44 protein-coding genes and 1 tRNA gene (1 of these 45 running past the window's edge) are annotated in these 57,671 nt (G+C 66.8%); 20 read left to right on the top strand and 25 right to left on the bottom strand.

Translation table 11 applies throughout. The annotated features are described in order from the left end of the window. The 3 genes from groES to IE191_RS02195 form a co-directional block, all read right to left on the bottom strand. Nucleotides 1–125: the start of a co-chaperone GroES gene (gene groES / locus IE191_RS02205; protein ID WP_110763794.1), read on the bottom strand. It extends 163 nt beyond the left edge of the window; only the first 125 of its 288 coding nucleotides appear in the window; its start codon is at nucleotides 123–125; its stop codon lies beyond the left edge, outside the window. Nucleotides 126–335: 210 nt separating this feature from the next. Continuing rightward, complete coding sequence (locus tag IE191_RS02200; RefSeq protein ID WP_373299215.1) at nucleotides 336–1,736, bottom strand: MATE family efflux transporter; 1,401 nt, start codon at nucleotides 1,734–1,736, stop codon at nucleotides 336–338. A 42-nt stretch (nucleotides 1,737–1,778) separates the two neighbouring features. Continuing rightward, a complete protein-coding gene (locus IE191_RS02195; RefSeq protein ID WP_191322732.1) occupies nucleotides 1,779–3,077 on the bottom strand; it encodes a chloride channel protein in 1,299 nt (432 codons plus the stop codon). Between the two features lie 231 nt (nucleotides 3,078–3,308). Between IE191_RS02195 and IE191_RS02190 the strand changes: the two genes are divergently transcribed. After that, nucleotides 3,309–4,955 carry an ATP-dependent nuclease gene (locus tag IE191_RS02190; RefSeq protein WP_191322731.1) on the top strand — a complete coding sequence of 549 codons (1,647 nt, stop codon included), beginning with the start codon at nucleotides 3,309–3,311 and terminating at the stop codon, nucleotides 4,953–4,955. Nucleotides 4,956–5,334: 379 nt separating this feature from the next. Here IE191_RS02190 and rplL read toward each other — a convergent pair whose 3' ends face one another. The 3 genes from rplL to IE191_RS02175 form a co-directional block, all read right to left on the bottom strand. Next, the gene (gene rplL, locus IE191_RS02185) at nucleotides 5,335–5,709 is read right to left on the bottom strand and encodes a 50S ribosomal protein L7/L12 (RefSeq protein WP_191322730.1); all 375 of its coding nucleotides are present in this window, start codon (nucleotides 5,707–5,709) and stop codon (nucleotides 5,335–5,337) included. A 78-nt stretch (nucleotides 5,710–5,787) separates the two neighbouring features. Beyond that, the gene (rplJ, locus tag IE191_RS02180; protein ID WP_022676489.1) at nucleotides 5,788–6,303 is read right to left on the bottom strand and encodes a 50S ribosomal protein L10; all 516 of its coding nucleotides are present in this window, start codon (nucleotides 6,301–6,303) and stop codon (nucleotides 5,788–5,790) included. 332 nt (nucleotides 6,304–6,635) lie between these two features. Continuing rightward, the gene (locus IE191_RS02175; protein ID WP_191322729.1) at nucleotides 6,636–7,850 is read right to left on the bottom strand and encodes a GGDEF domain-containing protein; all 1,215 of its coding nucleotides are present in this window, start codon (nucleotides 7,848–7,850) and stop codon (nucleotides 6,636–6,638) included. 499 nt (nucleotides 7,851–8,349) lie between these two features. Between IE191_RS02175 and rpoB the strand changes: the two genes are divergently transcribed. The 4 genes from rpoB to IE191_RS02155 all read left to right on the top strand — a co-directional run bounded on the left by rpoB (nucleotide 8,350) and on the right by IE191_RS02155 (nucleotide 19,120). Further along, the gene (rpoB, locus tag IE191_RS02170; RefSeq protein WP_191322728.1) at nucleotides 8,350–12,513 is read left to right on the top strand and encodes a DNA-directed RNA polymerase subunit beta; all 4,164 of its coding nucleotides are present in this window, start codon (nucleotides 8,350–8,352) and stop codon (nucleotides 12,511–12,513) included. 88 nt (nucleotides 12,514–12,601) lie between these two features. Beyond that, entirely contained in the window at nucleotides 12,602–16,882 is a 4,281-nt protein-coding gene (gene rpoC / locus IE191_RS02165) for a DNA-directed RNA polymerase subunit beta' (protein ID WP_191322727.1), read from the top strand. Between the two features lie 157 nt (nucleotides 16,883–17,039). Then, the gene (hisC, locus tag IE191_RS02160) at nucleotides 17,040–18,170 is read left to right on the top strand and encodes a histidinol-phosphate transaminase (protein WP_191322971.1); all 1,131 of its coding nucleotides are present in this window, start codon (nucleotides 17,040–17,042) and stop codon (nucleotides 18,168–18,170) included. Beyond that, nucleotides 18,167–19,120 carry a prephenate/arogenate dehydrogenase family protein gene (locus IE191_RS02155; RefSeq protein ID WP_191322726.1) on the top strand — a complete coding sequence of 318 codons (954 nt, stop codon included), beginning with the start codon at nucleotides 18,167–18,169 and terminating at the stop codon, nucleotides 19,118–19,120. The genes hisC and IE191_RS02155 overlap by 4 nt, the downstream gene beginning before the upstream one ends. Nucleotides 19,121–19,127: 7 nt before the next feature. On the opposite strand, the gene IE191_RS02150 is transcribed toward IE191_RS02155, so the two are convergent. Both IE191_RS02150 and IE191_RS02145 read right to left on the bottom strand, forming a co-directional pair. Continuing rightward, nucleotides 19,128–19,304, bottom strand: a complete 177-nt coding sequence (locus IE191_RS02150) for a hypothetical protein (protein WP_191323009.1) — start codon at nucleotides 19,302–19,304, stop codon at nucleotides 19,128–19,130. A gap of 141 nt (nucleotides 19,305–19,445) precedes the next feature. Next, nucleotides 19,446–22,592: an autotransporter outer membrane beta-barrel domain-containing protein gene (locus IE191_RS02145; protein ID WP_191322725.1), complete on the bottom strand. Its 3,147-nt coding sequence runs from the start codon at nucleotides 22,590–22,592 to the stop codon at nucleotides 19,446–19,448. Between the two features lie 253 nt (nucleotides 22,593–22,845). Here IE191_RS02145 and IE191_RS02140 point away from each other — a divergent pair, with 253 nt between their 5' ends. After that, nucleotides 22,846–23,667, top strand: coding sequence for an RNA polymerase sigma factor (locus IE191_RS02140; RefSeq protein ID WP_191322724.1), 822 nt, complete (start codon nucleotides 22,846–22,848; stop codon nucleotides 23,665–23,667). Beyond that, entirely contained in the window at nucleotides 23,664–24,560 is an 897-nt protein-coding gene (locus IE191_RS02135) for a hypothetical protein (protein WP_191322723.1), read from the top strand. Before IE191_RS02140 ends, IE191_RS02135 begins: the two co-directional genes overlap by 4 nt. A 9-nt stretch (nucleotides 24,561–24,569) precedes the next feature. Here IE191_RS02135 and IE191_RS02130 read toward each other — a convergent pair whose 3' ends face one another. Next, nucleotides 24,570–25,313 carry an AcvB/VirJ family lysyl-phosphatidylglycerol hydrolase gene (locus IE191_RS02130; protein WP_191322722.1) on the bottom strand — a complete coding sequence of 248 codons (744 nt, stop codon included), beginning with the start codon at nucleotides 25,311–25,313 and terminating at the stop codon, nucleotides 24,570–24,572. Between the two features lie 76 nt (nucleotides 25,314–25,389). Here IE191_RS02130 and IE191_RS02125 point away from each other — a divergent pair, with 76 nt between their 5' ends. Both IE191_RS02125 and IE191_RS02120 read left to right on the top strand, forming a co-directional pair. Beyond that, nucleotides 25,390–26,076: a response regulator transcription factor gene (locus IE191_RS02125; RefSeq protein WP_229815050.1), complete on the top strand. Its 687-nt coding sequence runs from the start codon at nucleotides 25,390–25,392 to the stop codon at nucleotides 26,074–26,076. 19 nt (nucleotides 26,077–26,095) lie between these two features. After that, nucleotides 26,096–27,460, top strand: a complete 1,365-nt coding sequence (locus IE191_RS02120) for a HAMP domain-containing sensor histidine kinase (protein WP_229815083.1) — start codon at nucleotides 26,096–26,098, stop codon at nucleotides 27,458–27,460. A 28-nt stretch (nucleotides 27,461–27,488) separates the two neighbouring features. Here IE191_RS02120 and IE191_RS02115 read toward each other — a convergent pair whose 3' ends face one another. Beyond that, nucleotides 27,489–30,857: a trifunctional glycoside hydrolase family 18/polysaccharide deacetylase/glycosyltransferase family 2 protein gene (locus IE191_RS02115; RefSeq protein ID WP_229815049.1), complete on the bottom strand. Its 3,369-nt coding sequence runs from the start codon at nucleotides 30,855–30,857 to the stop codon at nucleotides 27,489–27,491. A 442-nt stretch (nucleotides 30,858–31,299) separates the two neighbouring features. Here IE191_RS02115 and IE191_RS02110 point away from each other — a divergent pair, with 442 nt between their 5' ends. After that, nucleotides 31,300–32,151 carry a DODA-type extradiol aromatic ring-opening family dioxygenase gene (locus IE191_RS02110; RefSeq protein WP_191322721.1) on the top strand — a complete coding sequence of 284 codons (852 nt, stop codon included), beginning with the start codon at nucleotides 31,300–31,302 and terminating at the stop codon, nucleotides 32,149–32,151. A gap of 96 nt (nucleotides 32,152–32,247) precedes the next feature. On the opposite strand, the gene IE191_RS02105 is transcribed toward IE191_RS02110, so the two are convergent. The 6 genes from IE191_RS02105 to pepN all read right to left on the bottom strand — a co-directional run bounded on the left by IE191_RS02105 (nucleotide 32,248) and on the right by pepN (nucleotide 41,883). Further along, a complete protein-coding gene (locus IE191_RS02105) occupies nucleotides 32,248–34,293 on the bottom strand; it encodes a TonB-dependent receptor (RefSeq protein WP_191322720.1) in 2,046 nt (681 codons plus the stop codon). A gap of 363 nt (nucleotides 34,294–34,656) precedes the next feature. After that, a complete protein-coding gene (locus IE191_RS02100; RefSeq protein ID WP_191322719.1) occupies nucleotides 34,657–35,070 on the bottom strand; it encodes a DUF3035 domain-containing protein in 414 nt (137 codons plus the stop codon). Between the two features lie 3 nt (nucleotides 35,071–35,073). Then, nucleotides 35,074–35,586, bottom strand: a complete 513-nt coding sequence (gene lspA / locus IE191_RS02095) for a signal peptidase II (protein ID WP_191322967.1) — start codon at nucleotides 35,584–35,586, stop codon at nucleotides 35,074–35,076. Nucleotides 35,587–35,588: 2 nt separating this feature from the next. Further along, the gene (ileS, locus tag IE191_RS02090; RefSeq protein WP_191322718.1) at nucleotides 35,589–38,345 is read right to left on the bottom strand and encodes an isoleucine--tRNA ligase; all 2,757 of its coding nucleotides are present in this window, start codon (nucleotides 38,343–38,345) and stop codon (nucleotides 35,589–35,591) included. A 170-nt stretch (nucleotides 38,346–38,515) separates the two neighbouring features. After that, entirely contained in the window at nucleotides 38,516–39,277 is a 762-nt protein-coding gene (gene pgeF, locus IE191_RS02085) for a peptidoglycan editing factor PgeF (RefSeq protein ID WP_191322717.1), read from the bottom strand. After that, on the bottom strand, nucleotides 39,274–41,883 hold the full coding sequence (gene pepN / locus IE191_RS02080) for an aminopeptidase N (protein ID WP_191322716.1): 2,610 nt from the start codon (nucleotides 41,881–41,883) through the stop codon (nucleotides 39,274–39,276). Before pepN ends, pgeF begins: the two co-directional genes overlap by 4 nt. 130 nt (nucleotides 41,884–42,013) lie before the next feature. Between pepN and IE191_RS02075 the strand changes: the two genes are divergently transcribed. Continuing rightward, nucleotides 42,014–42,883 carry a Rossmann-fold NAD(P)-binding domain-containing protein gene (locus IE191_RS02075; protein WP_191322715.1) on the top strand — a complete coding sequence of 290 codons (870 nt, stop codon included), beginning with the start codon at nucleotides 42,014–42,016 and terminating at the stop codon, nucleotides 42,881–42,883. On the opposite strand, the gene IE191_RS02070 is transcribed toward IE191_RS02075, so the two are convergent. Next, a complete protein-coding gene (locus IE191_RS02070; protein ID WP_191322714.1) occupies nucleotides 42,793–43,716 on the bottom strand; it encodes a DMT family transporter in 924 nt (307 codons plus the stop codon). The genes IE191_RS02075 and IE191_RS02070 overlap by 91 nt on opposite strands. Continuing rightward, a complete protein-coding gene (locus tag IE191_RS02065) occupies nucleotides 43,713–44,729 on the bottom strand; it encodes a threonine aldolase family protein (RefSeq protein WP_191322713.1) in 1,017 nt (338 codons plus the stop codon). Before IE191_RS02065 ends, IE191_RS02070 begins: the two co-directional genes overlap by 4 nt. Before the next feature lie 76 nt (nucleotides 44,730–44,805). Between IE191_RS02065 and IE191_RS02060 the strand changes: the two genes are divergently transcribed. Continuing rightward, complete coding sequence (locus IE191_RS02060) at nucleotides 44,806–45,102, top strand: GNAT family N-acetyltransferase (protein WP_229815047.1); 297 nt, start codon at nucleotides 44,806–44,808, stop codon at nucleotides 45,100–45,102. A 133-nt stretch (nucleotides 45,103–45,235) separates the two neighbouring features. On the opposite strand, the gene IE191_RS02055 is transcribed toward IE191_RS02060, so the two are convergent. Then, nucleotides 45,236–45,310 (bottom strand) — tRNA-Thr (locus IE191_RS02055). Nucleotides 45,311–45,459: 149 nt separating this feature from the next. Here IE191_RS02055 and IE191_RS02050 point away from each other — a divergent pair. From IE191_RS02050 to IE191_RS02020, 7 genes are all read left to right on the top strand, one after another. Next, nucleotides 45,460–45,636, top strand: a complete 177-nt coding sequence (locus IE191_RS02050; protein WP_191322711.1) for a hypothetical protein — start codon at nucleotides 45,460–45,462, stop codon at nucleotides 45,634–45,636. Between the two features lie 74 nt (nucleotides 45,637–45,710). Continuing rightward, the gene (gene gpmA / locus IE191_RS02045; RefSeq protein ID WP_191322710.1) at nucleotides 45,711–46,397 is read left to right on the top strand and encodes a 2,3-diphosphoglycerate-dependent phosphoglycerate mutase; all 687 of its coding nucleotides are present in this window, start codon (nucleotides 45,711–45,713) and stop codon (nucleotides 46,395–46,397) included. Nucleotides 46,398–46,431: 34 nt separating this feature from the next. Beyond that, nucleotides 46,432–46,929: a 5-(carboxyamino)imidazole ribonucleotide mutase gene (gene purE / locus IE191_RS02040; protein WP_191322709.1), complete on the top strand. Its 498-nt coding sequence runs from the start codon at nucleotides 46,432–46,434 to the stop codon at nucleotides 46,927–46,929. Next, on the top strand, nucleotides 46,926–47,996 hold the full coding sequence (locus IE191_RS02035; RefSeq protein WP_191322708.1) for a 5-(carboxyamino)imidazole ribonucleotide synthase: 1,071 nt from the start codon (nucleotides 46,926–46,928) through the stop codon (nucleotides 47,994–47,996). Before purE ends, IE191_RS02035 begins: the two co-directional genes overlap by 4 nt. 3 nt (nucleotides 47,997–47,999) lie before the next feature. Continuing rightward, complete coding sequence (locus tag IE191_RS02030; protein WP_191322707.1) at nucleotides 48,000–48,512, top strand: dihydrofolate reductase; 513 nt, start codon at nucleotides 48,000–48,002, stop codon at nucleotides 48,510–48,512. Beyond that, on the top strand, nucleotides 48,509–49,438 hold the full coding sequence (locus tag IE191_RS02025) for a bifunctional riboflavin kinase/FAD synthetase (protein WP_191322706.1): 930 nt from the start codon (nucleotides 48,509–48,511) through the stop codon (nucleotides 49,436–49,438). Before IE191_RS02030 ends, IE191_RS02025 begins: the two co-directional genes overlap by 4 nt. Nucleotides 49,439–49,548: 110 nt before the next feature. Beyond that, nucleotides 49,549–50,586: a glycerophosphodiester phosphodiesterase family protein gene (locus IE191_RS02020; protein WP_191322705.1), complete on the top strand. Its 1,038-nt coding sequence runs from the start codon at nucleotides 49,549–49,551 to the stop codon at nucleotides 50,584–50,586. Nucleotides 50,587–50,589: 3 nt separating this feature from the next. Here the strand turns inward: IE191_RS02020 and IE191_RS02015 are convergent, their stop codons facing one another. The 6 genes from IE191_RS02015 to IE191_RS01990 all read right to left on the bottom strand — a co-directional run bounded on the left by IE191_RS02015 (nucleotide 50,590) and on the right by IE191_RS01990 (nucleotide 56,599). Further along, nucleotides 50,590–51,015, bottom strand: coding sequence for a GNAT family acetyltransferase (locus IE191_RS02015; protein ID WP_191322704.1), 426 nt, complete (start codon nucleotides 51,013–51,015; stop codon nucleotides 50,590–50,592). 6 nt (nucleotides 51,016–51,021) lie between these two features. Next, nucleotides 51,022–51,813, bottom strand: coding sequence for a siderophore-interacting protein (locus tag IE191_RS02010; RefSeq protein WP_191322703.1), 792 nt, complete (start codon nucleotides 51,811–51,813; stop codon nucleotides 51,022–51,024). Between the two features lie 180 nt (nucleotides 51,814–51,993). Beyond that, a complete protein-coding gene (locus IE191_RS02005) occupies nucleotides 51,994–53,394 on the bottom strand; it encodes an alpha,alpha-trehalose-phosphate synthase (UDP-forming) (RefSeq protein WP_229815046.1) in 1,401 nt (466 codons plus the stop codon). Further along, nucleotides 53,391–55,205 (bottom strand): glycoside hydrolase family 15 protein, encoded by a 1,815-nt coding sequence (locus IE191_RS02000; RefSeq protein WP_191322701.1) that lies wholly within the window; start codon nucleotides 55,203–55,205, stop codon nucleotides 53,391–53,393. The genes IE191_RS02005 and IE191_RS02000 overlap by 4 nt, the downstream gene beginning before the upstream one ends. Next, nucleotides 55,202–55,993: a trehalose-phosphatase gene (gene otsB / locus IE191_RS01995; RefSeq protein ID WP_191322700.1), complete on the bottom strand. Its 792-nt coding sequence runs from the start codon at nucleotides 55,991–55,993 to the stop codon at nucleotides 55,202–55,204. Before otsB ends, IE191_RS02000 begins: the two co-directional genes overlap by 4 nt. Before the next feature lie 171 nt (nucleotides 55,994–56,164). Then, nucleotides 56,165–56,599, bottom strand: coding sequence for a MerR family DNA-binding protein (locus IE191_RS01990; RefSeq protein ID WP_229815045.1), 435 nt, complete (start codon nucleotides 56,597–56,599; stop codon nucleotides 56,165–56,167). An 81-nt stretch (nucleotides 56,600–56,680) separates the two neighbouring features. Here IE191_RS01990 and IE191_RS01985 point away from each other — a divergent pair, with 81 nt between their 5' ends. Continuing rightward, nucleotides 56,681–57,433 (top strand): MauE/DoxX family redox-associated membrane protein, encoded by a 753-nt coding sequence (locus IE191_RS01985; RefSeq protein WP_229815044.1) that lies wholly within the window; start codon nucleotides 56,681–56,683, stop codon nucleotides 57,431–57,433. Nucleotides 57,434–57,671 lie beyond the last annotated feature (238 nt).

Below are 57,671 nucleotides of genomic sequence, written 5' to 3'. Positions count from 1 at the left end.
GCGACGATTTCGCCTTCAGCGGGCTTTTCCTTGGCGCTGTCGGGGATGATGATCCCGCCGGCGGTCTTTTCCTCGGCTTCGACGCGGCGCACCAGCACGCGGTCGTGCAGCGGACGGAAAGTCATGGGTTGCTCCCTCTTCCAATCAGAATTGGCTTACGAAATCTGCGCTGGCACTCTCATGCAGAGAGTGCCAGCGGGGCGCATATGGGTGGAGCCGCCCGCCAGCGTCAAGAGGGCACCTGGAGATTCTTTGTTTCGTTTTGGCGTGTCGTGCGTTGCCGTGCACCAGAATCGCCACGGGGCGAATGCTGCCGGTTGATAGTCGCCAGTTGATCAGGGCAGCAGGCCCAGCCGGTCGCGGCGGTGCCAGCGCCAGATCAGCATGGCCGCCACGCAGACCAGCCCGGCCATCAGCCCCAGCCACACGCCCATGCCGCCCAGCGGGGTGAACAGCCCCAGCCCGATCGCGGTGAGCAGGCCGGGCACCCAATAACCGAACATCGCGATGGTCATCGGCACGCGCGTGTCCTGCAACCCGCGCAGCACGGCGCCACAGGTGGCCTGCGCCCCGTCGAACAACTGGAACGCGGCCGCCACCACCAGGAATTGCAGGGCATAGCCCACCAGCACCGCATTGGCCGGATCGGCCACGTCGATGTAAAGGCCCAGGATCAGGCGCGGGATCGCCAGCATCACCGCCGCCATCGTGCCCATGAAGCCCACGCTCATGGCCAGCGCCGTCCAGCCGGCGCGGGCAATGCCGGCATGGTCGCGCGCGCCATAGGCGAGGCCGACGCGGATCGTTGCCGCCTGGCCCAGGCCGAACGGCACCTGGAACGTCATGCCGGCCAGTTGCATCGCCACGGTGTGCGCGGCCAGTTGCACTTCGCCGATCCGCCCGATCAGCAGCGCCGCGCCGTTGAACAGCCCGGCTTCGGCCACGATGGTGGCGCAGATCGGCAGGCCGATCTTCCACACGTCGGCAAAGCGGCGCCATTCCGCGCGCCACCAGCGGCCGAGCAGGCGATAGCGGTGCAGCCGCCGATCGAGGCGCAGCACCAGGGCATAGGCGAGCAGCATCGCCGTGCTGGTCACCACGCTGGACCAGGCCGAGCCCATCAGGCCCAGCGCCGGCATGCCGAAGTGGCCATAGACGAAGACCCAGTTGCCGGTGGCATTGACCGCCACGGCCAGCGCCGTGATCGCGGTGCCGATGCCGGGCCGCCCCAGGGTGGAAACCACCGTGCGCAGCAGCGAGGCGAGCACGGCCGGCACGCAGGCCAGCGACAGCACCGCCAGGAACGGCACCGCGCGCACCACCACCGCTTCGCTCTGCCCGGTGGCGCGCAGCAGCGGCCCGCCGAGCTGGCACAGCGCCATGGCCACCAGCGCGGCGATCACGCCCACCCAGCCGCCCATGCGCACCGTGCGGCGCACTTCGCGCACGGCATGGCGGCGGCGGCCGAGTTCGGCGGCGATCAGCGGAGAGGTGGCACCGACCAGGCCGGTCAGGCTCCAGATCAGCAGGCCGAAGATCGACACCGCGAGCGAGGAGGCGGCCAGCGCCTCCGCCCCCAGCCGTGCCACGAACAGCACGTCCACCGCGAAGACCGCCATCTGCAACAGGTTCGCCCCCACCAGGGGCGCTGCCAAGCGCAGCATCTCGCGCCATTCGGCGCTGGCATGCGGCCCGGCGAGATCGGGCGAGGTGGGCAGAGTGGTGGCGACGGTCATCCACCGCCCATAGGGATTGGGCGGCGCCGGGGAAAGGAAAACTCAGTGCGCCGTTTCGGGCGCGCGGAACGGGTGGCTGAGCGCGTGATAGAGCTTTTCCGGGCAGATCGCGGCGCTCACCTGGTCGGCCACCAGCGCGGCGGCGAACAGCGGCAGGATCATCGCGCGGTCGGCGGTCATTTCCATCACGATGATCACCGCAGTCAACGGCGCGCGCGTGACTCCGGCGAAATAGGCGATCATCCCCAGCATGGCGACGGCGCCGGAATAATCGGGCGGAAACAGCGTGCCGACAAGCTGGCCAAGCCCCGCGCCGACCGACAGCGAGGGGGCAAAGATGCCGCCCGGCGCGCCGCTCAGGGCCGTGGCGAGCGAGGTGACGAACTTGGCCGGGCCGAACCACAGCGAGGTATCCGCGCCCGACAGCAACCCACGCGTGGTGCCATAACCGGTGCCCCAGGCCAGGCCTCCGGGCGCCAGCCCCTGCGTGGCCACGCCAACCACGGCCACGATCAGGCCCAGCCCGGCGGCGAGCGCCACGGGGCGGGCGCGCAGGGCGCCGATCCAGCCGTGGTCGATATGGCCGAAACCACTGAGCGCGCGGGCAAACGCGCCACCGGCCAGGCCGCCTGCCACCCCGCAGCCGAGCGCCGCGACCATGGCCGGCACGATCGGCACGTGCTGGCTCATCGCGCCGAAATAGATGTAGTCCCCCGACAGGCCCAGGCTGACCAGGCCGGCGGTCATCACCGCCAGCATGACCAGCAGCGCGAGGCGCTGTTCAAAGGCCGAAGCTAGTTCCTCGATCGCGAAGGCCACCCCGGCCAGCGGCGTGTTGAACGCCGCCGCCACGCCCGCCGCGCCGCCCGCAATGATCACGCCCGCGCCCACCGGCACGCGCAGCGCCTTGTGCACCGCCACCATGATCGCCGCGCTCAACTGCACGGTCGGCCCTTCGCGCCCGACCGAAGCCCCGCCCAGCAGCATGGCGAGCGTTCCGGCCACTTTGGCCAGCGCCGTGCGCATCGACAGCAGCGGCGCCATCACAGGGTGATCGGGCGCCTCGGCCGCGGCCATGACTTGCGGAATCCCCGATCCGCGCGCGGCGGGCCAATGCTGGCGCGTGGCCCAGGTCACCACCACGAAGATCGCCGGCGTCAGCGCGATCGGCGCGAGCGGATAGGCCGTGACGATCCGGCTGAACAGCCCCTGCGCCGCCTCGCCCGCCTGGGCAAACAGGATGGCCGCAATCCCCAGCGCCAGCGCCCCGCCCAGGGCGGCGATGCGCGGTTGCAGGTTCCTGGCGGCGGCCAGCGGCTTGCGAAGGGGGCGGGAAGGCATGGTCACGCCCTAGCGCGCCCGAACCTGAATTTCGCCTGAAAAATGGGGGTGGGGATTTGGGTGGGGCGGAACGGCGACGGATGTTTGGATTTTGCCGTCGTTCCTGAACCGCCTACTATTGTGTCGGTTTTAGATGTGAAGCAACGGGTTGCGTCTTTATGCATTGCATAGGCGTGACTACGCAGCGTTGATATGTAACAGTGAGGCGTAGTGGACTGGAAGGGGGATGGAGTGAGACTTGAATCGATCAGGATAGAGAAGTTCAAGCGAATTGACGCGATTGATCTGCCACTGGCGGACCTCAACATTCTCGTAGGGTCTAATGGCAGTGGAAAATCGTCCATCCTTCAAGCGTTACATTTGGCGTCATGCTTGATGCGCCAAGCTGACCGAATCCGAGTTGCGTCGACAGCGATGGTCCGCGTGGCGGACCTCGATTATCTGCCTTCAGATGAGTATTGGCGGCTGGGTCATGGCGCACCTTGGGGCAATCGGTCCGACAGTCCATCGTCAAAGGTACATTTCGTTTTTCGGGACGATGACGGAACGGAAACCAGAGCCCATCTCGAAATGCGATCTGCTCGTAACGCGGGTATCTCTGTGCAAGGTGAACTGCCCGAGGTGGTCAGGCACCAGTTTCGTGGTGTTGAGACCTTCTTCAGCGGGTTTATTCCGGGAATATCGGGTATTCCAAACGTCGAGCAAAAGAACTCGAAGCGAGTGGTGCTTAAGGCATGCTCTTTCGGGGACTCGAATGTGTATCTTAGAAATGCACTTAATCTTCTTTCCACAGAAGACCTGACTCAGATCGAAGTTTGTCTTGAGCCACTCCTTGGTCCGATAGGACTAAAAGTAAAATTCGATGAGGCAGCTGATTTTGATATTCACGCAGAGGCAGAAATTGCGGGAATGTCTACGCCACTTGAGTTGCTGGGAACGGGATATCTACAGCTAATTCAGATATTTTGCTATATATTGCTCTTTAAGCCAAAAATTCTTCTCGTCGACGAACCTGACATCCACCTGCACCCGAGTGTGCAGGAAATGTTGGCCTCTCGCCTGCTTGAGATCGCCCGCGCACAAGGAATTAAAATCGTTATGACAACCCATTCACCCTTCATCGTGAGGGGGGCTCCGGCGGACACGAACGTCGTATGGTTGGCGGATGGGCAAAAGAAGACGGATGACCGATCAGTGGTTGAACTGGCGCTTGGCTGGGGCGCTTTTGGTAAGAAGGTTATCGTCGTAAGTGAAGATGCCAAAAATGATTATCTAAAGAAGTTAATTGGTCAATGGCCTGAAATAGAACGTGCAGTCACGGTTTTGCCGGGACGCGGATACAAGCACCTTCTCACGAAATCTGAGGCTACTGAGCTTCGTACATCACTTGGTGATAAATTTAAGGTTCTCGTTCATCGAGATAGAGATTCTCTAAGTGATGCAGAAGTTGTAACTCTGAAGGACGATTATTCGAGTGAAGGTATCCGTCTTTGGGTGACCGACCAATCTGATCTAGAAGCAGAATTTTGTGACCCAAGTTTCTTGTCTTCTTTAACCGGAGAGCCGTTAGGCACTTGCGAAGCATGGATCGCAGAGGTGCTCGCTCAAAATCAAGCGCCGATAAACGAGCAATTTGTTTCGCAGAGAGCTGCCCATAACAGTGAACTTCACAAAGCGGGTGGCGGTCCTACTAATGATGATGTTTGGGCCTCGTTCCAAACGCGACCTCTCAAAGGAGCAAAAGGCAAAACCGTCTTTAAGCAACTTAAGAACAAGGTTCCAGGTGGGAAATTTTCTGATACGTCGGTTCTTGGCCACACCGGGTTTCCCGAGCGCGCGACAAGCCTCAAATTAAATCTTCAAGATCTTCTCGCTTAGAGTACGCTCTATCGCTGCTCAATGAAGCAATCCATAGGTCAACAGCTCGACCCGTCGTTCGCGCTCTTCATCGGGTGAGGATACAGCCTCCGAGCTATGGATCGGCTACCCTGGGACGATCGCGGCAACGACGGCACCAGTTTTCGAGCTGGACCCCGGATCAAGTCCGGGGTGACGAAAGACTGGAGAGATTTCCTTTCCCCGTCACCCCGGACTTGATCCGGGGTCCAGCTCGAATGGCGCGATTCCTCGCCAACGTACGCAATGGGTCGGGCTGCGCTTCGCATCCCCCCACGCCACCCAAATGCCACGCCACGAAAAAAGGGCGAGCCTTGCGGCCCGCCCTTTCTCCATTTCGTCGGGAAGAACCCGAAGAAGATTACTTGATTTCGACGGTGCCGCCGGCTTCTTCGATCTTCTTCTTGATGTCTTCGGCTTCAGCCTTCGACACGCCTTCCTTGATCGCCTTCGGGGCGCCTTCGACCAGGGCCTTGGCTTCGGTCAGGCCGAGCGAGGTGATCGCGCGGACTTCCTTGATGACCTGGATCTTCTTGCCGCCGTCGCCGGTCAGGATGACGTCGAATTCGGTCTTTTCTTCAGCAGCCGGAGCAGCTTCACCGGCGGGGGCAGCGGCCACGGCCACGGCAGCAGCGGCGCTCACGCCCCATGCTTCTTCGAGAGCCTTGGCGAGGTCAGCAGCTTCGAGAACGGTGAGCTGCGACAGTTCTTCAACGAGCTTGGCGATATCGGCCATGATGTTTCACTCCGTTAATGTGTGGCGCCCGGTGTCCGCAGGCTGCGGTACGCTCGGGCAAAAGTCGTTTGAACCGGCTCAGGCCGCATCCTTCTCGGCATAGGCGTTGAAGACGCGGGCCAGCTTCGCCGCCGGAGCGGTGGTGAGCTGGGCGATCTTCGTGGCCGGAGCCTGGATGAGACCGATAAGCTTGGCACGCAGTTCATCGAGCGAGGGCATCGTGGCCAGGGCCTTGACACCATCGGGGCTGAGAACCTGCGAACCCATCCCGCCACCGACGATTTCGATCTTGTCGGTGGTCTTGGCGAACTCGACGATCACCTTGGCGGCGGCGACGGGATCGGCCGAGGCAGCGATCGCGGTCGGACCGGTGAAGAATTCACCAATGCCTTCGTAATCGGTGCCCTGGATGGCAAGCTTGGCAAGACGGTTCTTCGCAACCTTGTAGGTCGCGCCGGCCTCGCGGATCTTCGTGCGCAGGGCGGTGGACTGGGCCACCGTCATGCCGAGGTTGCGGGTGACGATGACCGCCCCCGAACCGCTCACGAGTTCGTTGAGGAAAGCGACCGATTCGGCTTTTTGCGAACGATCCATGCCTTACTCCTTCACAATGGCTGCCAGAGGGCAAAGCCCCTTGCAGCCGGCTACGTTTGTCCCGGGCCGCAAGCGACCTGGGGCGAGTCCGTTCGACAAGGGAAGGAGGCTGCGCTGGCGCAAAGGCCATTGCGATGGGCGCCACGTTCCGAAAGCGGAGCGCGCGGCCGTGAAATCTCTTTTCCCCGCCTAGGTCGGAAATTAAGCCTGGGCAAACCCCGGCGCCGACGGTCTCGGACGGATGAGCGACAGACGGGTCTGCCGTTCGGGACGCGCCCCTAGCAGATGGGCCGGGGGAGTCAAGTGGGCGTGACTGGTGCCGTGGGGCCGCTTCAGGCCGGAAGCGTTGCGGCGCGCGTCGGTGCCGCTGCGTCTGCCATGGCCCCTGATGCGGCGAGGGCCGACTTGACCACGCAGCAGTTCCGCCCCGCGCTCTTGGCCTGGTACAGCGCCTGGTCGGCCCGGCGCAGCGCCGGCTCGAGCGAGGCTTCGCCCGCGGCGACGGCCGAAATGCCGAAGCTTGCGGTGACGGGGTGGTCGCGCCCGAGCAGGCGTTGCATGCGCTGGGCAAAGTCGCGACGCACGGCTTCGGCCAGTTGCGCCCCCGCGCTGGCGATGCCCGCGCCCGCCAAGTCGAGCGCGCCTTGTGGCAGATAGATCACGAATTCCTCGCCGCCAAAGCGGGCGGCAAAGGCGCGTGCCGGCAAGTGGCTGTCGATCGCCGCTGCCAGGGTGGCGATCACTTCGTCGCCACGATGATGGCCGAACTGGTCGTTCACCGCCTTGAAGTGGTCGATGTCGCACGCGATCGCGGTGGCGTGGGCTTTCTCGTGCGCGCCGCGCCCGGCCAGCGCCTCGTCGAAGCCGCGGCGGTTGAGCAGGCCGGTCAGCGGGTCGCAGATCGCCCAGTCGCGATAGCGCATCAGCACGCTGATCATCACCGAGGCCAGCGCGGCCATGGCAAAGGCCACCCCGAGCAGCGAGCCGGAAACCTGGTAGGCGAAGGCATAAGTGCTGGTGGGAAAGCTGGCGATCCCGCCGCTGGCCAGCCAGCGGACGCAGACCGCGCGCGCGGTGCAATCGGCCACCACCACCCAACTGATCGCCACCAGCGCGCGATCGCCGCTGCGCCGGGTGCGCCCGTGTGCCGCCAGCAGTGGCACCAGCAGCAGCAGCGCGCAGCCGACATCGGACGCGGCCAGGTGCAGGCGCAGGCTGTCGATCGCCACGCCCAGCGCGCTGATCAGCGTTGCGGCCAGGGCAATGCCGGCGCGCAGCCAGACATGCTTGCGGCGCAGGCCGAAATGTTCGCCCAGGGCCTGGCCAAAGCAGAAGAAGGCCACGGCAAACACGCCCGAGGCCAGGACCGCGCGCCCGGCCAGCGGCACCAGGAAGGCGATGGCAGGCATGGCAAAGCCGCTGGCGCTGGCCAGGAATCCGCCGGCCCACCAGCCCGCGCTGGACACGCGCCAACGGCCCGCCAGCACGGCGGCCACCCCGAAGGCGACCTGCATGACCGGCAAGATGAAGGCGAATTTGTCGTCCATGAATCCCGCGGGCAAAAGGAAAAAGGCCCCGGCCGGGCGGCATCGCCACGCCGAGGGTACCGTCCTGCGTTGTGCCCTGCCTATGGGATCAGGGTAAACAGAACGCAAACGAACGCTCCATCCTGGACTCGGTTTGTACGATGAAAGCGGGCGAATTTAGAATTAATTACAAATCCGGATGCAATTTCGCGATCCCGCCTTGGCGCCCCCGCCCGGGCAAGGCGCGCGGCGAAGCCCTGCTTTGACATTGGCCGTGACCTTGCCTATATGGGCGAACTCACCTGCCGCTTCGAGCAAGGCTTTCCCATGCGCGGGGGAAGGCTCCAGGAAGGAAGCGGCGGGCATCGGCATGACGCGAAAGGCTGCGGGCACGGACATCCGGGAAGGGTGTCCTGCGCCTCGCGGCCTCTTTTGCGTCCATGCCGGGCCATCCGCCGCGCATGGCAGAATTCCGCCGGTTTCGGCCGGCTCGTGACAAGCAAAGAGGCACTCACCTCCCATGGCAACCAAGGCTCCAGCCCGCGCCGGTCTGAAGAAGCGCATCCGCAAGATCTTCGGCGACATCCACGAAGTGGTGCAGATGCCGAACCTGATCGAGGTTCAGCGCGAATCGTACGAGCAGTTCCTCCGCTCCGATCCGGCCACCGGCTATGTCTCGGGCCTGGAAAAGACCCTGCGCTCGGTGTTTCCGATCCAGGATTTCGCAGGCACCGCCAGCCTCGATATCAAGGAGCGCGACGGCTATGTGCTGGAAGCCCCCAAGTACGACGTGAACGAATGCCGCCAGCGCGGCATCACTTATGCCGCGCCGATGAAGGTGACGCTCAAGCTCGCGACGTTCGAAGTGGACGCCGAAACCGAGACCAAGAGCCTCATCGATATCAAGGAGCAGGACGTCTACATGGGCGATATTCCGCTCATGACCGACAACGGCACCTTCATCATCAACGGCACCGAGCGCGTGATCGTGTCGCAGATGCACCGTTCGCCGGGCGTGCTGTTCGACCATGACCGCGGCAAGACGCACTCTTCGGGCAAGTACCTGTTCGCCGCGCGCGTCATTCCCTATCGCGGCTCGTGGCTCGATTTCGAATTCGACGCCAAGGACATCGTCAACGTGCGTATCGACCGCAAGCGCAAGCTGCCGGTCACCGCGCTGCTCTATGCCCTGGGCCTCAATGGCGAGCAGATCCTCGACCATTTCTACAACAAGGTCACCTGGGTCCGCGCCGAAGGCGGCTGGAAGGTGCCCTTCGTGCTCGACCAGTGGCGCGGCGCCAAGCCGACGTTCGACATCGTCGATGCCGCTTCGGGTGAAGTGGTGTTCCCGGCCGGCCAGAAGATCAGCCCCCGCGCGGCCAACAAGGCGGCGAAGGACGGCTTGCAGTCGCTGCTGATCCCGACCGAGGAAATCTTCGGCCGCTATGCCGCCAAGGACCTGATCGACGAATCGACCGGCCGCATCTGGATCGAAGCGGGCGATGAAGTCTCGCCGGAAAACCTCGACGTGCTCGATCGCGCCGGGGTGGACCAGCTCGACCTGCTCGACATCGACCATGTCGGCACCGGTCCGTGGATCCGCAACACGATGAAGGCCGACAAGGCCGAGGATCGCGACCACGCCCTGGCCGACATCTATCGCGTGATGCGCCCCGGCGAACCGCCGACGCGCGAAACCGCCGAAGCCCTGTTCGACGGCCTGTTCTTCGACGCCGACCGCTATGACCTGTCAGCCGTGGGTCGCGTCAAGCTGAACATGCGCCTGGGCCTCGATTGCCCGGACACGATCACCACCCTGCGCACCGACGATATCCTCGCCGTGGTCAAGGAACTGGTGAACCTCAAGGACGGCAAGGGCGAGGTTGACGACATCGACAACCTCGGCAACCGTCGCGTGCGTTCGGTGGGCGAGCTGCTGGAAAACCAGTATCGCGTCGGCCTGCTGCGCATGGAACGTGCGGTCAAGGAACGCATGAGCTCGGTCGACGTGTCGACCGTGATGCCCAACGACCTGATCAACGCCAAGCCGGCGGTGGCCGCAGTGCGTGAATTCTTCGGCTCCTCGCAGCTCTCGCAGTTCATGGACCAGACCAACCCGCTGTCGGAAGTGACGCACAAGCGCCGCGTTTCGGCCCTCGGGCCGGGCGGTCTGACCCGCGAGCGCGCCGGCTTCGAAGTGCGCGACGTTCACCCCACGCACTATGGCCGCATCTGCCCGATCGAAACGCCCGAAGGGCCGAACATCGGTCTGATCAACTCGCTGTCCACGTTCGCCCGCGTCAACAAGTACGGCTTCATCGAAACCCCGTACCGCAAGGTGATCGACGGCAAGGTCTCGTCCGAAGTGGTCTACCTTTCGGCCATGGAAGAGCAGAAGCACACCGTGGCGCAGGCTTCGGCCGAAACCACCGCGGACGGCGCGTTCGTGGAAGAGCTGGTCTCGGCCCGCCAGAACGGCGAATTCGTGATGGCGCCGCGTGAAACCGTGACGCTGATGGACGTCAGCCCCAAGCAGCTGGTCTCGGTTGCCGCCTCGCTCATTCCGTTCCTGGAAAACGACGACGCCAACCGCGCGCTGATGGGCTCGAACATGCAGCGCCAGGCCGTGCCGCTGGTCAAGGCCGATGCGCCGTTCGTGGGCACCGGCATGGAAGGCACCGTGGCGCGCGATTCGGGCGCCGCGATTGCCGCCCTGCGCGGCGGGATCGTCGACCAGGTCGACGCGACCCGTATCGTGATCCGCGTGACCGGCGATGTCGAACCCGGCAAGTCGGGCGTGGACATCTACACCCTGCAAAAGTTCGAGCGCTCCAACCAGTCCACCTGCATCAACCAGCGCCCGCTGGTGAGCGTGGGCGATATCGTCGAAAAGGGCGATATCCTGGCTGACGGCCCCTCGACCGAGTTCGGCGAACTGGCCCTCGGGCGCAACGTGCTCGTCGCGTTCATGCCCTGGAACGGCTACAACTACGAAGACTCGATCCTGATCAGCGAGCGTATCGTCAAGGAAGACGTCTTCACCTCGATCCACATCGAGGAATTCGAAGTCATGGCCCGCGACACCAAGCTCGGGCCCGAAGACATCACCCGCGACATTCCCAACGTGGGCGAGGAAGCGCTGCGCAACCTCGACGAAGCGGGCATCGTCTACGTGGGCGCCGAAGTGCACCCCGGTGACATCCTCGTCGGCAAGATCACGCCCAAGGGCGAATCCCCGATGACGCCGGAAGAAAAGCTGCTGCGCGCGATCTTCGGCGAAAAGGCCAGCGACGTGCGCGACACCTCGCTGCGCCTGCCGCCGGGCGTTTCGGGCACGATCGTGGACGTGCGCACGTTCAACCGCCACGGGATCGAGATCGACGACCGTACCCGCGCCATCCAGAACGAGGAAATCGAACGCCTCGCCAAGGACCGCGAGGACGAGCGCGCGATTCTCAACCGAGCCACCTTCAACCGCCTCAAGGACATGCTGCTGGGCCAGGTGGCCACGGCCGCGCCCAAGGGCATCAAGAAGGGCGTGGAGATCGACGAGCAGCTTCTGGCCGACGTGGAACGCCACGAATGGTGGAAGTTCGCCGTGGCCGACGATGCGCGCCAGCAGCAACTGGAAGCGACCAAGGGCCAGTACGACACCGCGATCAAGGCGATCCAGGAGAAGTTCGAGGACCGCAAGGAAAAGCTCGAACGCGGCGACGAACTGGCGCCCGGCGTGCTCAAGATGGTCAAGGTCTTCGTGGCGGTGAAGCGCAAGCTGCAACCGGGCGACAAGATGGCCGGCCGTCACGGCAACAAGGGGATCATCAGCCGCATCCTGCCGCAGGAAGACATGCCCTTCCTGGAAGACGGCACCCCGGTCGATTTCGTGCTCAACCCGCTGGGCGTGCCTTCGCGCATGAACGTCGGGCAGATCTTCGAAACCCACCTGGGCTGGGCCGCGCGTGGCCTGGGCCACAAGATCGGTGCGGCGCTCGATGCCTGGCGCGAAGCCAACCCGAACCCCGAAGCGGGCGAACCGCCGCATGCGGTGCGCGAACTGCTGGCCGATATCTATGGCGAAAACTACGCCGAAGAGATCCAGGCCCGCAGCGATGCCGAGATCGTCGAGCTGGCCCAGAACGTGCGCCAGGGCGTGCCGATGGGTTCGCCGGTGTTCGACGGCGCCGTGGAAGCCGATGTCACCGCGATGCTGCGCAAGGCCGGGCTGGATGAATCCGGCCAGGTCACGCTGTTCGACGGCCGCACCGGCGAGGCGTTCGACCGCAAGGTGACCGTCGGCTGCAAGTACGTGCTCAAGCTGCACCACCTTGTCGACGACAAGATCCACGCCCGTTCGATCGGCCCCTACAGCCTCGTCACCCAGCAGCCGCTGGGCGGCAAGGCCCAGTTCGGTGGTCAGCGCTTCGGGGAAATGGAGGTCTGGGCGCTCCAGGCCTATGGCGCGGCCTACACGCTCCAGGAAATGCTCACGGTCAAGTCGGACGACGTTGTCGGCCGCACCAAGGTCTATGAAGCGATCGTCAAGGGTGACGACACCTTCGAGGCCGGCATTCCCGAAAGCTTCAACGTGCTGGTCAAGGAAATGCGCAGCCTGGGTCTCAACGTCGAACTCTCGTCGATCGACGAGACGGAAGACGACGACGGCCTGGCCGAGGCAGCCGAATAAGCCGGGACAGACGCGGCGGGGGGCCCTGGCCTTCCGCCGTGCCCCGGCCGCCGCATGACAGGATTTCCCTCCCAGTGAGGATCACGCAATGAACGACCTGACGAAATTCACCAACCAGCTTCCGAAGCCCGAAACCTTCGACCAGATCCAGATCGGCCTGGCTTCGCCCGAGCGCATCCGGAGCTGGTCCTTCGGCGAAATCAAGAAGCCGGAAACGATCAACTACCGCACGTTCAAGCCCGAGCGCGATGGCCTGTTCTGCGCCCGCATCTTCGGTCCCGTGAAGGACTACGAGTGCCTGTGCGGCAAGTACAAGCGCATGAAGTACAAGGGCGTCGTCTGCGAAAAGTGCGGCGTTGAAGTGACAGTCACCAAGGTGCGCCGCGAGCGCATGGGCCACATCGAGCTGGCCGCCCCGGTCGCGCACATCTGGTTCCTGAAGTCGCTGCCCTCGCGCATCGGCCTGCTGCTCGACATGCAGCTCAAGCAGCTCGAACGCATCCTCTACTTCGAAAGCTACGTGGTCATCGAGCCGGGCATCACCCCGCTTGAACGCTACCAGTTGCTGACCGAAGACGAGCTACTCGATGCGCAGGACGAATATGGCGAAGACGCCTTCTCCGCCGGCATCGGCGCCGAGGCGGTCAAGCACATGCTCATGGACCTCGACATGGTCCAGGAGCGCGAAGACCTGCTCAAGGAACTGGCCGAAACCAAGTCCGAGCTGAAGCCCAAGAAGATCATCAAGCGCCTCAAGGTGGTGGAATCGTTCATCGATTCCGGCAACCGCCCGGAATGGATGATCCTCGACGTGGTGCCGGTCATTCCGCCCGAACTGCGTCCGCTGGTGCCGCTCGACGGTGGCCGCTTCGCGACGTCGGACCTCAACGACCTCTATCGCCGCGTCATCAACCGCAACAACCGCTTGAAGCGCCTGATCGAACTGCGCGCGCCCGACATCATCGTGCGCAACGAAAAGCGCATGTTGCAGGAAGCGGTCGACGCGCTGTTCGACAACGGTCGCCGTGGTCGCGTGATCACCGGCGCCAACAAGCGTCCGCTCAAGTCGCTGTCCGACATGCTCAAGGGCAAGCAGGGCCGCTTCCGCCAGAACCTGCTCGGCAAGCGCGTCGACTATTCGGGCCGTTCGGTCATCGTGACCGGGCCGGAACTCAAGCTGCACCAGTGCGGCCTGCCCAAGAAGATGGCGCTCGAGCTGTTCAAGCCGTTCATCTATGCGCGGCTTGACGCCAAGGGTCTGTCGATGACCCTGAAGCAGGCCAAGAAGTGGGTGGAAAAGGAACGCAAGGAAGTCTGGGACATCCTGGACGAAGTGATCCGCGAACACCCGGTCATGCTCAACCGTGCGCCCACGCTGCACCGTCTGGGCATCCAGGCCTTCGAACCCGTGCTGATCGAAGGCAAGGCGATCCAGCTTCACCCGCTCGTCTGCTCGGCCTTCAACGCCGACTTCGACGGGGACCAGATGGCCGTCCACGTGCCGCTTTCGCTGGAAGCCCAGCTCGAAGCGCGCGTGCTGATGATGTCGACCAACAACATCCTCTCGCCCGCCAACGGCAAGCCGATCATCGTGCCTTCGCAGGACATGGTGCTTGGGCTTTACTACCTGTCGATGGACCGCAAGGGCGAGCCGGGCGAAGGCATGCTGCTGGCCGACATGGCCGAAGTGCACCAGGCGCTGTTCGCCGGGGCCGTCACCATGCACACCAAGATCGTGGCGCGCGTGCCGCAGACCGACGAGAACGGGAAGACCTATCTCAAGCGGTATGAAACCACGCCGGGCCGCATGCTGATCGGCGAGTGCCTGCCCAAGAGCCACACCGTGCCCTTCGAGCTGGTCAACCGCCTGCTCACCAAGAAGGAAATCGCCGACGTCATCGACCAGGTCTATCGCCACACCGGCCAGAAGGAGACGGTCCTTTTCGCCGACGCGATCATGAGCTTGGGCTTCCGCAACGCATTCAAGGCGGGCATCTCGTTCGGCAAGGACGACATGATCATCCCGGCGACCAAGGACGCCTTCGTGGCCGAGACGAAGGAACTCGTCGCCGACTACGAACAGCAGTACCAGGACGGCCTGATCACCCAGCAGGAAAAGTACAACAAGGTGATCGACGCCTGGAGCCGTTGCGGCGACCAGGTGGCCAACGCCATGATGGACGAGATCCGCGCCACGCCGAGCGACGAGCACGGCCGTGAAAAGCCGATCAACTCGATCTACATGATGAGCCACTCGGGCGCGCGTGGTTCGCCAACCCAGATGAAGCAGCTTGCCGGGATGCGCGGCCTGATGGCCAAGCCTTCGGGCGAGATCATCGAAACGCCGATCATCTCGAACTTCAAGGAAGGCCTGACCGTCCTTGAATACTTCAACTCGACCCACGGCGCCCGCAAGGGCCTGGCCGATACCGCGCTCAAGACGGCGAACTCGGGTTACCTGACCCGCCGCCTGGTCGACGTGTCGCAGGACTGCGTGGTGACGGTGAACGACTGCGGGACCGAGCGGGCGCTGGAAATGCGCGCGATCGTGCAGGGCGGTTCGACCATCGCTTCGCTGGGCGAGCGCATCCTGGGCCGCACCCTGGCCGAGGACATGATCGAGGCCAAGACCGGCAAGGTGATCTGCGAGAAGGGCACGCTGCTCGACGAAGCCGCCGTGGCGCGCATCGAAGCGGCCGGCGTCCAGTCGGCGCGCATCCGCTCGCCGCTGATCTGCGAAGCGCCCCAGGGCGTGTGCGGCACCTGCTATGGCCGCGACCTGGCGCGCGGTACGCCGGTGAACATCGGTGAAGCGGTCGGCGTCATCGCCGCCCAGTCGATCGGTGAACCGGGCACGCAGCTCACCATGCGTACGTTCCACATCGGTGGCGCCGCGCAGGTGAACGAACAGTCGCACCTCGAATCGATCTGCGATGGTACCGTGCACTATCGCGACATCCCGACGATCACCGACAGCCGCGGTCGCCGCCTGTCGCTCGCCCGCAACGGCGAAATCGTGATCATCGACACCGATGGCCGCGAACGCGCCATGCACCGCGTGCCCTATGGTACCCACCTGCTGCACGAAAACGGTGCAACGGTGGCCCAGGGCCAGCGCCTGGCCGAGTGGGACCCGTTCACCCTGCCGGTGATCACGGAAAAGCCCGGTATCGTGCGCTACCAGGACCTGATCGACGGCCGCACCCTGACGGAACAGGTCGACGAAGCGACGGGTATCGCCCAGCGCGTCGTCACCGAAAACCGTGCCGGTGGCCGCGCCAAGAAGGAAGACCTGCGTCCGCGCCTGACCCTGCTCGACGACGCCTCGGGTGAAACCGCGCGCTACATGATGGCGCCGGGCACCACCCTGTCGGTGGAAGACGGCCAGGAAGTCCAGGCCGGTGACGTGCTGGCCCGCGCCAGCCGCGAAGCCGCCAAGACCCGCGACATCACGGGCGGTCTGCCGCGCGTGGCCGAGCTGTTCGAAGCGCGCAAGCCCAAGGACAACGCGATCATCGCCAAGATCTCGGGCCGCGTGGAATTCATTCGCGACTACAAGGCCAAGCGCAAGATCGCGATCATCCCGGAAGAGGGCGAACCGGTCGAGTACCTGATCCCCAAGTCCAAGGTGATCGACGTCCAGGAAGGCGACTACGTCAAGAAGGGCGACAACCTGATCTCGGGCTCGCCCGACCCGCACGACATCCTCGAAGTGCTCGGGGTGGAGGCTCTGGCCGAATACCTCGTCGCGGAAATCCAGGAAGTCTATCGCTTGCAGGGCGTGAAGATCAACGACAAGCACATCGAGGTGATCGTTCGCCAGATGCTCCAGAAGGTGGAAATCACCGATGGCGGTGATACCACCCTGCTGCCGGGCGAGCAGGTCGACCTTGAGGAAATGAACGAAACCAACGCCAAGCTGCCGGGGGGCGCGCGCCCTGCGGAAGGCAAGCCGGTGCTGCTCGGCATCACCAAGGCTTCGCTCCAGACCCGTTCGTTCATCTCGGCCGCGTCGTTCCAGGAAACCACCCGCGTGCTCACGCAGGCGGCGGTCGAAGGGAAGCGCGACAGCCTGATCGGCCTCAAGGAAAACGTCATCGTCGGCCGTCTCATCCCCGCCGGCACCGGCGCGGGCATGAACCGCATGCGCGTGGCGGCCAACAGCCGCGACGCGGCTCTGCGCGCTGCCAACCGTCGCCTTCAGGAAGCCCTGATCGCGCCGCGCACGGCGGCCGAAGAGCACGCTGCCGAACTGGCGCAAGGCCCGGAAGCGGCGATCGGCAACGATCCGCTGGCCCAGGTCGAAGGGGAAACCCACGGCACGGACGCCGATGCGGCCGATTACCTGATCAAGGGCGACAAGGACTGATCCTCTCGCCCGCCTGGTCCAGGCACACGAAAACCCCGCCGGGCAACCGGCGGGGTTTTTCATTGGTGCACCTGCTGCCTCGGCCGGTTGCACCAGGCCTGCCTGCCCAAGGGTTGCGCTTGAATTGCGCCGGTCTTGTCGTAAAGCCATGGCCATCATGACCGACCAGACCGCAACCCGCGCCGCCCCGATCGCCTGCCCGCAGCCCAAGGACTGGATTCGCGCGATCCACGCCTATGTGCCGGGCAAATCGGCCGGGCTGGATGGACAGCCGCTGATCAAGCTTTCGGCCAACGAGAACCCGCTGGGCACCAGCGGCGCGGCCGTCGAGGCGCGCGCACAGGTGGCCAATACGGCGCTCTATCCCGACCCCGACAGCAAGGACTTGCGCGCCGCGCTCGCCGCGCTGCACGGGCTCGATCCGGCGCGCATCGTCATGGGCACCGGTTCGGATGAGCTGCTCCACATTGCCGCCCAGGCCTATGCCGGGGTGGGCGATGAAGTGCTGTTCGTGCGCTATGGCTTTTCGGTCTATCCGATCGCGGCGCGGCGCTGCGGCGCAACCCCGGTGGAAGCGCCCGACTGCGATTACGGCACCGATGTCGACGCGCTGCTCGCCGCCGTGACCGAGCGTACCCGCGTGGTCTTCTTGGCCAATCCCAACAACCCCACGGGCAGCTATATCGGCCGTAGCGAGCTGGCCCGGTTGCACGCCGGCCTGCGCCCCGACGTGCTGCTGGTGGTGGACCAGGCCTATGCCGAATATGTCGCGGAAAAGGACGACGATGGCGCGCTCGATCTGGCGCGCAGCGCGGCCAACGTGCTGGTGACGCGGACCTTTTCCAAGATCTACGGCCTGGCCGGAGAGCGCATCGGCTGGGCCACCGGCCCGGTCGCAGTGATCGACATGCTCAACCGCATTCGCGGGCCGTTCAATGTTTCGCTGACCGGGCAGGCCATGGGGCTGGCCGCGGTGCAGGACCAGGCCTTCGTCCAGGCTTCGGCGGCGCACAATCGCGCCGAGCGGGCGCGCTTCGTGGCGGCGCTGGAGCAACTGGGCAACCACGGGCTGCGTCCGCTGCCCAGCCAGGCCAACTTCGTGCTGATCGAGTTTTCCGGGGCGCTCACGGCAGAGGCGGCCTACCTCGGCCTGATGGATGCAGGCTATATCACCCGCTGGCTGCCGGGGCAGGGGCTGCCCCAGTGCCTGCGCATCACCATCGGCACGCCCGAGCAGATGGACGCCATCGCCACCGCCTTGCGCGCCATGGCCCAGTCGACGCGATGAGCGAGTCGTTTCGCGATGTGGCGGTGATCGGCCTGGGCCTGCTGGGCGGATCGGTGGCGCTGGCGGCGCGCGCGCGCATCCCCGGCGTGCGCGTGGTCGGCTACGATGCCGATCCGGCGGTGCGCGCCCGTGCCGCCGAAATCGGCCTGGCCGACGCGATTGCCGACACTCCGGCGCAGGCCGTGGCCGGTGCGCAACTGGTGGTGTTCTGCGTGCCGGTGGGCGCGATGGGTGCGGCTGCCGCTGCCGTGGCGCCACACCTGCCCGCCGATTGCGTGATCAGCGACGTGGGATCGAGCAAGGCCAGCGTGCTCAAGGCGCTGGGTGAAGCGCTGCCGGGCGCAACGATCGTGCCCGCGCATCCTGTCGCCGGGACCGAGCAGAGCGGCCCGGACGCAGGCTTTGCCACACTGTTCGTGGGCCGCTGGTGCATTCTCACCCCGGCCGAAGACGCCGACGAGGCGGCCGTGGCCCGCGTTTCCGCGTTCTGGGAAGCGCTGGGCGCCAAAGTGGAGATGATGGATGCCGCGCACCACGATCTGGTGCTGGCCGTCACCAGCCACCTGCCGCACCTGATCGCCTATACCATCGTCGGAACAGCGTCTGACCTGGAGGAAGTGACCCAGAGTGAGGTGATCAAGTATTCCGCCGGTGGCTTCCGCGATTTCACCCGCATTGCGGCGTCCGATCCGACGATGTGGCGCGACGTGTTCCTGCACAATCGCGACGCGGTGCTGACGATGCTCCAGGTCTTTACCGAAGACCTGACCGAATTGCAGAAGGCGATCCGCAAGGGCGACGGCGCCGCGCTGTTCGATCATTTCACCCGCACCCGCGCGATCCGCCGCTCGATCATCGCCATGGGCCAAGACGACGCCCGGCCCGACTTCGGCCGCGACCACGGCGTGGCAACGGCGCCGGCCACGGAAGACGCTGCGCGTCCGCGCTGAGCGGTTGTCAGGCGTCGTTGGGCATTCCGGTACGCTCCTCCTGGTGCAGCACGCGCGCGTGCCACACATTGCGGCCCACGAAGATCACCAGGATGATCGCCGCGACAATGACGGCAACGGTCAGCCCGGCGCGGCCGAAGCGGCGAGCGCGGCGATCGGGTGGCAGGTTGCGGGGGTCTTCCATGGCGTCGCCTTTTCCGGATCGGAGGGGATGCCGTGGCAATGGGGCCAGCGCCCATTCGCTCCCCCGCACCAACCTGCATAAGCAAGAAGGGGCGGCAACCGCGTGGTTGCCGCCCCTTTCTGTTGGCCTGTGGCGCCGCGATCAGAGCGCGATGCTGAGCGAAGCGCGCACGTTGGGGGCGATGCCGCCGTTGGTGGGCTTTTCCGCCCCGGCGGAGATCTTCCAGGTATAGTCCAGGCCGCCCTGGAGGATGCCGACCGAGCCGATCCAGGCCGACTGCTGGTTTTCCGGGGTGAGCGTGAACTGCTGGCCCGAACCGAAGATCGCCGTGGTCTGGCCCAGATCGCCCGAGAGGTGGCTGCGACGGCCCAGGTCTGCCTCGACGGTGAACGGACGGCCTTCGTAGCTGCTCGGCCCACGGCTCCACGAGAAGCCCAGCGTGGTGGTGGCGTTGACCGCCGTGCTGGTGCGGTCGCGCACCAGCAGGATGATCGCGTCGGTGCCGGTTTCCTGGTAGCCGTTTTCCTTCAGGCGATAGTACTCGATGCTTGCCTTGGGCTTGATCTTGAACGTGTCGCTCAGGTTGAAATCATAGGTGAACCCGCCGGTGGCCGAAAGCGAATGGCCCTTCCAGCCGCCGTGGGCGGTGTAGGTGATGTCGGCCGAATCGACCACGCCGCTGAACGTGCGGTCCAGCTTGAACGACGACTTGCCATAGCCGACGCGGGCGAAGGTGTAGAGGTTGCCGAACGCCTTGCGCCAGAAGGCGTTGAATTCGATGTTGTTCACGCCCAGCGACTGCTGGTTGTGGTTGTTCACCGTGCCGCTGGTCCAGTCGAGGTAGGCGCCGACGTTGCCGATTGCGGTGGTACGCTCCAGGCCCAGCGACACGCCACCGCCGCTCAGGCTGTAGCCGATCGAATCACCATCGTGCTTGCTGGCGCGGAAATAGAGCGGCTCCAGCCACAGGCCGCTCTTGCTGATCGTGAACAGCGACGAATCGTCGGCCACATGCAGCGCCGCCTGGCGCGAACCGCGCGTGACGAAATCGAACGCGCCGCCGGCATAATCGGGCAGAAGCTCGTTGAACTGGCTTTGCAGCGCGCTGGTCGTGGTCATTTGCAGCAGGCTGGATTCCAGCGTGCTGTAGCTGGCCGCGTTGCCGATGATCGCGTCATAGGCGGCTGCCTGGGGCGAGGTGAGGCCAAGTTCCGTGGCGGTCTTGCGCGCCAGGGTCAGCTCCAGGTCGTTGCCGGACTGGGTGATCGAGCCCTTGAACAGGATCGGCAGCGAAAGCGAGCTGGTGGTGACGTTGCTGCCACCGGTCAGCGTGCCGGCCGACACGATGTCATAGGTGCCGGCGGCATTGGCGAACGACGAGATCGTCACGCCGATCTTGGAACCGCTGTTGAACGTGACCGTGTTGGCGACGAGCTTGGACGCGGTGCCGGCGGTGCCGTCGACATAGACGCCCAGCGTGCCGCCGGAATTGACCGTCAGGCTGTTGATCGTGGTGGTCGCGGTGCTGTTGGCACCGAACGAGCCGCCGTTGACCACCACGCCCAGTTGCGACCCGCCGGTGATCGTGCCCTTCCAGATCGACGAATCGTTGAGCGTCAGCGTGCCGACCTGGTCGTTCAGTTCCATTTCGCCGGTGAAGCGCGAATTGCCCCCCATGGTCATGGTGGCGGTGCCGCTGGTGCCGAAGTCGATATTGCCGATCCACTTGGCATCGTCGGCCAGCGTCACGGTGTTGTTGCCGGTGCCGAGATAGGCGTTGCCGGTGACCTTGCCGGATTCGATGTCCACCGTGTCGTTGCCGCTGCCGGTGTAGATGTCGCCGGTGATCGCGGTGTAGACCGTGGCGGTGTCGACGTTATAGCCCGAGGCGGCCTTGTCGGTCTTCTGGCTCGCGGCGTCGGTGCTGTTGAGGTACTGCTTGATCGTCACGCCGGTGGTGTTGGCGGACAGGTCGATCGCCGCGCTCGTGCCGGTGGTCGCGCCGCTGACGGTGATGAACCCGGTATTGTTGACCGTGGTCAGCGTGCCGGACTTGTCATAGATGCCATAAAGGTTGCCCGAGGCCACGCCGCTGGCCGTCGCCTTGATCGTGCCCTCGTTGTAGAGCGAGGTGGCCGTGACGCCCGAATTGATCAGGATCGCGCTGGCATCGCCATTGACGGTGGTGGCCGAAACCGTGCCATAGACGCCGATGCCGTTCGACAGGGTGACCGTGCCGCCCTGGCCGCCGATCACCAGGCCATAGGCGTTGAGGCCGCTGTAATAGGCCGAAGCGCCCACCGAGCCGTCGATCGCCACCGAATAGGTGCCGGTGGTGGCCGTGACCGAGCCGATCGTGGTGTTGCCGGTGCCACCGATCAGCAGGGCCGGGCTGGTGCCGTAGGACTGGATCGAACCGGTGGTTTCGGTGGTGCCGTTGCTGCTCGACGCCACGGTGACGATCACGCCGCCGGTCACGTTGCCCGAAACCTGCACGGCGGCATTGCCGGTGCTGAGCGCGGTGGGCGAGAGCGTCTGCGTGGTGCTGTCGTCGGCGGTGTAGCTGACCGCCTGGCTCATCGCGCCATCGATCTTGACAGTGCCGGTCACGTTGCCGTCAACCACCACGGCCTGCGCGCCCGAGCCGATCACCGCAACGGTGCCGCCGATGTTGAGGTTGCCGGTGACGTTGCCGACGCCGACGCCCACGGCATTGTCACCCTTGACGGTGATCGTGCCGGTGTTGGTGATCGAGCCGGTCAGGTCGGAATCGACCACGATGCCGCCCGAATTGTTGCCTTCGACCGAGATCGTGCCGCTGTTCGAGATCGTGGCCGTGGTGGCGCTGCCCGACAGGATGTGGATGCCATAGCGGTTGCTGAGCTGCGATAGTGAGCCATTCACCACCGAGCTGTTGCCCAGCACCGGCGGGGTGTAATCTTCGGTCAGGGCAATGGTGCCGGCATTGGTGATCGTGGTGGTCACGCCGGAGCTGACGGCGATGCCGGCGCTGTTGCTGTAGCCGCTGAGCGTGAGCGACCCACCCGAATTGACATTGACCGTCTTGGAGGAATCGACCGTCACGGCCGTGGCGCTGGCACTGGCCAGCTTGATCGCGCCGCCGCTGGCAATGGTCACGTTGCCGGCAGACGAGGTGCTCAGCGCCGTCAGCGTGCTGGTGCTCACCGTGGTATCGGCCAGCGCCGGGGTGGCGCCAGCAATAAGCGCGGCAGGAATCGCCAGCGGGGCGACGGTGGAAAGGAAACGGATCTTGGGGAGGCGCTGCATGGGCTCTCGTCTCGTTGGGCAAAAGGGCCAGCAGGGGCAGGCCGGTGGCAACATTGCGGGCTTCATATCGGGCGCAGGCCAGCTTTACCAGTGCCTGAAATGCGCCGAAACCACTATCCGTCGCAAACGAAGATGAAGAAATGTTCAGACAATTTTGGTGACTGTAAATTTGCCGTTCAGATGATAGGCTCCAGCAGGGGACCCGGGACAAGGGAATGGACGGAGCAACCATCGTGCGCGACGGGTGGACCGCATGACCTTTTGCGGTGACTTGCAGGGCGACGCCGTATCCACGGACGTGGGCCTTGGCGGCCCCCTTCCGGGCGGACCGGTCATCGATCAACAACCAGGCGAATCGCTGGCGCGCACGGCCTATGCCGCGCCGCAGGTGGATCCGGCCATAGCCAGACACGGCGCCGATCAAGGGCGCGACAGCCTGGCCCTGCGGGACGACGTGGCGCTGATGCGCCGCGTGGCGCAAGGGTGCCAGGCCTCGTTCGCGGTGCTGGTGGAGCGCCACGCTGCGGCGCTCTATCGCGTTGCCGCGCGCATGCTGGGCGATGGCCACGATGCCGAGGACGTGGTGCAGGACTGCTTTGCCCGCATGTGGCAGAACGCGCCGCGCTGGCAGCCCACCGGCGCCGGCCTGGTCGGCTGGCTGCATCGCGTGGCGATGAACCTGTGCTTTGACCGCAAGCGCCGCTTCCGCGTGGTGGTGACCGACGATCTGCCGGATCCGGCGGACCAGGCCCCGCTCGCCGATCGGCTGATCGAGCAGCGCGAAGCCTGCGCCCAGGTGGCGGCGGCCCTGGCCGACCTGCCGGAACGCTATCGCGCGGCGCTGGTCTTGTGCTATTACGAGAACTTCTCCAATGCACTTGCGGCCCAGGTGCTTGATCTTAATATCAAGGCGATGGAGTCGCTGTTGTTCAGGGCGAGGCGGCAGATGCGGGAATTGCTAGAAGCACGCGACATCACCTGTCGCGACGTGGCGTTCATGGGCGCGGCCGCCGGCCTCGATGGTGCCGGCCCGAATGAAGCCGGGCCTCGTTCGGGCGCAGGCGCGCTGGCGTGACCGGCCACCAGCCTCGCATCGCCGATCCGGGCCGGGATCGCGTGGCAGGCTCCGATTCGGCCCCCAGCCGCTTGTCCGATGCGGCGCTCGACCAGATTCTGGCGCGACACGACGCGCCGGCGCTGCCCGCCGGCCTGACGGCCCGCATCCTGCGCGATGTGCCGCTGCGCCCGCAATTTGCCGCCAGTGGCCTTGACGCCTTGACCGAAGCGCCGGTGCGGCTGACCGCGCAGGTCGTGCCGCTGCGCGTGGTGGGCGGCACCGATCATGGCACCCGGCGCCCACTGATGGTCCGGCTGGCGGCCTGGCGCGGCGCCTGGTTGATGCTGGGCGGCACCGGCATCGGCGCCCTTGCTGCCAGCGTCGCGGCCATCGCCATTTTCGGTTCTCCGTTTCAGCCCGCGCCGGTGGCAGGTGCCGGTACAGGTGCAGGGTCCGCAGGCGGCATGGTTGCCTTGGCAACAGCCCCGTCGTCCCCGCTGGCAGCACCGCCTGCCACAGCCGCGCGCGCGCCGGTTGCCGCGCCCGCTGCCAATCCGGCCACCCCCTCCGAAACCGCGCTCGCCGTGGCCGCGCCGCCAATAAGCGCTGGTCCGCAGACGGTGGCCGTGCCGACACCTGATACCAGCGATCCCGATCCGGTGCTGCCGCCGGCCGTTGTCGATCACAGCCATCTGGCGGCGCAGTCGCCCGACCCCGGCCCCGACGGGGCAGCCACCATGGGGCCGACTTTGGGCGCCACGCGCGGCGCGATGGGGCCGTTCGTGCCGCAAGGCTATGGCTATAGCGGCGCCATCGGTGGTGCGCCCGGCGCGATGGGGCCGGGTGGCGGCGCCCCCGGCACGATGCAGTCCATGCCCGGCCACATGCCAGGCGGCCCCTCGCTACCCTGAACGCAACGCTCAGTGCATCGGTGAGGGCGGAAACAGCGCCGCATCGGCAGTGATGCGCGCCACACTCAGCCGGTCTGACGGGGTGCGCGGCCGGGCATCGTCGAGCGCGACGTGGCTGGCACCGGCAAGCGGGGCTGCGCTGCACAGGCTCTGGTCCTGCTGGCTTTGCGAAATGCAGGTAACCGGCAAGCCGTGAAGCAGGCGCACGGTGCGGCGCGGGTCGCTGTCAGGCCCGCCGGGGTGGAACAGTTCGCCGGGATTGGCCTGGAAATAGACGGCGGTGCCCGGCTGCACCAGCACCACCGAGGCGATCCGCGCGCGCAGATCCGCGGGCACGGCGCCCAGTCCGGTGTCGAGCACGCCGGCGCCGAACGCCATGCCGATCAGGACCACCCGCGCGGCGTGGCTGCGGGCCAGCGCCTGGCGCATGGTATCGGCCACCAGGGCATCGACAAAGGCGCGATCGCGCGCCAGGCGGAACAGCGCCGGGGAATTGACCGCCATCACCGGCAGGCCGCGTTCGCGCAGCGCCGCCACGGTGCCGCGCCCCGGCCCCATTTGCAGGCCCATGTCGCCGGAAAAATAGACCGCCACCAGATCGTGGCGCGGCGGGCCGAGCGGAGAACGATAGACCACGGCCTGGCGATCGAAGTAACCGCCCAGGTAGCCGGTCGCGGCCATCGTCGCGCCGCCCACCACGGGCAGGGCGGCGGCAAGGGCAAACAGCTTGCGACCGGGAAAGCCAATAGCCATGATGCAGACGATGCTGCCCTCCGCGCCCTGTCTGGGCGGTGGGGGCAAGATTAACTCGTTGTCATGGAAGCTGCTTGTGGCCGGACGCATCCTGCTGGTTGAAGACGATCCCCAGATCGGGGACTATATTGCGCGCGGCTTTGCCGAGGAAGGCTTTACCGTGGACCGCGCCGCCAACGGGCGTGACGGGCTGTTCCTGGCCACCGACAGCCAGTTCGACGTGGTCGTGCTCGATCGCATGCTGCCGGGCATGGATGGGCTTTCCGTGCTCAAGGCCCTGCGCGCGGCCGAAGTGGAAACGCCGGTTCTCGTGCTCTCGGCGCTGGGCAGCACCGACGATCGCGTGGCGGGGCTGACGGCCGGGGCAGACGATTACCTGGGCAAGCCGTTTTCCTTTGCCGAACTGTTCGCGCGGGTCCAGGCGCTGATGCGCCGGGGCAGCGGGCGCCAGAAGGCCCAGGATACCGTGCTGCGCTGCGCCGATCTGGAACTGGACCGGCTGACCCGCCAGGTGAAGCGCGGCGCGCGCAAGATCACCCTGCAACCGCGCGAATTCCGCCTGCTCGAATACATGCTGCTGCACCAGGGCGAAGTCGTCACCCGCACCATGCTGCTGGAGGCCGTGTGGGACTACCACTTCGACCCCGGCACCAACGTGATCGACGTGCATATCAGCCGCCTGCGCCGCAAGATCGACGATGGCGAGGAGCAGGCGCTGTTCCACACCGTGCGCGGCGCAGGCTATCGCATGGCGGCCGACTGACCATGGCGCGGCGTTGACGATGTTCGCCCGGGCCATGCGCCAGCGCCGCCTCTCGCCCACCATGCTGCGGCTGGTGGCGGCGGTCTTCGTGCTGCAACTGCTGTCGAGCGCGGCGGCGATCTTCTTCCTGCGCACGCAGATGCTCGACGTGGTGCGCGCCGATCGCGAGGACCAGGTGATCGACGTGCGCGACGATCTGCTCGCCGCGTTCTACAGCGGCGGGCGGGGGGCGCTGGCCGATTTCATCCGCGACCAGCGCGGCAGCGTGGCCGATCCCGGCGTCTTCGTCACGCTGGCGGGTGGCGGCGCGCCGACGCTCACCAGCAACATCGATTTCGTCCCGGCGATCACGCCTGGCCCGCGCCCGCAGGCGGTGCTGGTGCGGCGGGGCGACAGCGCCACCGAGCAGGATGCGCTCGTCCTGGCCAGCACGCTGCCCGACGGAGCCCGGCTCACCGTGGGGCTGATGGGCGCCAGCGAGCGGCGCTTCAACCTGGCCTTTGCCGCCGCGATCGGGCTGACCATTGCCGTGGCCGTGGCGCTGGCGCTGGTCAGCGCGCTGGTGCTGGGCCTGGCGATCAGCAGCCGCACGCACGAGATCGCCAAGGCAGCCGAGGAACTGGCCGCCGGCAACTTCGGCATGCGCCTGGCCGAAGGGCAGAGCGGCGACGGCTTTGACCACTTGCGCTTGCAGATGAACCAGATGGCCGAGCGCATCGCCAGCCTGGTGGCGGAACTGGGCGCGGTATCGGGCGCGCTGGCGCATGATCTGCGCTCCCCGGTCACGCGGCTGTCCGCCGCGATCGATACCGCCTTGGCGCGGGTGGATGAACCCGGCGCGGTCGAAGCCTTGCAGGCCGCCCGTGCCGACGCCGACGGCTTGCGTGCGATGCTGGAAACCGCGCTGGAAATCAGCCGGCTCGAAGGGGGCGCGGTGCAGGATCGCCGTGTCCAGCTCGATCTGGCGGCGGTGGCGGCGGACATGGTCGAGCTTTACGAACCGCTGGCCGAGCAATCGGGCGTGACGCTGGCGCTGGACCTGTCCCCCGCCTGGATCATGGCCGATCGCGAACTGATCTCGCGCGCGCTCGCCAATGCCATCGACAACGCGCTGAAATACGGCGGCGATGCCATCACCGTGCGTACCCACGCGGCCGAGGGCGAAGCGCTGCTGGAAGTGGCCGACAACGGGCCGGGCATTGCCCCGGAAGACCGCCCGCGCGTGGTCGAGCGCTTCGTGCGGCTGGACAATGCGCGGACGCGGCCGGGCGGCGGCCTTGGCCTGTCGATGGTCAACGCCGTGGCCCGCCTGCATCGCGGCCGCCTGGAACTGGGCGAAGCCCATGGTGGCGGCCTGGCAGTGACGCTGCACCTGCCGGCCTGACCGGGCGGGAGGTGGGGCCGCCAGGGGGTTATCCCCCCGGCGTGCTCACCCGGCCGGTGCGTTCCAGCTTGCCCCAGCCGATGCCGAGGCCGGCCAGCGCCGAGCTGACCGCGCGGATCACCACGCCATACATCAACTGGCGATAGACGAAGCGCTGGCTCAGCAGCAGGAACGGCGGCAGGCGCTTTTCCCGCACGTCGAGCCGATAGGCGACGAAGCCGCAGGCCAGGTCGATCAGCGTGAAGCCGAGCCAATAGGCCCCCATGCGCAGCACGTCGGTCTGCGTCTGGGCCCAGCCATGCTGCACCACGCGCAGGATCGTGCCGACGATCGAGATGCCCAGTGCCAGGTCGATCAGCGGGGAAGCGATGGCAAAGGCGATCTGGAACAGCCAGGCCTGGGGAATGCCGATGAAGGCCAGGCCCGAGGGGCGCTGCTGCGCCACCACGGCGCGATGCTTCCACAGGCATTGCAACGTGCCGAACGCCCAGCGGAAGCGCTGCTTGCCCAGCGCGCGCAGAGTTTCGGGCGCTTCGGTCCAGGCCACGGCGTCTTCGTCATAGGCCACTTTCCAGCCCTGGCGCTGGATCGCGATGGTCAGGTCCTGGTCTTCGGCCAGGGTGTCTTCGGGATAGCCGCCCACGTCGTTGAGCGCTTCGCGGCGCCAGGCGCCGACCGCGCCGGGCACGACCATGATCGCGTCAAACCGGGTCAGCGCGCGGCGTTCGATGTTCTGCGCGGTGACATATTCCACCGCCTGCCAGCGGGTGACGAGGTTCACCCGGTTGCCTACCTTGGCATTGCCGGCCACCGCGCCGATTTCCGGCTTTTCGAACCAGCGCACCAGCTTGCCGATGGTCTCGGGCTCGAACTGGGTATCGGCGTCGAGCGCCACGATGATCTCGCCATCGGCGGCGGCGAGTGCGCGGTTGAGCGCGCTGGCCTTGCCGCCGTTGGTCAGAGTCATCAGCCGCACACGCGGGTCGTTGCCAAAGGCGGCCGCGACGATGGCGCTGGTCGCGTCCTTGGAGCCATCGTCGGCCACGATCACGTCGAGCGCCGGATAAGTGCTGGCGAGGATGCGGTGGACCGAGGCCTCGATCACCCGCTCTTCGTTGTAGGCCGGGATGATCACCGTCACGCGCGGCTGGTAGGCGGGCACGTCGCTGGCGCGATCGTGCCAGGGCATGGCCGTGCGCGGCTTGGGGAACAGCGCCAGCCCGGTCAGGCCCACGGCGCGCAGCGTGCCGAGCGCGATGGCGAAGAAGAACGTCCAGTTGAGCGTGGCCAGCGCGGCGGCCAGTACCGAGAAGATGCCGATGTCGAGTCGCACCGCCACCAGGTCCCAGCCCTTCACGGCGGGCATCACGTCGTCGCGCTTGAGCCCGGCCAAGGTGGACACCGGCACGAAGCGATAGCCCTGGGCCTGCAACTGCTGGATGATCCGGGGCAGCGCGGCCACGGTCTGCGAACGGTCCCCGCCGCCATCGTGCAGCAGGATCACGTTGGCGGAACGATCGGCATTGCCGGCGTTGACCGCATCGACCGTCAGTTGCACGACCTGATCGGCCGGGCGGCGCATCCAGTCGCCCGGATCGGCATGCAGGCCGACGATGGTATAGCCCTGGTTCTGCGCGATCAGCGCGGGATCGAGTTCGTCGGCCGTGGTCGGCTCGGCGTCCCCGAAATAGGGCGCGCGGAACAGGCGGGTGGAGTGGCCGGTATAGGCCTCGATCAGGCGCTGCGTGGCGTTGAGCTCCAGCTTGATCCCCGCCGGCGTGCTGTTCGCCATATTGGGATGGGTATAGCTGTGATTGCCGATCTCGTCGCCATCGGCCACCATGCGTTGCAGCAGGGTGCGGTTGGCCACGCCGTTTTCGCCGATCACGAAGAACGTGCCGGGCACGTGGTATTGCTCCAGGATCGACAGGATCTTGGGCGTCCAGGTAGGGTCCGGGCCATCGTCGAACGTCAGCGCGACCAGCTTGGGCCGATCGCCGGTGCGGCGCACGACATAGGGCGTGGGCAGCGAATCGTAGCGTTCGCCGGTGACCAGGCCGAGGCGGCGATCGGTGCTGAGCGTGCGCGTGCCCGGCGTGGGCGTGGCGGCAATGCGCAGGATTTCGCCGTTGCCTTCCACGTCCACGTTGCTGCTCTGGGTGATGCGCGAAATGTCGGGCAGAGTCTTGGCGCCGCCGTGCCAGGCCTGGAGCACCGGCCAGAACCCGGGATCTTCCGAACCCAGGCGCCACAGCGCCACCGAGCCCACGCCCAACTGGCGCAGCATCAGCATCTGGTTCCAACTGGTGGCGGCATCGAGCATCCACACGTCGTGGCGCACCGCTGGCGCGCCATCGGTGGTGTCGGCATCGTCGTCATAGGCGAAGCCGGCATTGCCGCTGGCCTTGTCCCACGCGGGCGTGGTGCCGCTGTCGTGCGCGGCCAGCCAGGCTTCTTCCACGGTCAGCGCATCGGCATGGCCTTCGTGCCAGTCATAGCCATAGCTGCCCAGCGCAACCACGGCCTTGCCCGGTGCCAGGCCCTTGATCATGCCCGCCACGCGCGACAGGAACCAGCCGTTCGAGGCAATGGGGCCGGGCGTGCCGCCCTGCCAGTGCTCGTCATAGGCCATCAGCACGATCTTGTCGGCCACGTCGGCAAAGGCGCGCGGGTGCCAGTTCTCGTCGTCTACCGGCATGGTGAGCGAGACGACGCGGTGCTTGGGCGCCAGGCGCGCATGGAGATCGGCGGCAAACTGGTGCAGACCGACGAGCGCGCCCTGCGGCAGGCTTTCGAAGTCGATCATCACGCCGGCATCGCCCGACTTGTCGAGCGCGGCGTCAACGGCATTGGCCAAGGCCAGGCGGCGCGCCGGATTGGCCAGCACGGCTGCGGTGCCGGCACCATCCCAGCCTGCACCGTCTTGTACGTTCTGTAGCACTGGCACCACCAGCGGGCGATGCAGCGATCCGGCCAGGATGCGGCGCATCGGCGCGTCGTCGGTCACGGTCAGCTTGCCGGCATGATCGATCGACATCAGCGTGGGGGCAACCCAGTCGAGCTGGCCGACATGGCGTTGCAGCGCCCCGGCGCTCTCGTCGCTGCCTGCCTCGTAGAAGCCGATGGTCACCGGCGTGCCCTGCTGGCGCGCGGGCGCGGCAGCGCGGCGGCCGAACAGCGCGGCCAGGCTGTGCGACAGGCGGCTGACCTGCGTCTTGAGCGGCAGCGGCGCCAGGCGTTCCTGGGCAAAGGTCAGCGGCTCACGCGGGGAAACCGTGGCGACCGTGGTGGCAAAGACCACGCACATGCCCACCAGCAGGGCCAGCACGGCAAAGGCCAGGCGGCGGGTCCAGCGACGGCGCTGGCCGGTGGGATCGAAGAAGATGGGGCGTGACACGGCCGGGGTGTTTTCCGAACTGGATAAGGTTGATGGGTTGCCGGGCAGGGAAGGGCGCGGGCCTGGTTCGCATCGTCAGCGATCGGAGCCGGATCATCGGCGACCTGCTGGGCATGGTCGGCGGCCGGAACACCGGGATCGGGATAGCGGGGGGCTGCGCCAAACGGCGGGGTGACGGCGAGCAGCCCGAGCGGAACCGGAACAGGGGACCGTCACGTCGCGGGTCCAAAGCTGCTCACCGTCGAAAAGCGGTCTAGCCCATCCGGCCTGCCGGTGGCGTGATCAAAACATTACGGTTTGGCCATGGTGCCGTCCCCCCGCCCTTTCCGTGCCGGGCCGGTGGATTTGCCCGTTCCACTCGGCCCAACAAGATGCACAGCCTTTTGCCCGGTGGCAGCGCGGCCAACAATCTCTAAATTGCGCGGGAAAGGATGGATTATCCATGCAGCAACCGGTCTATTTCCTGTCTCATGGTGGCGGCCCCTGGCCGTGGCTCGATGGCCCGTTCCGCGATGGCTTTGCCTGGCTCGAAGCCTCGCTCAAGGCCTTGCCAGCGCAATTGCCGGCCCGCCCGCGCGCGGTTCTGGTGGTCTCGGGCCATTGGGAAGAGCCCGGCTTCACCGTCTCCACAGCCGCGCAGCCGGGCATGGTCTATGACTATTACGGCTTTCCCGAGCACACCTATCATATCCGCTATCCCGCGCCGGGCGCCCCGGACCTGGCCGAAGAGGTCGTGCGGCTGGGCGCGGCGGCGGGCATCGCCATCGGCCGCGATCCCGCGCGCGGGTTCGACCACGGCACGTTCTCGATGCTCCAGCCGATCTGGCCAGAGGCGGACATTCCCGTGCTCAGCCTGTCGCTGCGCGCCGATTATGACGTGCCTGCGCATCTCGCGCTGGGCCGCGCGCTGGCGCCGCTGCGCGAGCAGGGCGTGCTGATCGTAGGTTCGGGCTTCAGCTATCACAACTTGCGCCAGTTCGGCGCGGGCGCTGCGGCGCCGTCTGCCGCGTTCGACGCCTGGTTGCGACACACGCTGCTGGACTTGGCGCCCGAAGCCCGCGCGGACGCGCTGCTGACATGGGACCAGGCCCCCGGTGCGCGTGCCTGCCACCCGCGCGAGGATCACCTGATCCCGCTGATGGTGGCGATCGGTGCGGCCGGGGCAGACCCGGCCACCTGCATCTATTCGCAAAGCGATCTGCGCGGCGGCGTCACCGCCTCCAGCTATCGCTTCGGGCCGGATACCACCCCGAGCGGCTTTGACCGGATCGGCCAGGCGCTGGCCGAAGCGTGATCGCCCTGCCCCAAAAGGAAACCCGCCATTCCGGGGGGGACGGAATGGCGGGCCGGGGGGAAGGTGAGAGAGCCGCGCCAGGCGCGACTCCCGTTATCAGAACGTGGCGGCCTTGATCACGAAGCGCACCGAGCGGCCCGGCATCACCACCAGGTCCTTGTTGAGCGCGGTCGCCAGGCGCTGGGTGTCGTCAGTCAGGTTCTGGCCGACCACCGACAGCTCGATGCCCGGGTGGCTCTTGAACGGGCGCCACGCGACATTCATGTTGAGGTTGTTGTAGCCATCGGTGGGCGTGTCGAAATCGCCCGCCTTGTCCTGCCGGCCATAGTGGCTGAACATGATCCCGGCATCGATCGTCTTGCCGGCCCAGGCAAAGCCGCCGCCGATGCGATAGGGCGGGATGCGCGGCACGTTGCTGCCGTTGTCCAGCGTCGCGCGGGTGTAGTCGCCCAGCACCTTGGCGGTGAAGGTGCCGGCATCGGTCTTCACCAGATCCTGGCTCATTTCCGCTTCCAGGCCGCGGAACTTCGCGCCCTGCTGGCGATAGAACAGCTCGCGCAGTTCGCCGTCGGTGGCGCTGGTGCACACGCCGTCATCGTCGCAGGTGCGGCCGGTCAGGTCGCCGTAGATATAGTTCTTGTACCAAGTGTAATAGACCGAGCCGGTGAAGGCGAAGCCGCCCTGGCGCACGCGCAAGCTGCCTTCCAGCGAATTGGCGCGCTCGATCTTGAGGTTGGCATCACCGGTTTCATAGGTCTGCGGGCCATCATGACCGCCACGCGCGAACAGTTCGGTCAGCGCCGGGGCGCGACCCGTGCTGGAGAAGTTGAGGCCGAACTTGACCGCCTGCACCGGGGTGTAGAGCAGGCCGATGGCGCCGCTCACCGGCGTATAGTTGCGCACGGTGAAGTCGTTGTCGGCCGGGGTGCCGGTGATGCGCACATGCTCGACGCGGCCGCTCGCCTCGACATGCAGCGGATCGGCAAGCTGGATTTCGGTGAACAGGTAGCCGGCGATGTTCTGGCTGGTCGCCGGGTTCAGGTAGCTGCTGTCTTCCCCGATCGCCGAGAAATCGCGGTGCTGGTATTCCACGCCCAGCGCGGTGTTGCGCACCGGCCCGATGGCGTTGAGCAGCAGTTCGCCGCGGCCGTTCCATTCCTTGTTCTTGAACGTGGTGTTGACCGAGCCGTCGGGGTTCTTCTCCTGGTGCTGGTAATCACCATAGCTGCCATCCAGGGTAAAGGTCTTGAGCAGGCCCGAATCCAGCGCAAAATAGTTGCGCGTCATCACCTTGGTCTGGCGCATGTCGATATAGGTGGTGTCGCTGGGAATGCCGTAGCGGGCATCGTAATGCGTCACGGCCAGGCCCACGTGGCTCTTGTCGCCGGGCAGGAAGTAGGACCCGCCCACCGATCCGCCCCAGCCGTTGAACCAGGAATTCTGCTGGGTGCCGAGCGGCGTGTCATAGTTGTCGGTGGTGCGCCAGAAGCCATCGGCGTGCAGCGCGAGCTGGCCCGACTTGGCATCGACCAGCGCGGCGGTTTCCACGCCCTTGTTCACCGTGGTGTAGCTGGTGCTGGCTTCGGCCGAGATCGCCTCGGTCGGCAAAGTCATCGGCACGCGGTTGTTGATCGTGTTCACCACGCCGCCGATCGCCTGGCTGCCATAGCGCAGCGTGGCCGCGCCGCGCACCACTTCGATCGAGCGCGCCGAAAGCGGATCGATCGGAATGCCGTGGTCGGGGCCGATGTCCGACACGTCGGAGCTCGACGTGCCGTCTTCGAGCAGGCGGACGCGGTTGCTGTCCATGCCGCGAATGATCGGGCGGCTGGCGCCGGCGGCAAAGCCGGTGGCCGAAACGCCGGGAATGTCGCGCAGCGCGTCGGCGATGCTGGCCCCGCCGGCGCGGGCGATCTGGTCGGAATCGACGCGGGCGGAAACCGTGGGCGTATCATCGATGGTGTGGCCGAACGGCGTGGCGGTGACCACGATCGGCGTGGCGCTCGCGGTGCCGCCGCCACTGGTGCCGGCATCGGCAGAGGCATCATCCGATGCAGCGGGGGCGGGGGCAGGCGCATCGGCCCAGGCGGCGGCGGGGGCCAGAGCCAGGACCGCAGATCCCAGCATCAGGATGGAACGCATTGAAAACTCCTCCATAACCTTGTGTTCGCGCTCCGGCCCATTCGGGGGGCGGCCGTGAACGCGCATTGTCGCAGCGCCCGCAAACACTGCGGGCGTCGTATTTCCGGGCCTCTCCGCCGCGCTCGCTCCCTTGTTCAGGAACGATATAACATTTCATGATAAGCCCCGGCAAGAGCCGGAATGCGGGCGCCTTCTGGCCATGATTCACCTGAACGCAGGATGAAGCGCTTAACGTAAGCGTTGGAATTGGTTGCGGGCGTCTTCGTTCGATCGTTCGCATCGTGGCACAGACCAGGACGACACAAACGAAAAAGGCCCGCCGATCGATGCCGGCAGGCCCTTTCACGTCAAGCGTTGCCGCTATCAGCCGGGGATGGCGGCGCGGGCCTGGGCGCCATCGCCCTGGGGCGCGGCGAGGATGTCCTTCACCAGGGCGCCCTTGGCCACGGTCTTGGTCTGCGGATCGCCCACCGTGCTGCGGATGCCCACGGCCGAAGCGCCGGCCTTGCCCAGCGTGTCGGTTTCCACGGCGCTGCGCGGGGCCGGGCCGCCGAACAGGGCGTCGAGCGCCTGCTTCGACGAATCGACATCCTGCGGGCGCGGCGCGCCGGGGTTGGGCGGGGTCAGCGCGAAATCGGGCGGCACGACCAGCGGCGCCTGGCGGCTGACGGCGAATTCATCGGGGCGAACGCGGTTGAACAGCGAGCTGTTCGAGCTGCACGCAGCCAGAAGGCTCCCGGCCGAAACGAGAAAGGCAAGGGCGGCGGCTTTGCGCATTACTTAAATCTCCGTAGGGCTGGGGCTGCCCGGCTCGCGCTTTTCGCGCGAAAACAGCGAACGGGCAAGCAGGATCAACACGCCCAGCGTGATTGCCGCGTCGGCCAGGTTGAAAATCAGGAAAGGCCGAAATTCGCCGAAATGAAGGTCAGCGTAATCGATCACATAGCCGCGCGTCCAGCGATCATAGATGTTGCCCATCGCCCCGCCGAGCACGAAAGCCAGGCCAGAGAGTTCGGCCAGCGCCTTTTCGCGCAGCATCCAGATCACCACGCCCAGCGCGATCAGCCCGGTCATGGCCAGTAGCGCCAGCTTGCCTTCGCTCGAATCCGCGCTGAACAGGCCCAGCGACACCCCCAGGTTCTGCGTCCAGCGCAGGTTGAAGAAGCTGGTGAGATAGATCGCACCCTGTTCGGGCAGGGCCAGCGGGCCGGCGATCCAGGCCTTTACTGCGCGGTCCAGGCCGAACGTGGCAAAGGCCAGGGCAAAGCCGGCCAGGCGGTTGCGGGTGAACAGTCTCACGCGGCTTGCCCGTCGAGCGTTGCCACCACGCTGTCGCAGCGGGCGCAGAGCGCGCCGTCTTCGCTCACTTCGGGAAGGTGGCGCCAGCAACGGCCGCACTTGTGGTCATCGGTTCGGGTCACGGCAAGCTCCTGCCCGCGGGTAACTGTCGCACTGATGAACAGTTCCGCCAGGCCGTCTTCGGCTTCCGGCGCGTCGGCCGGCACGGTGACGCGGGCTTCCAGGCCCGAACCCAGCACCTTTTCGCGGCGCAGCGGTTCGATTGCCTCGTTCACGCGGGTGCGCAGCGCGCGCAGAGCTTCCCACTGCGCCACATCGGCTTGCGCTGCGGGCAGTTCGGGCCATTCCAGCAGGTGGACCGAAGCGCCGGGCGTGCGGCTCTGCCACACTTCTTCGGCCGTGAAGACCAGCACCGGCGCGGCATAGCGCACCAGGGCGTGGAACAGCACGTCGAGCACGGTGCGATAGGCGCGGCGCTTGGGATCGGCCGGCGCGTCGCAATAGAGGCTGTCCTTGCGGATATCGAAGAAGAACGCCGAGAGGTCTTCGTTGCAGAACTCGGTCAGGGCGCGGACATAGGTGTTGAAATCATAGTCCGCCACGGCCTGGCGCAGCGTGCTGTCCAGCCCGGAGAGGCGCACCAGCATGTAGCGCTCCAGTTCGGGCATGGCCTCGGGCGCCACGCGCTCGTCCTCGCTGAAATCGGCCAGCGCGCCGAGCAGGTAGCGGAAGGTGTTGCGCAGCTTGCGATACTGGTCGGCCACCCCGGCGAGGATTTCCTTGCCGATGCGGTGATCCTCGGTGAAATCCACAGACAGCGCCCACAGCCGCAGGATATCCGCGCCATAATCGCGCATCAGGTCCAGCGGGCTGATCGTGTTGCCCAAAGACTTGGACATCTTCAGGCCCTTGGCATCCATGGTGAAGCCGTGGGTCAGGATCGCGTCATAAGGCGCACGGCCGCGCGTGGCGCAGCTTTCTAGCAGCGAAGACTGGAACCAGCCGCGATGCTGGTCGCTGCCTTCGAGATAGAGATCGGCCGGCCAGCGCAGTTCGGGCCAGCGGCCTGATTCCAGCACGAAGGCATGGGTGGAACCGGAATCGAACCACACGTCGAGAATGTCGGTGACGCGCTCGTAGTCCTCGGCCTGGTACTTGTCGCCAAGGTAGTCCTGCGCGCGCTCGTCGTCCCAGGCGTCCACCCCTTCGGCCATCACGCCGGCGATGATGCGGGCGTTGACTTCGGGATCGGCCAGGTACTGCCCGGTCTGGCGGTTGACGAACAGGGTGATCGGCACGCCCCAGGCGCGCTGGCGCGAGAGCACCCAGTCGGGCCGCCCTTCGACCATGGCGCCGATGCGGTTGCGGCCCTTTTCCGGCACGAAGCGCGTGGCGGCGATCGCCGCGACGGCCTTTTCGCGCAGAGTGCCGCCTTCGCGGGCCTGGTCCATCGGCACGAACCACTGCGGGGTGCAGCGATAGATCACCTTGGCCTTGGAGCGCCAGGAATGCGGGTAGGAGTGCTTGTAGTCCGCGCTCGCCGCCATCAGCGCGCCCACTTCGGCCAGCGCCGAACAGATCGGGCCATCGGGGGCGTTGAACTTGGGGTTGATCACGCTGCCCTGGCCACCAAGCCAGCCCCAGTCCTCGCGATACTTGCCATCGGCAGTGACGGCAAACTTGGGCTCGATGCCGTGCGCCTTGCACAGGGCAAAGTCGTCCTCGCCATGGTCGGGCGCCATGTGGACCAGGCCCGTGCCCGAATCGGTGGTGACGAAATCCCCGGCCAGCAGCGGGCGCGGCTCGGCAAAGAAGCCGCCCAGCGCGTGCATGGGGTGCCGCGCGACGGTGCCGGCGAGTTCGGTGCCTTTGCCTTCCCACAGCGGGCTTTCCAGCGCGATGCCAAAGCGGGCGGCTGCGGCGGCGACCAACGGGGCGGCCAGCAGAACGCGCTTGTCGCCCGCCTGAACCAGCACGTAATCCACCTCAGGCCCATAGGCGAGCGCCTGGTTGACCGGGATCGTCCAGGGCGTGGTGGTCCAGATCACCGCATAGGCGCCCTTGAGCGCTGCGATCGGCGAATCCGTGATTTCGAACGCCACGTCGATTTGGGTGGAAACGATGTCCTCGTATTCCACCTCGGCTTCGGCCAGCGCGGTCTTTTCCACCGGGCTCCACATCACCGGCTTGGCGCCGCGATAGAGCTGGCCGCTCTCGGCGAACTTGAGCAGTTCGCCCACGATCGTCGCTTCGGCCTGGAAATCCATGGTCAGGTAGGGCCGGTCCCAAGCGGCGTTGATGCCCAGGCGCTTCAACTGCTCGCGCTGCACGTCCACCCACTTCTGGGCATAGGCGCGGCATTCGGCGCGGAATTCCTTGGGCGGAACCTCGTCCTTGTTCTTCTTCTTCTTGCGGTACTCTTCCTCGACCTTCCACTCGATGGGCAGGCCGTGGCAGTCCCAGCCGGGCACATAGGGCGCGTCCTTGCCCAGCAGGGTCTGGGTGCGCACCACCATGTCCTTGAGGATATGGTTCAGGGCATGGCCGATATGCATGTCGCCATTGGCATAGGGCGGGCCATCGTGAAGGATGAACGTGTCACGGCCCGCGCGCGCGGCGCGCACCTGGCCGTAAATGTCTTCCTCCTGCCAGCGCGCAAGAATGCCCGGCTCCTTTTGCGGGAGCCCGGCCTTCATGGGAAAATCGGTCTTCGGCAGGAAGACGGTGTCTCGATAGTCGCGCTTGTCGGTCATGATCGGCGGGCCTTAGCGGCCCACGCGGATTCCTGCAAATGCCGGATGCAGCCAAATGCGGCTGGCGTGGCGCAGGGCCCCGGGTCAAGCCCGGGGCGACAGAACAGGGCAGGGACCGGAAATGCGTCGCCCCGGGCTCGACCCGGGGCCCTCCGCCACGCCAGCGCTCCTTAACCCAGCCCGATCAGCGAAATCTCCCGGCCATAGCCCGGCTCGCCCGCATGCGTCGCGCGGCGGAAGGAAAAGAAGCGCTCGGGCTGGGCATAAGTGTCCTCGTCCAGCATCCCCACCACGCCCACGCCAAAGGCATGGAGACGATGGGCGACATAGCCGGGCAGGTCGAACCAGGCATGGCCGGCCTTGCCGGGGCGGAAGAAGCGTTCGTTGGCGTCGTCCTGCTCCACGAAGCGGGCCTCGAACGCGGCATCCACTTCATAGCTTTTCTGGCCGATGCACGGGCCGACCACGGCGGCGATGGCGGCGCGATCGGCGCCGAGCGCTTCCATCGCCTCCACCGTGCGGTCGGTCACGCCGTCGATCGCGCCGCGCCAGCCGGCATGGGCCGCGCCGATCACCCCGGCATGGGGATCGTGAAACAGCACCGGCGCGCAATCGGCGGTGAGAATGCCGAGCAGCACGCCGGGGCGATTGGTCACCAGGGCATCGCCGCGCGGGCGGTCGGCCTCGTCCCACGGCTGGTCCACCACCACCACGTCGGCCGAATGCACCTGATAGGCGCAGACCAGCGTGGCGCCGGGCAGCACAGCGGCGGTGGCGCGGCGGCGGTTTTCCGCCGTGGCCGCCGGATCGTCCTCGCTGCCCCAGCCCACGTTGAGCCCGGCATGGATGCCGGTGGAAACGCCGCCGCGCCGGCCGAGGAAGCCATGGGCGGCACCGGCCAGCGCGGGGTGGGTGATAACCTCGATGCTCATCCTTCCAGGCTCTTGCTCACCTGCTCGCGCACATCGCGCGACAGGCGGGGCGCGGCGGCGATGCGTTCAAGCGCGGCGCGCATCAGGGCGGCGCGCTGCGGCTCGATCCGGCGCCAGCGGCCCAGCGGCGCCACGAAGCGGGCCGCGACATTGCCGTTGATCGGGTCGAGCGCCAGGATCAGATCGGCGATCAGGGCATAGCCGGCGCCATCGGCGGCATGGAACGCCTGGGGATTGGCGGCAAAGGCCATGTAGAGCGCGCGCACCCGGTTGGGATTGGTCAGGGTGAAATCGGGATGCTGCGCCAGGGCGCGGACATGATCGAGCGCCTTGGGGTGGAGCGAGCCGGCCTGGAGCGAGAACCACTTGTCGATCACCAGGCGGTTGTCGGCAAAGCGGGCGTGGAAATCGGCCAGCGCGGCCTCGCGCTGCGGCCCGTCCAGCCCGCACAGCACCATCAGCGCGCCCTGGCGGTCGGTCATGTTGTCGGCGGCATCGTATTGCGCCTTGGCCCGCAGCGCGGTCTGCGCCGGATCGGCCGCCGCCAGATAGACCAGCGCCTGGGTCTTGAGCTTGCGCGCGCCGCGCGCGGCGGCATCGAGGCCATAGGGCACCGCGCTGCACCGGTCATGCAGGGCGCGCCAGGCATCGCCCAGTTCGGTGCCGAGCCAGGCCTTGAGCGCCTCCCGCTCGGCATGGACGCGGGCGGGATCGACCGGGTTCAACTGCTCGGCCAGATAGGCTTCGCCCGGCAGCATGACGAGTTCGCCGCGCATCAGGTCGTCCAGCGCCGGATCGGCCAGGATCGCGCCCAGCGCGCCCGCGATGGCGGCCCGGCCAGCCGCGCGCGCGGCATCGTCGAGCCGGTCTTCCACCGCCGCCACCAGATGCTGCACCACCAGTTGCTGCATCGCTTCATAGCGGGCAAAGGCATCGTCGTCGTGCGCGGCCAGGAACACCAGGTCGTCCACGCTCTGCGGCGCGTTGATCGCCACCGGCGCGGAAAAGCCGCGATTGAGCGAGAGCACCGGCGCTTGGGCAAACCCATCGAACGTGAAGGTCTGCGCGGCTTCGTTCAGGACGATCAGATGCTCGCCGCCATGCGCCCCGCTGGCGCGGTCGAACAGCGCGGTGCGCAGTGGGATCACCATCGGCTGCTTGACCGGCTGGCCCGGCGTGGGCGGCACGGTCTGCTTGAACGCCAGCGTCACGCTGCCACTGGCGGCATCGTGGGTCATCGCCACGTCCACCTGCGGCGTCCCGGCCTGCTCGTACCAGCGGCGGAACTGCGCCAGGTCCAGCCCGGCGCCGTCCTCGATCGCCTTGACGAAATCCTCGCAGGTCGCCGCTTCGCCGTCGTGGCGCTCGAAATAGAGGTCGGTGCCGGCGCGGAACCGCTCGGAGCCGGCCAGCACGGTCATCATGCGGATCACCTCGGCGCCCTTGTTGTAGACCGTCGCGGTGTAGAAATTGCTGATTTCCTGATAGGAATTCGGGCGGATCGGATGGGCCAGCGGGCCGGAATCCTCAGGAAACTGGGCGCTGCGCAACACGCGCACATCCTCGATCCGCTTGACCGGGGCCGATCCCATGTCGGCCGAGAACTGCTGGTCGCGCAGCACGGTGAAGCCTTCCTTCAGGGAAAGCTGGAACCAGTCGCGGCAGGTCACGCGGTTGCCCGACCAGTTGTGGAAATATTCGTGCGCCACCACGCCTTCCACGCCATCGTAATCGCCATCGGTGGCGGTTTCCGGATCGGCCAGGATATAGCGGGTGTTGAAGATGTTGAGGCCCTTGTTCTCCATCGCCCCGGCGTTGAAATCCGACACCGCGACGATGTTGAACAGGTCGAGATCGTATTCCCGGCCATAGACCTTCTCGTCCCACGCCATCGACGCGATCAACGCGCGCATGGCGTGGCCGGTGCGGGTTTCATCGCCCGCGCGCACCCAGATCGCCAGCTCCACCTCGCGGCCCGACATCGTGGTGAACGTGCCGCGCGTGGCGACCAGATCGCCCGCGACCAGCGCGAAGAGATAGCTCGGCTTGGGCCAGGGATCGTGCCAGATCGCCCAATGCGTGCCATCCTCTTCCTCGCCGCTGTCCATCGGATTGCCGTTGGAGAGCAGCACCGGGAACGCCGCCTTGTCGGCCGTGAGCGTGACGGTGTAGCGGCTGAGCACGTCGGGCCGGTCGGGGAAGAAGGTGATGCGGCGAAAGCCTTCGGCCTCGCACTGGGTGCAGAGCAGCCCGCCCGAGGCATAGAGGCCGGAAAGCTGGGTATTGGCAGTGGGATCGATCGTCGTCTCGATGGTCACCTGGTGCGCCTCGCCGGGCAGGTCCACCACCAGATCGTCGCCCTCCATGCGCCAGGCACTGTGCGGCTCGCCGTCCACGGCCACGCTCTGCGCCACCAGGCCATCGCCGTTGAGACGCAGCGGCCCGCCGTCTCCTGCCGGGTTGCGCTCCACGTCGAGCGTGGCGGTCACTTGCGTGGCCGACAGATCGAGCAGGAAATCGAGCGCGATATCGGGCACCAGCCAGGCAGGCGGGCGATAATCGGCACGCTGGATCACGACGGGCGGCTGGCTGGCTGAATCCTTCATGGCCCGAACTTAGGAAGCCGAAGGCCAAGGGGCAATTGAGCAAATCCGAAACCGGGGATAATTGCGAGGAATGAGAGCCCCCTCCTCTTCAGAGGAGGGGGTTGGGGGTGGTGGAGGCCCCGCGCAACGCATGACCGACAAACAAGGCAACCCCACCCACCTGTTCATCTTCGGCATGGGCTATGCCGCGCAAGTGCTGGCGCAGGCCCTGCGCGCGCAGGGCTGGCGGGTGGAGGGCACCGGCCGCGCCGGCACGGTGGCGTTTGACGACAACGCCGCCGTCCACGCCGCGCTGGCCCGCGCCAGCCATGTCCTGTCCTCCGTCCCCCCGGCGCACGAGGGGGGCGATCCGGTACTGGAAACCTATGGCGCGGCCTTGCAGGGGTGGCCCGGCGCGTGGATCGGCTATTGGTCCTCCACCGGCGTCTATGGCGATGCCCAAGGCGCCTGGGTGGACGAGACCGCGCCGATCGGCGGCGGGCGCCGCTCCGCCCGCGTGGCGGCCGATCTGGCGTGGCAGGCATTGGACGGGCGCGTGCGCGTGCTGCGCCTGCCCGGCATCTATGGCCCGGGGCGCAGTGTGATCGACAAGCTGCGCGAGGGCAGCGCCCATCGCATCATCGCCCGCGACCAGGTGTTCAGCCGCATCCACGTGGACGACATTGCCGGCGCCACCCAGGCCGCCTTTGCCGGGCCGCCGGGCGTCTACAACCTGGCGGACGAGGAACCGGCCAGCCAGAACGCCGTGGTGGAAGAAGCCGCCCGGCTCACTGGCCTGCCCCTGCCGCCGCTGCAAACCGCCGATGAAGCGGGCCTCTCCCCGATGGCGCGCGGATTCTACGCCGAAAGCCGCCGTGTTTCAGCAGGCAAGGCGCGTCGTCTGCTCGATTGGCGGCCGACTTATCCCACCTATCGCGAGGGATTGCGCGCTTTGAGCGCCATGACCAGCCCGGCCATCGCCAGCACAGATCCGGCCACCGGCAGCAGCGTCCAGCGATAGCCCTCGAACACGGTCGAAAGGCCCATGGCCACCACCGGCACCAGCACGCCGTTATAGGCGGCGCGGCCCGCGCCCATGTCTTTCAGCAACTGGAAATAGAGCGGGAACGTGATCACCGAGCCGACGATGCTCAGGTACAGCACGCCCGAGACATAGGACCAGGTGTGGTCGATCACCGGCGGCCCGGCCAGCACCAGCGCGACCAGCCCATCGACCAGCGTGCCGATCGCCATGGCCCAGGCCAGGATCGGCAGGATCGCGCGCGAACGCGCCGCGCCCGAGGCCTGGATCACGTTGGCGACCGAAGCGCCCAGGATCGAGATGGTGACCATGCCGATGCCCAGCCACGGCGCGGTGGTGGGCGGCGCGACCTGCACTTCGTGGACCACCAGCAGGGCGATCCCGGCCAGGGCCACGGCCGATCCCGCCCAGAACCCGCGCGCCACGCGCTGACCCAGGAAGATGTGGGCCTGCAGGGCATTGGGCACCATCAGCAGGGCATAGAGCACCGCGACCAGGCCCGAGGTGAGATGCTGCTCGGCCGGATAGAGGAACTGGTAGTTGAGCGTGAAGTGGAACAGCCCGATGCCCAGCGCCAGCCGCCAGCCTTGCGCATCGAGCCGCAGCGAATCCCGCCGCAGCAGCGCCAGTACGAAAGTGCCCGCCGCCGCCACGGCAAAGCGATAGCACACCGACCAGGCCGGCGGCACGCTGCCCGCCTGGCCCTTGATCACCAGCCAGGTGGAGCCCCAGATCAGCGCCACGGCCAGGAACGGCAGCACCACGCGCGGCCGCCACAGGCTTTCGCCCGATGGGGTATCGGTGGCGCTCACAGGTTGCGGATCGCGCGGGCCAGCGCGGCGACATGGGCCGGATCGCTGTTCCACGCCGTGACCAGCCGGGCCGCGCCCGGCGTGCCGGCGGGGGCGGGCCAGTCATAGAAGTCGAAGCCCATGCCGCGCAGCGCGGTCTTTTCCACGTCATCCAGCGTCACGAACAGCTCGTTCGCTTCCACCGCATGAAGCAGGCGCCCGGCGCAGGCCCCGGCCAGTTCCTGCGCGGCGGCATTGGCGGCGCGGGCATTGTCCAGCCACAGGTTATGCTCCAGCATGGCCAGGATCTGGGCGGCGAGATAGCGGCCCTTGGATTGCAGGTGCCCGGCGCGCTTGCGGCGGAAACGAATGGTCTCGGCCAGCTCCTCGTCGAACAGCACAATCGCCTCGGCCCCCAGCCCGCCGTTCTTGACGAAACCAAAGCTCAGGGCATCGACTCCGGCCTGCGCGGTGAGCGCGGCGGGATCGCAATCGAGGAACGCCACGGCATTGGCAAAGCGCGCGCCGTCCATGTGCAGGCCAAGCCCGCGCGTGCGCGCCAGCGAGCCGATCGCGGCCACTTCGTGCGGGCGATAGGCGCGGCCATATTCGCTGGCCTGGGTGATCGAGATGGCATGCGGCTGCACCTGGTGCACGCCGGGACGAATCGGATCGATCGCGGCGGCGATGCTTTCGGGGGTGAGCTGCGCGCCTTCGCCCTGGGCCAGGATCAGCTTGGCCCCGTGGGTGAAAAAGCCCGGCGCGCCGCCTTCGTCCATCTCGATATGCGCCTCGCGATGGCACACCACGGCACCGTGCGGCGGCACCATCGCGCTCAAGGCTAGGCAATTGGCCGCCGTGCCGGTCGCCACCCACAGCCCCACGCAGGGCGTGCCGAACAGAGCGGAAAAGGCTTCGTCCAGCGCGCGGCTCAGCGCATCGGCATCATAGGGAAAATCGGGCGCATCGGCCGCCTGCATCGCGGCCCAGACGCGGGGGTGGACGGAAGCGGCGTTGTCGGAGAAGAAATGCATGGAAACCGCCATGACCGCGAAGGCGTTGTGCGGTCAAGCCACCCGTTTCGGCAGTGGCACGCGAAGGAGACCCGGCTTGAGCGAGACCGTTTCGATCACCCACGATGACCAGGGCAGCCACGGCGCCTATCACGCCAAGGTGGCCGGCGAAGCAGCCGAAGGCCTGCTGACCTGGCGCGAGGCCTCGCCCGGCGTCGTCGTGGCCGATCACACCCTGGTGCCCACCGCGATCGGCGGCCGCGGCGTGGCCGCGCGCCTGGTGGAGGCGCTGATCGATGATGCGCGCGAACGGGAGTGGAAGATCGTGCCCGCGTGCAGCTATGTCGCCGCGCAATTCCGCCGTCATCCCGAGTGGGCCGACTTGCAGGCTTAGACGCTCTTCACTTCGTCACCCCGGACTTGATCCGGGGTCCAGATCGACGGCTGGCACCGTGCTGGAATTCCAGCGAGACCCCGGATCAAGTCCGGGGTGACGATGCTTTATGGCGAGTACATGGGGCGGGAAATGGTGCTGCTGGGGAGGATTGAACTCCCGACCTCAGCCTTACCAAGGATGCGCTCTACCACTGAGCTACAGCAGCACACCATTTCCGCGAAAGCCGCTGCATCGTGCATCGGGCTTCGTTCCGCCGGGGCCTTGCCGCCGGTGGAGGCGCGCTATTGGCCGCAGGCTTTGCCAAAGTCAAGCGGGCTTGCGGACAAAAAATTCGCGCGGCAAAGAGCCTGGGCCATGAACCTGTCGAAAACCCCTTCCGCCAAACCGGGCGCCGCCGCCAGCCGGGAAGAGCGCCTGGCGCAGCGCCTGCGCGAGAACCTGCGCCGCCGCAAGGCGCAGGCACGCGCGCTATCTGACGCCCAAGAAGAAATGGCCCCGCCGCCGGGCGGGAACGCGCCCGAATCGGCGTGACTCGCCTTTCCAAACCGGCCCCGGCCCGCTAGGGGCCGCGTTCTCTTGTCCCTTCTTGAAAGCAGGAAGCCTCGATGCCCCGTTTGATCCTGATTCGTCACGGCCAGTCGCAATGGAACCTGGAAAACCGCTTCACCGGCTGGTGGGATGTGGATGTGACCGAAAAGGGCGCGGCCGAGGCCTTTGCCGCCGGCCAGTTGCTGAAAGACAAGGGCGTGCTGCCCACCGTGGCGTTCACTTCGCTCCAGACCCGCGCGATCAAGACGCTGCATCTGGCGCTGGAGGCCGCCGGCCGCCTGTGGGTGCCCGAAACCAAGGACTGGCGCCTCAACGAGCGCCACTATGGTGGCCTCACCGGGCTCGACAAGGCCGAAACCGCCGCCAAGCATGGCGACGAGCAGGTCAAGGTGTGGCGCCGCAGCTTCGACATTCCGCCGCCGGTGCTCGAAGCGGGCAGCGAATTCGATCTGGCCGGCGACCCGCGCTATGCCGGGATCGCGGTGCCTGCCACCGAAAGCCTGAAAGACACCATCGCCCGCGTGCTGCCGGCCTATGAAGAGCTGATCGTGCCCGCGCTCAAGGCCGGGGAAACCGTGATCGTCTCGGCCCACGGCAATTCGCTGCGCGCCCTGGTCAAGCACCTGTCGGGCATTTCCGATGCCGATATCACCGGCCTGGAAATCCCCACCGGCCAGCCGATCGTCTATGAACTGGACGACAATCTGGCCGAAGTGGAACGCTATTACCTGTCGGAGCGCTGAGGAGCGCACCGACGCCCGAAACGGGGGATTTGGGATGAGTGAAAGTGCGCAAGCGGGCGCGCAGGTTGCCATCATCATGGGCAGCCAGTCCGACTGGGAAACGATGAAGAACGCCGCCGCCGTGCTCGACAAGCTGGGCGTGGCGCACGATTGCCGGATCGTTTCGGCGCACCGCACGCCCGACCGACTGGTGGACTTTGCCAAGACCGCGCACACCGCCGGTTTCAAGGTGATCATCGCCGGGGCCGGCGGCGCGGCGCACCTGCCGGGCATGGTCGCGTCGATGACGCATCTGCCCGTGCTGGGCGTGCCGGTGGAATCCAAGGCGCTCAAGGGCATGGATAGCCTGCTTTCGATCGTGCAGATGCCCGGCGGCATTCCGGTGGGTACGCTGGCGATCGGCGTGCCGGGTGCGACCAATGCCGGCATCCTGGCCGCCTCGATCCTGGCGACGAGCGATGCCGCCCTGGCCGATCGCCTGATCGCCTTCCGTGCCGCGCAGACCGACGCCGTGGCCGAGCGTCCGCAATGAGAACGATCGCGCCGGGCGCCACCATCGGGATTCTGGGCGGCGGACAGCTTGGCCGGATGATGGCCCTGGCCGCGGCGCAACTGGGTTACAGCGCGCATGTCTATGCGCCCGAACCGCGCGAGGCTTCGGTCGCGGCGCAAGTCAGCGCGGCCTATACCCAGGGCGCCTATGACGATGAAGCCGCGCTGGCCGCCTTCGCGCGCCAGGTGGCGGTGGTGACGTACGAGTTCGAGAACGTGGCAGCCGCGCCGCTCGCCGCGATCGCGCCGCACGCCCCGCTGTTTCCACCCGCCCGCGCGCTGGAAGTGGCGCAGGACCGGGTCAACGAGAAATCGTTCGTGGAAGCGCTGGGCGGCACTCCGGCGCCCTGGCTGGCGGTGGACAGCGCGGCAGACCTTGCCCGCGCGGTGGAAACCATCGGCGCGCCCGGCATTCTCAAGACCCGCCGCGATGGCTATGACGGCAAGGGCCAGTGGCGGATCATGGCGCCCGCCGATGCGCAAGGGCTGGACCTGCCCGACGCGGGGCTGATCTACGAAGGCTTTGTCCATTTCTTCGGCGAATTCTCGGTGATCCTGGTGCGCGGCCAGGATGGCGAAGTGCGCTTCTGGGATTCGGCGCAGAACGAGCACGAGGGCGGCATTCTTGCCCGCTCCACCGTGCCCGCGCCGCCCGCCATCGCCGCGCAAGTGCCCGCCGCGCGCGACCTCGCTGCCAAAGTGGCGCAGGCGCTCGATTACGTGGGCGTGCTGACGCTGGAATTCTTTGCCACCGACGCTGGCCCGGTGTTCAACGAAATGGCGCCGCGTGTGCACAATTCCGGGCACTGGAGCATCGAGGGCGCGCTCGCCAGCCAGTTCGAGAACCATGTCCGCGCGATCCTGGGCCTGCCGCTGGGCAGCCCCGAGCTGGTCACGCGCGGCGCGGTGATGGACAACCTGATCGGCGATGCTGCCGATGCCTGGCCGCAATTGCTGGCCGATCCGGCCAACCACCTGCACCTCTACGGCAAGGCGCAGGCGCGCCCGGGCCGCAAGATGGGCCATGTCACCCGGCTGGTGAAATAGGCCATGGCTGCGGCGCTGTTCCTGATCGTGGCGCGGGCCGACGATGGCACGATCGGCGATGCCGGCACGCTCGCCTGGCACATTCCCGCCGATCTCAAGCGGTTCAAGGCGCTGACCATGGGCAAGCCGATGATCATGGGCCGCAAGACCTTTGAATCGCTGCCCGGCCTCCTGCCCGGCCGCCGCCATATCGTGCTCACGCGCGATACCGCGTGGCGCGCGCCGGGCGCCGAAGTGGTCCACACCGTCAAAGCCGCGCTCGATAGCGTGGCCGATGAGCCTGAAGCGGCGGTGATCGGCGGGGCGGAAGTGCTCGCGCTGTTCGGGCCGCTGGCCACGCGCTTTGAACTGACCGAAGTGCACGGGCGCTTTGGTGGGGACACCACGATGCCCTATCCCGGCCCGCAATGGCGGGAAACCGCGCGCACCAGCCATGAAGCGGGGGCGGGCCATCCGGCCTACACTTTCGTCACGCTGGACCGCAGCCCCCATCTGGAAGAAGGCAGCAAGCCATGATCCGGCTCTATGCACGCGAGCGCGTGCCCGAACACTGGCGCGGCGCCATCGTGGCGCTGGGCAATTTCGACGGGTTCCACCTGGGCCACCAGGCCGTGGTGGCCGAAGCGGTGCGCTGGGCGCGCGCTGAAGGCCGCCTGGTGATGATCGCCACGTTCGATCCCCACCCGGTCAGCCATTTCGATCCCAAGGCGCCGCCGTTCCGCCTCACCTCGCTGGACCAGCGGCAGGAACTGTTCGCCGCGGCCGGGGCCGATGCCATGCTGGTGTTTGAATTCGATGCCACCCTGGCGCAGACGACGGCGCAGGAGTTCGTCGCCGGTCTGCTGGCCGACCGCATCGGCGCGGCCGGCGTGGTGACGGGCGAGGATTTCACCTTTGGCAAGCAGCGCGGCGGCAATGTCGCGGTGCTGCGCGAACTGGGCGCCGCCCATGGCCTCGCCGCGCGCGCGGTCGGCCCGGTGCTGCTCGATGGTGCGGTGGTCTCCTCCAGCCGCGTGCGCGAGGCGCTCAAGGCCGGGGACTGCACCACGGCCGCGGCGCTGCTGACCCGGCCTTTCGCCATTCGCGGCGTGGTCCAGCATGGCGACAAGGTCGGTCGCACGATCAATTTCCCCACCGCCAACCTGTCGATGGGCAAGTACCTGCGCCCGGCCTATGGCATCTATGCCGTGAAAGGGCGCCTGTGCGACGGGCGCGAACTGCTCGGCGCGGCCAACGTGGGCATCCGCCCCACGTTCGATCCGCCCAAGGAACTGCTCGAGCCGCACTTCTTCGATTTCTCCGGCGATCTCTATGGCCAGGAACTCGACGTCAGCTTCCATCACTTCCTGCGGCCAGAGGCCAAGTTCGACAGCCTCGACGCGCTGGTGGCGCAAATGGCGCGCGATTGCCTCGAAGCACGTCGGCTGCTCGAAAGCGCCTGATTTTCCATCCGATTCGGCTCGACCGGGCGCACTCCGGTTGACAGGTCGCCCTGTGCCGGCTTGATCGCTCGATGGGGTCGGGTTTGGCCCGGCCTGGACAGGAAATTGGCATGATCTGGTTGCGCGGCGTCTTGTTCACCGGGGCGCTGGCCTTTCTGGTGCTGACTTTCGTCAATGCCAGTTGGCTGGTCACCGCGCCGCCGGGGCGGCCGCGCCTGATCGCCAATGGCGGCATCGCCCAGGATTACCAGCCCGGCGGACGCCAGGCGCCATGCCCGGCGCGCGCGATCCTGCCGCCGCTGCATCCCATCCTGGAAGACACGGCCCGCGCCGTGTTCATCGCGCGGCGCATGGGCGCCGATTACGTCGCGATCGACGTGGTGCGCACGGCTGACAACCACCTCGCGCTCTATCCCGATGCGGACCTTGGCTGCCGCACCGAGGCGAGCGGCCCGGCCTCGCAAAAGACCATGGCCGAACTGGCGCGGCTCGACGCCGGCTATGGCTATAGCGCGGATGGCGGCAAGACTTTCCCGTTGCGCGGCAAGGGGCAGGGGCTGATCCCCTCGCTCGACGAGATTCTCGCCGCCAATCCGATGGGGCGCTTCCTCTATCGCTTTCCGGGCAACGACGTGGCCGCCGTGCCGCTGCTGGCCCAGGCGCTGCAACGCAATGGCCACGATGCCAGGGCGCTGGGCGAGGGCTTTGTCGGCAATGCCGCCTTGGTCGCGGCGGTGAAGCGGGCGCTGCCCGGCGCCTGGACCATCGATCCGGCGCAGGGCCGGGCTTGCGCCAGCGCCTATCGCTGGCAGGGCTGGACCTCGCTGGTGCCGGCCTCGTGCCAGGGCGCCACGATGCTGGCCGCGCTGGACAGTGCTTTCACGCTGTGGGGCTGGCCCAACCGCGTGCAGCAGCGGATCGAGGGCGTGGGCGGCAAAGTCATGGCCGTGGCCAGCGAGGGCACCGGGACCGACCTTGGCACCGGCCTGCGTCACGCGCGCGAATTGCCGCAAGTGCCTGCCGCGTTCCACGGCACGGTGCTGATCGACAATTTCTGGGTGGTCGGCCCCGCGCTGCGCCCCGACATGGACGCGCGCACCAATGCCGAGGCGCTCGCGGCGCAGGATCGTGACGAAACCGCGCCGTAAGGTTCAGCGCCCGTCGAGGCGCCGTCCCAGGGTCTCCACCGCCTGCGGTTCATAGCCCAGCGCGGCATAGAACGCCTTGGTCGCCAGGTTGTCGCTGCGCACCATCAGCATGATCTTGGGGCAATCGCGCGCCGCCAGCCAGGCTTCGGCCGCCTGCATCAGCATGCGGCCCAGCTCCTGGCGCTGGAACGCCGGCGCCACGCCGAGGTAATAGACCCAGCCGCGATGGCCGTCATAGCCGACCATGACCGTGGCCGCGGGCATGCCGTCCACTTCGGCCAGCAGCACTGTGGCCGCCGGGTTTTCCATCGCCAGGTGATAGTCGGTGGCGGGATGGTTCCACGGCCGGGTCAGCCCCGCCGCCTGCCACAGGCCGATCACGGCCTTGGCATCGGCAGGGCCGGCCTCGCGCAATTGCGGGCTGGCCATGGGTGTTCAGTCCTCGCCCAGGTTCTTGGCCGAGGAATCCGCCTCGCCCGCCACCCAATAGCCGGCCGCCTTGATCCAGCGCTTGTCGAGCCCGCGCGTCTCCACCAGATGCTCGCGCAGGCGCCGGGCCACGCCCGCTTCGGCGGCGATCCACACGAACGTGCCGGGCACCAGGTCCACGCCGTCCAGCGCTGCCAGTAGCGGGGCGGGATCGGTCGCGGCTGCGGCACTGCGATGGAGCCAGCGGGTGTCCAGCGTGGCGGCGGTGGCGAAGGTCTGTTCGTCGGCGGCACCGAGCACGGCGCCGATCACCGTGGCGCGCACGCCGGCGGGCAGTTCTTCCACGCGGCGGCCGATTGCGGGCAGGGCGGTTTCGTCGCCCACCAGCAGCCAGTGCGCGATCGGGCCTTCGATCACCTGCGAACCGCGCGGGCCGCCGATGCGGATGGCATCGCCCACCTTGGCCGCGCGCGCCCAGTCCGACACCGGGCCGCCTTCGTGGTCGAAGAAGTCGATGGTCAGCGTACCGGCCTCGGCATCGTGATGGCGCGGGGTATAGTCGCGCATGATGCGCTCGCCCGGCTCGCCTTCGATGAAGACCTTGACGTGATCGTCGGGCGCGCCGCTGACGAAGCCGGCCAGCTCCGGCCCTTCGGCCACGATGCGGATCATGTTGGGCGTCAGCCGCTCGTGCCGGGCGATGCGCAGCGTGCGCAACGTGGTGTCGTGCCGCATGCGGCGGATCGAGGGCGCGCTGTCCTGGGTTTCGGAAGCGGGAGTTTGCGAAGTCTGGGTCATGAACGGGGTGCAGCCTGTCTGTTGGCGGGGCGCGTTGCTTGACGTTAACGCTTACGATCCCGCCTGGATGGTGCCGTGCAGGATGGCCCGCCGAGATGCGAATCCTTGCGAACGACTATCAAGATATATCTTTGAACAGTCTTTTACAAGGCCGCCGACCACACCCGCGATCAAAAAAGGTCACGCCGGCTCGACGGCCTCGTCAGCCTCGGCCGGATCGAGCGCGGCCATGAACAGGCCCAGCCACCACATCACGTCTTCCTTCAGCACCGTGTCCATCAGTGCGCGCCAGCGTTCCTGGCGTTCGGCCAGCGGCATGGTCAGCGCCAGGGCCAGCGCATCGGCGATTTCGTCGGGGCTATAGGGATTGACCAGCACGGCCTGGCTCATCTGCGCGGCGGCGCCGGCAAAGTTCGACAGTACCAGCACGCCCGGATCGTCCGGATCCTGTGCCGCGACGAATTCCTTGGCGACCAGGTTCATCCCGTCGCGCAAGGGGGTGACCAGCCCGACCTTCGCCGCGCGATAGACCCCGGCCAGCGCATCGCGGGCATAGCCCTTGTTGACATAGCGCAGCGGCACCCATTCCACGCTGGAAAACTCGCCGTTGATCCGCCCCGAAAGCGAATCCAGGCTGGCGCGGATTTCCTGGTAGGTCTGCACGCTTTCGCGGCTGGGCGGCGCGATCTGGAGCAGGAAGACCTTTTCGTGCAGGTCTTGGCGTTGCGACAGCAGCCGCTCATAGCCGATGAAGCGTTCCTGCAATCCCTTGGAATAGTCGAGGCGATCGACCCCCACGATCATCGCGCGGCCGCCGGCGCTTTGCTCCATGGCCTGGCGCATCGTTTCGGCCGCCGGGCCATTGGCAGTCTCGGCAAATTCGCGCGCGTCGATCCCGATCGGGCAGACCACGGCGCGGATCGTGCGCCCGTTCCAGGTGATCGTGCCGTCCTCGCCCACGGTTGCGTCCATCTGGGCGCGGGCATAGTCGATGAAGCTGTCCAGCCAATCCTGGGTGTGAAAGCCCACCACGTCATAGGCAAACAGCGATTCGACCAGTTCCTGGTGATTGGGCAGCGAGACCATCAGCCGCATCGGCGGCCAGGGGATGTGCAGGAAAAAGCCGATGCGGTTGGTCACCCCGCGCTCGCGCAGGCGCTGGCCCAGCGGGATCAGGTGATAGTCATGCACCCAGACCAGGTCGTCGCTGGCGATCAGCGGCACCAGCGTATCGGCAAAGCGGGTGTTGACCCGCTCATAGCCGTCGACGAAGCCGCGCTCGAATTCGGCCAGGCTCACGCGGTAGTGGAACAGCGGCCACAGCGTGCGATTGGCAAAGCCGTCATAGTATTCCTGGATGTCCTGCGGTTCCAGGTCCACCGTGGCGGTGGTTACGCCGGCCGATTTCTGGAAATTGATGTGGCCGGTAAAGCTTTCGGTTTCCCCGCCGGACCAGCCGAACCAGATGCCGTTGCTTTCGCGCAGCACGGTGGACAGCGCCACGGTCAGGCCACCCTGGTTGCCCGGTTCGTCCTCGCTGGGCGGCTGGACACGGTTCGAGACGACGATCAGGCGCTTCACCTTATGGCACTCCATGGCTTGCTCAGCAGGCCGGCGCAGTTGATCAGGCCGACCAGCGAGTATGTCTGCGGGTAATTGCCCCACAGTTCCCCGGAAACGGGGTCGATATCTTCCGACAGCAGCCCGGCGGCGGTGCGGCGGGACAGCATTTCCTCGAACAGCTCACGCCCTTCGGCGGCGCGGCCGGTGGCGTGCAGTGCCTCGATCAGCCAGAACGTGCACACGTTGAACGCGGTTTCGGGCAGACCGAAATCGTCCTCGCTGGCATAGCGCAGCATGTTGCTGCCGCGCCGCAAGCCTTCCTCCACCGCGCGCAACGTGCCGGTAAAGCGCGGATCGTCGGGCGGCAGGAAGCGCATGTCGAGCAACTGGATCAGGCTGGCGTCGAGGTCGTCGCCGCCGAACGTGGCGGAAAAGTGCTGGGTCTCGGGCCGCCAGGCGCGCGTCTCGATCGTGGCGCGGATGGCATCGGCGCGGTTCTGCCAGAAATCGGCGCGCTCGGGCAGGGCGAGTTCGGCGGCGATATTGGCCAGCCGGTCGCATGCGGCCCAGCACATCGCCGCCGAATAGGTGTGGACGTGGGCCTTGGTGCGCAGCTCCCACAGGCCCGCGTCGGGCTGGTCGTGCACCTGGAATGCGCGCTCGCCCACCGCTTCCAGCGCTTCGAAATCGGCCATGCCGGCCATGCGATAGAGCCGCCGGTCGATGAACGCCTGGGTGTTGCACAGCACGATCTGGCCATAGGCATCGTGCTGGATCTGTTCATAGGCCTGGTTGCCCACGCGCACCGGGCCCATGCCGCGATAACCGGGCAGGGCCTCGGCAACGCGCTCGGTCAGCCGGTCTTCGCCGCCCAGGCCATAGAGCGGCTGGATATGCCCGCCGCGCGCGCCTTCCACCACGTTGCGCAAGTATTCCAGATAGCCTTCCAGCACATCGAGCGCGCCGAGCCGGTTGAGCGCCTGAATGGTGTAATAGGCATCGCGGATCCAGCAGAAGCGATAGTCCCAGTTGCGGCCCGAATCGGCATGTTCGGGCAGCGAGGTGGTCAGCGCCGCCACGATCGCGCCGGTTTCCTCGAACTGGCACAGCTTGAGCGTGATCGCGGCGCGGATCACCGCGTCCTGCCATTCCAGCGGCGTCGCCAGACCGCGCGTCCACTGCCGCCATTCGGCGATCGTGCGCGCCAGCATCTCTTCCAGGCCATGGCCCAGGTCGTTGGCAAAGCTTTCGTCGGGGCCAAGGAAGAAGTGCAGCGTGCGCTCCACCCGGAACGGCCGCTCGTCGTTGACCCAGCCGATCGGCGCGTCGGTGGACAGGCGCAGGGTCAGGTCCTGCAACAGATAGCGGATATGGTGCGAACCGGTGGTGCGGGCGGGCACCGTGCTGCCCCACTCGCTGGCCGGGCGCAGCGCCACGCGGATGCGCGGGCTGCCCGCCAGCCGCCGCACGATCCGGGCGAAGGCCACCGGGCGATACATGCGCCCATGGTTCTTGTAGCGCGGGCAGAAATCGACCACTTCGATCACCCCGCCCTGCGCGTCGGTATGCTGGGTCACCAGCACCGGGGTGTTGCGGATGTAATGCTGGCGGATGTCCACCACGTCTTCCAGGGTGATCGCCCAGAAGCCTTGCGCGGCAGGATCGCTGGCCGGCTTGTCGTCCAGCAGCGCACAGAACGTCGGATCGCCATCCAGGCGCGGCACGCAGCCCCACACCAGGCTGCCGCCGCGATCGATCATCCCGGCCACCTGGCAATTGCCGACCGGCCAAAGGTCCACGCTGGCCACGGGCGTCTCCGCCGCGCTCATGCCGGCACCTCGTTCCGATCATTCTCCCGGCCATCGGCGTAGGCGCGCAGGAACGCGCGCACGGCGCTGGGCGAGGGCAGCGACAGCGTGGCGGCGGTGCTGCTGCCATCCAGCGCGCGGCTGCCCACCAGCACGCCATGGCCGCTGAGCGCCCGCGCGGCGGCAAAGCCGGCCTCGTCGGTGAGGTCGTCGCCAAAGAACACCGGGCACGTGCCGATCATCTCCTTGCGCGCCATCATCCGGCGCACGGCCTGGCCCTTGTCTCCGCCGGGAAGGCGCAGTTCGACCAGGTCCTTGCCGTGCTGGATCTTGAGCGCATGGACTTCGGCCAGGTGCACCGCCAGCGCTTCGGCCGGCTGGCGCGCCTCGGGCGCGCGGCGCCAATGAAAGCCCACGCCGAACGATTTTTCCTCCACCAGGCAGCCTGGCCAGGTGCGCGCCAGCGTGTGGAAATCGCGGGCCACGTCTTCCAGCACCGGCGGCCGTTCGGGCCGCGCCCAGACCTCGTTCCAGCGGTATTCCAGCCCATGGCTGCCGGTCACCGGCAAGACCTGGGCGACCGGGCCGAGAATGCGGTCGATCTGCTCCAGCGAGCGGCCGCTGACCATGGCCAGGCGCCCATCCAGGCGCTGCGCGAGATCCTGGAGCAGCGCGCGGACTTCGCCGTCGGCGCGGACCGCCTCGGGGTCGTCGTCCAGGTCCAGCAGCGTGCCATCGATATCGAGAAAAACGGTCGCCCCGTCGAGCAGGCCAATTTGCGGCGCGGGCAGCACGGCGGGCTTGGTCACGGTCAGGGGAATGGGGCGCTCCTGTGTCTGGCCTCGGTTCGGCTCGTTCGGGTTTGGATGGCGGCGCGCAGGCCCAATGGGTGCGACAGCCGCGCTTCCCCAATGCCTGAAACGCCATCCGGTTCCCGCGCTGGGCCTCTCGCTTGCAACAAGTAGCTGTTTTATATGAAGTTAACTATCAAAGGCCGTCAGGATCGGGCAGCGGCCTGCGTCCCCCTCGCCACAGGCCCGGGCCAACTTGTGCAGGGCCGCGCGGGCTTCTTCCAGCGCGGCAATCCGCGCGTCGAGCGCAGCGATCTGTTCCTGCGCCAGGGCCCGCGCGCGATCGCGATCGCGGTCATGGCTGGCGTCCAGCGCCAGCAATTCGCCGATCTGCTCCAGCGTGAACCCGGCGGCTTGTGCCGCGCGGATGAAGCGCAGCCGCCGCACATGGGCATCGCCATAATGGCGGATCGCGCCGCCGCGCCCGGCACCATTGTGGCGCCGGGGCGTTTCGATCAGGCCCCGCCGCTGGTAATAGCGCACCGTCTCCACCCCCACGCCGCCGGCACGCGCCAGCCCGGCAATGGTCAGGGACGGCGTCCGGGCCAGCATCTGGGACGACATGGGCACCTCTTGACTCCGTACCATGGTACGGACCCCATATGGGGTGCAGCCCGTTTCCATTGCAAGCGACAGGATGCTGCCATGAACCCCCTCACGCCCGCCCACCGCCCCACGGCCGTGCTCTATCGCATGGTGACCGATCGCCACGTCTGCCCCTTCGGCCTCAAGGCGCGGCACCTGCTGCGCCGGCACGGCTATGCAGTGGAGGATCACTGGCTGCGCACACGCGCCGAAACCGATGCGTTCAAGGCGCAGCACGATGTGCCGACCACGCCGCAGGTGTTCATCGATGGCCGGCGGATCGGCGGCTATGACGACCTGCGCCGTCATTTCGGCCTCGCCGTGCGCGATCCCAAGGCCACCAGCTACACCCCGGTGGCGGTGCTTTTCGTGATCACCGCGCTGATCGCTCTCGCTGCCAGCCAGGCCGCATTCGGCACGCCGTTCACGGCGCGCGCGGGGCAATGGTTCGTGGGCATCAGCATGGCCGTGCTCGCACTGCTCAAGCTCCAGGATATCGATCGCTTCGCCACGATGTTCCTGGGCTATGACCTACTGGCGCAGCGCTGGGTGCCCTACGCCAGCATCTATCCCTTTGCCGAGGCACTGGCCGGTGTGCTGATGATCGCCGGGGTGTGGCCGTGGCTGTCGGTGCCGGTCGCGCTGTTCGTGGGCACGGTGGGCGCGGTTTCCGTGTTCAAGGCCGTCTACATCGATCGTCGCGAACTCAAGTGCGCCTGCGTTGGAGGATCGAGCAACGTGCCGCTCGGCTTCGTCTCGCTTACCGAAAACCTCGCGATGGTCGGCATGGCGCTGTGGATGGTGTGGCACTGATCCAAAAAAGAAGCGCCGGTCTCTCACGGTGCCGGCGCTCTTTCTGGCGTTTCAGCTCATTCCCACTCGATTGTTCGAAACCCAGTTAGGTCGTTGATCTAGAGTGCGATGACAAAAAGTGGGAACCGGTTTTTGTCATCGCACTCTAGCTTTCTGGCGGAACCGGGCAGTTCCCGCTGACGTGCTCCCCTGATTGTTACCGGTCAGAGGTAGAGTCTCGCTCCTTCATGATGATTGT

Source organism: Novosphingobium pokkalii (assembly GCF_014652855.1).
Lineage (GTDB): Bacteria > Pseudomonadota > Alphaproteobacteria > Sphingomonadales > Sphingomonadaceae > Novosphingobium > Novosphingobium pokkalii.
This window is presented reverse-complemented; position numbering and strand designations above follow the sequence as displayed.

Coding starts and splice junctions, on each gene's coding strand:
- IE191_RS02200 (WP_373299215.1), bottom strand. CDS start 1,736: ATGACCGTCGCCACCACTCTGCCCACCTCGCCCGATCTCGCCGGGCCG.
- IE191_RS02195 (WP_191322732.1), bottom strand. CDS start 3,077: ATGCCTTCCCGCCCCCTTCGCAAGCCGCTGGCCGCCGCCAGGAACCTG.
- rplL (WP_191322730.1), bottom strand. CDS start 5,709: ATGGCCGATATCGCCAAGCTCGTTGAAGAACTGTCGCAGCTCACCGTT.
- rplJ (WP_022676489.1), bottom strand. CDS start 6,303: ATGGATCGTTCGCAAAAAGCCGAATCGGTCGCTTTCCTCAACGAACTC.
- IE191_RS02175 (WP_191322729.1), bottom strand. CDS start 7,850: ATGGACGACAAATTCGCCTTCATCTTGCCGGTCATGCAGGTCGCCTTC.
- rpoB (WP_191322728.1), top strand. CDS start 8,350: ATGGCAACCAAGGCTCCAGCCCGCGCCGGTCTGAAGAAGCGCATCCGC.
- rpoC (WP_191322727.1), top strand. CDS start 12,602: ATGAACGACCTGACGAAATTCACCAACCAGCTTCCGAAGCCCGAAACC.
- hisC (WP_191322971.1), top strand. CDS start 17,040: ATGACCGACCAGACCGCAACCCGCGCCGCCCCGATCGCCTGCCCGCAG.
- IE191_RS02155 (WP_191322726.1), top strand. CDS start 18,167: ATGAGCGAGTCGTTTCGCGATGTGGCGGTGATCGGCCTGGGCCTGCTG.
- IE191_RS02150 (WP_191323009.1), bottom strand. CDS start 19,304: ATGGAAGACCCCCGCAACCTGCCACCCGATCGCCGCGCTCGCCGCTTC.
- IE191_RS02145 (WP_191322725.1), bottom strand. CDS start 22,592: ATGCAGCGCCTCCCCAAGATCCGTTTCCTTTCCACCGTCGCCCCGCTG.
- IE191_RS02140 (WP_191322724.1), top strand. CDS start 22,846: ATGACCTTTTGCGGTGACTTGCAGGGCGACGCCGTATCCACGGACGTG.
- IE191_RS02130 (WP_191322722.1), bottom strand. CDS start 25,313: ATGGCTATTGGCTTTCCCGGTCGCAAGCTGTTTGCCCTTGCCGCCGCC.
- IE191_RS02120 (WP_229815083.1), top strand. CDS start 26,096: ATGTTCGCCCGGGCCATGCGCCAGCGCCGCCTCTCGCCCACCATGCTG.
- IE191_RS02110 (WP_191322721.1), top strand. CDS start 31,300: ATGCAGCAACCGGTCTATTTCCTGTCTCATGGTGGCGGCCCCTGGCCG.
- IE191_RS02105 (WP_191322720.1), bottom strand. CDS start 34,293: ATGCGTTCCATCCTGATGCTGGGATCTGCGGTCCTGGCTCTGGCCCCC.
- IE191_RS02100 (WP_191322719.1), bottom strand. CDS start 35,070: ATGCGCAAAGCCGCCGCCCTTGCCTTTCTCGTTTCGGCCGGGAGCCTT.
- ileS (WP_191322718.1), bottom strand. CDS start 38,345: ATGACCGACAAGCGCGACTATCGAGACACCGTCTTCCTGCCGAAGACC.
- pgeF (WP_191322717.1), bottom strand. CDS start 39,277: ATGAGCATCGAGGTTATCACCCACCCCGCGCTGGCCGGTGCCGCCCAT.
- pepN (WP_191322716.1), bottom strand. CDS start 41,883: ATGAAGGATTCAGCCAGCCAGCCGCCCGTCGTGATCCAGCGTGCCGAT.
- IE191_RS02075 (WP_191322715.1), top strand. CDS start 42,014: ATGACCGACAAACAAGGCAACCCCACCCACCTGTTCATCTTCGGCATG.
- IE191_RS02065 (WP_191322713.1), bottom strand. CDS start 44,729: ATGCATTTCTTCTCCGACAACGCCGCTTCCGTCCACCCCCGCGTCTGG.
- IE191_RS02050 (WP_191322711.1), top strand. CDS start 45,460: ATGAACCTGTCGAAAACCCCTTCCGCCAAACCGGGCGCCGCCGCCAGC.
- gpmA (WP_191322710.1), top strand. CDS start 45,711: ATGCCCCGTTTGATCCTGATTCGTCACGGCCAGTCGCAATGGAACCTG.
- purE (WP_191322709.1), top strand. CDS start 46,432: ATGAGTGAAAGTGCGCAAGCGGGCGCGCAGGTTGCCATCATCATGGGC.
- IE191_RS02035 (WP_191322708.1), top strand. CDS start 46,926: ATGAGAACGATCGCGCCGGGCGCCACCATCGGGATTCTGGGCGGCGGA.
- IE191_RS02030 (WP_191322707.1), top strand. CDS start 48,000: ATGGCTGCGGCGCTGTTCCTGATCGTGGCGCGGGCCGACGATGGCACG.
- IE191_RS02025 (WP_191322706.1), top strand. CDS start 48,509: ATGATCCGGCTCTATGCACGCGAGCGCGTGCCCGAACACTGGCGCGGC.
- IE191_RS02020 (WP_191322705.1), top strand. CDS start 49,549: ATGATCTGGTTGCGCGGCGTCTTGTTCACCGGGGCGCTGGCCTTTCTG.
- IE191_RS02015 (WP_191322704.1), bottom strand. CDS start 51,015: ATGGCCAGCCCGCAATTGCGCGAGGCCGGCCCTGCCGATGCCAAGGCC.
- IE191_RS02010 (WP_191322703.1), bottom strand. CDS start 51,813: ATGACCCAGACTTCGCAAACTCCCGCTTCCGAAACCCAGGACAGCGCG.
- IE191_RS02000 (WP_191322701.1), bottom strand. CDS start 55,205: ATGAGCGCGGCGGAGACGCCCGTGGCCAGCGTGGACCTTTGGCCGGTC.
- IE191_RS01990 (WP_229815045.1), bottom strand. CDS start 56,599: ATGTCGTCCCAGATGCTGGCCCGGACGCCGTCCCTGACCATTGCCGGG.
- IE191_RS01985 (WP_229815044.1), top strand. CDS start 56,681: ATGAACCCCCTCACGCCCGCCCACCGCCCCACGGCCGTGCTCTATCGC.